The sequence below is a fragment of the Roseovarius gaetbuli genome, from assembly GCF_900172365.1.
GTDB lineage: Bacteria > Pseudomonadota > Alphaproteobacteria > Rhodobacterales > Rhodobacteraceae > Roseovarius > Roseovarius gaetbuli.
Genome location: NZ_FWFJ01000007.1, coordinates 1 through 56,016 on the forward strand (window position 1 = coordinate 1; position 56,016 = coordinate 56,016).

A 56,016-nucleotide genomic window follows, 5' to 3' on the forward strand; every position below is an offset into this window, starting at 1 on the left:
ACATGAATTTCCAGAACTGGGGCCGTGTCAGTTTTTTGCGGAATTGTTCCTTCCCCGACAGCAATGCCCCGTGAACCTGGAAAATACTCTTCGCCAGATCTACACCAATCATTGTATCCTTCATTTTGCCGTCCTCTCCGTTAGATGGTCTACAGACCACCATCTTGGCACATTGCGATGCCGTCAGGGGAGGGCGGCAACCACCCCATCTTCAGTACCTGGAACAGCACATCGCTGATCCTACCGGCGCCAGCCGGTAGTGGTTCAGTATTTAGAGAACGAGGAAAGCTGGCTTGCTTCTTCTTGCTCCAAATATCCCAGCCGGAGGCCCAAATCTCTTTTGGACCAGCCTTGCCTGAACACGCGCCCTTCCGGGTGAGGGAAGGGCGCGCAGGATTTAGCCGAGTTCCGCCAGACGGGCGAGGGCAGCGCGTAGTTTGCCCTCTTCTTCTTCGCGCAGAGCAAGGTTTTCGCGCGCCTCATCGACCACCTCATCGGGGGCGGAGGCGACGAATTTGGGGTTGTTGAGGCGACCGCGCAGACCGCCAAGCTCTTTTTCGAGCTTGCCAAGCGTCTTTTCAAGCCGCGTCTTTTCTTCGCCCACGTCGATGATATCGGCCAGCGGCAGGCCAAAACTGCCGCCCTCTACCGCGATGGTGACACAGCCTTTGGGGAAGGTCTCGGTATCGGTCAGGCTGTCGATGCGCGCCAGGCGCTTGATCATAGCCTCGTTGCGCTCCCATGCCCTGCGCCCGGCCTCTGACAGTTCGCTCACCAGAACCGGGATATAAAGCCCCGCCGGCACATGCATCTGCGCGCGCGCCGAACGGACCTGTTCGATAAGCCCGATCACCCAGTTCATTTCGCGGTCGGCCTCGGGGTTGATCAACTCGTTGCCATAGGTCGGCCAATCGGCATGCACCAGCATCGTGTCGCGCTTGTCCGCCAGCGTATCCCAAAGCTCTTCGGTCACGAAGGGCATGATCGGGTGCAACAGGATCAGGCATTGGTCGATCACCCAGGCCATCGTCGCCTGTGTTTCGGCCTTGGTGGCGGCGTCGCCATCCATCAAGAGCGGCTTGGAAAACTCCACATACCAGTCACAGACCGTGCCCCAGACAAAGGCATAGAGCGCGTTGGCCGCGTCGTTGAAGCGGAAGTTTTCAAGCGCCTCGTCAACCGCCAGCCTGGCCTTGGCGACCTCGCCCACGATCCAGCGGTTAACCGTGGCCTCGGGGGTCGGGACCTGTCCGTCGCTGCCGATGGCCTCGTTCATCTCGGCAAAGCGCGCCGCATTCCAGAGCTTGGTGCCAAAGTTGCGATAGCCCGCCACGCGCTGCGTCGAGAGCTTGAGATCGCGGCCCATGGCGGCCATCGCCGTCAGCGTAAAGCGCACTGCATCGGCGCCGTATTCGTCGATAAGGTCAAGCGGGTCGATCACGTTGCCAAGCGATTTCGACATCTTCTTGCCCTTCTCGTCGCGCACGAGAGCATGGACATAGACATGGGAAAACGGCTTTTGCCCGACCACGGCATATTGCATCATCATCATCCGGGCGACCCAGAAAAAGATGATGTCGAACCCGGTGATCAGCACCGAGGTCGGGAAGTATTTCTTGAGTTCGTCGGTTTCCTCAGGCCAGCCAAGCGTGCCGATCGGCCAGAGACCGGAGGAGAACCAGGTGTCGAGGACGTCGGGGTCTCTATCCAAAAAGACTTGGATGCCAGAACTTGAAACGGAATCATTTAATTCATTTGCGTATTGTGCAGTTCCGTCCGCTAAATCACTTAATGTTTCTCTTTCACTTTCTTGTAAAAGCTTTCTGGCGAGCTTCTTGGACTCCACGGGTTCGGTGCTTACTAAAAAAATTTCAGCCCCATTCGGATAATACGCTTCTGCTAACTTGATCGCCTCAGCCTCACTTGGCGCGCAAAACTGCTTGTCTTTGGTGTCTGAAAGCGTTCCGTCTTTTTCGAGCGTCGGCCCAAACCATACCGGGATCTGATGCCCCCACCAAAGCTGGCGCGAGATGCACCACGGCTCGATATTCTCGAGCCAGTGGAAATAGACCTTGCGGTCACTCTCGGGCATGATCGTGACTTCGCCCGAGCGCACGGCATCAAGGGCGGGGTCGACGATCTTGGCGGTGTCGACGAACCACTGATCGGTCAGCATCGGCTCGATCACCACCTTGGAGCGGTCGCCAAAGGGCTGCATGATCGGTTTCGGCTCGACCAGCGGCACAAGCGAGGCCTCGCGTGGATCGCCGCCCTCTTCGGGCGCGACCGGGGTATGGGCGGCCTTGCCAAGGCGCGGATCGTTCTCGGGCACCATGACGGCAAGGCCCTCGTGGGTGATCTCTTCCACGACCTTGGCGCGCGCTTCGAACCGATCCAATCCACGCAAGTGGTCGGGGATCAGGTTGAGCGTGTCGACCTCGGCGCCGGTGAACTCGGCCCCTTCGGCGATGGCCTGGGCGCGGGTCGCCGCCTCGGCGTAGGGCGCGCCGTCGTCGCGCATGTGGCCCTTGGTATCCATCAGGCGATACATCGGGATGTTGCCGCGCTTGGCGACCTCATAATCGTTGAAGTCATGCGCGCCGGTGATCTTGACCGCCCCCGAGCCAAAGGTCGGATCGGGATATTCATCGGTGATGATCGGGATCAAGCGGCGATGTTCCTTGGGTCCAACCGGAATTTCGCAAAGTTTCCCGACGATTGCGGCGTAACGCTCATCCGATGGATGAACGGCCACCGCGCCGTCGCCAAGCATGGTTTCGGGCCGTGTCGTGGCAATCGAGATGTAATCGCGTTCTTCGGTGAAGAGCACGTTTCCGTCCTCATCCTTCTCGACATACTCATATGTCTCACCACCCGCGAGCGGATATTTGAAGTGCCACATATGGCCCGGCACTTCGGTGTTTTCGACCTCGAGATCGGAAATTGCGGTTTCGAAATGCGGGTCCCAGTTGACCAGCCGCTTGCCGCGATAGATCAGGCCCTTGTTGTACATATCCACGAAGACCTTGATCACGGCGTCGTGAAAATTGCCCTCTTCGCCCGCAGGCGCGCTGTCGGCGCCGGACATGGTGAAGGCCTCGCGCGACCAATCGCAAGAGGCACCAAGGCGTTTAAGCTGTCCAATGATGGTGCCACGCGATTTGATCTTTTGCTGCCACACGCGTTTTTCAAACGCCTCGCGGCCCATTTCAACGCGGGTGGGTTCACCATTGGCGGCCATGTCGCGTTCGGTCACCATTTGCGTGGCGATGCCGGCATGATCGGTGCCCGGCTGCCAGAGCGTGTCGTGGCCGCGCATCCGGTGCCACCGTACAAGGATATCCTGAAGTGTGTTGTTGAACGCGTGGCCCATATGAAGGCTTCCCGTCACATTGGGTGGCGGGATCATGATGCTGAAGGTTTCGGCACCGGGTTTGGCATTGGCCCCGGCCTTGAACGCCCCGGCCGTTTCCCATGCTTCATAGAGGCGGTTTTCGGCCTCGGTCGCGTTGAATGTCTTTTCCATCGCCATGACGTTGTTTCCTGCGCATTTGCGGTTTGCCTGACGTCTAGCGAATGCAGCGCGCAAGTGAAAGACTTGAGCGGCACTTTGTTGGCCGTTGGGTGGGTGACACGGGCGGCAATCGCGCGCAATGTGAGGGCAGACCGGATAAAGGGCAGGGCATGGACGGGATACGGCAATGGCGGATCGCGCCGGAAGGTGCGGCAGAGAGCGTCGCGACCGAGAGCAGCGCGTTTGCGCAGGCACCGGAGGGCGGCTTTACTTGGGTGCACGTGAATTGTGCCCATCCGGGCGCGCGCGAATGGCTTGAGGGCGCGCCGCTCGAGCCGCTGATCCTGCGCGCGCTTCTGGCGCCCGAAACGCGGCCACGTTGCACCACCCATGGCGAGGGGGTGTTGCTCAACCTGCGCGGGGTTAACCTTAATCCCGGCGACGAGGTCGAGGATATGGTGTCGCTTCGGATGTGGGTCAGCGAAAGCCTTGTGGTGACGGTGCAGCTGCGCCGCCTGATGGCGGTGAGCGATGTGCACGAGAGCATCGAGCGCGGGCAGGGGCCCGATGGCGCGGGCGAATTGGTGGCACGGCTGGCGTTGCGGTTGGCGGATCGGGTCGAGCCGGTGGTGGCGGGGCTGAATGAAAAGGTCGATGTGCTGGAGGATCAGGTGATCGAGGGGCTGAGTACGCTGAGCCGTCGCGATCTTGGTGACATTCGCCGGGTGGCCATCGTGCTGCGTCGTCACATGGCGCCGCAGCGTGACGCGCTGAGCACCTTTGAGATCGAGGATATGCCATGGCTGCGCCCCCATGATCGCAGCCGCCTGCGCGAGGCGACAGAGCGGATGACCCGGCTGGCCGAAGAGCTTGATGCGATCCGTGATCGCGCGCAGGTGGTGCATGATCAGATCATCGATGCCCGCGCCGAGGCGATGAACAAGCAGATGCTGTTGCTGTCGGTTGTGGCGGCGATCTTCCTGCCACTCGGGCTTTTGACTGGGCTGTTGGGGATCAATGTCGGCGGCGTTCCAGGGGTGGATAATCCGAATGCGTTCTGGATCGTCTGCGCCGGTCTGGTCGCGATCGGGTTCGTCCTGATGCTGGTGTTTTGGCGGGCGGGCCTTTTAGGTCGGCGATAGACAAGATTTTTCCGCGAAAAATCTTAGCCCAAGAAAATTCGTCGAATTTTCTTGGGTGGTGGCGGATCAGGCGCCGCGATCCAGTTTCGTGGACAGGTGAATTAGGCTCTCGGAGCTGCGCACGCCCTTGGCCTCGCCGATGCGGTCGAGCGTTTCGTCAAGTTCTTGGGTGGTCTTGGCCTCAAGCGTGACAATCAGGTCAAACCGCCCCGATGTGGTATGCACGCGACGCACTTGCGGCAGGGATTTGAGGCGTGCCAGCACTGCCGGGCCCGAACGCGGTTCAATGCTGACAAGGGCGGTGGCGCGCAGGGCCGGGCGGGCGTCTTGCCCAAGGCGAACGCTATAACCCGCGATCACACCGCTTGCCTCAAGCCGGTCAAGCCGAGCCTGGACGGTGGTGCGCGCGAGCCCAAGTTTGCGGGCCAATGTGGCCACAGGCAGGCGGGCATTTTCCGCCAGATGGGCCAGAAGATCGCGATCCGCTTCGTCAGTTTGCATATCTAAGCCTGCATTTTGCCGTCAATCTACGTCACTTTATACGAAGTGCCGCGATGAATCGACGCAAATTCGGGGCACACTGAATGGAAAAGAGCAGCACGAGGTTCCCCCATGCGCAATTCTCCCACCTGGCCCGATCCCCGCGCGCATATCCTGCGCCACGCACCCGACGCGGCGGTGCTGTATTTCAGCCCCGATATGCTTCAGGCTAGGGCGCGGCGGTTTCAGGCCGGGTTCGACGGGCTGGTGACCTACGCGGTCAAGGCCAACCCGTTCGAGGAGGTGCTCGCCAATTTGGTGGCGGCGGGGATCGGGGCGTTTGACGTGGCAAGCCCCGAGGAAATGCGCGCGGTGCGGCGGGTCTGTCCGACGGCGGTTCTGCATTACAACAACCCGGTCCGCTCGCCCGCCGAGGTGGCTGTGGCCTCCGATCTGGGCGTGCGATCGTTTTCGGTTGATTGCCTTGGCGAGCTGGACAAGCTGACCGGTCATGTCGCGCCGGATTCCGAGATAAGCGTGCGCCTTGCCCTGCCGGTGCGCGGGGCGGCCTACGATTTTGGCGCCAAGTTCGGCGCAGGCCCCGAGCGCGCGACCACCCTGTTGCAGGAGGTGGTCAAGCGCGGCTTTACCCCGTCGATGACCTTTCACCCCGGCACCCAATGCGCCGATCCGGCGGCTTGGGGCGCCTATATCGGCGTTGTCGCCGAGGTGGCCGAGGCGGCGGGCGTGCGGCTTGCCCGGCTCAATGTGGGCGGCGGGTTTGCCGCGCACCGGGTCGGCCCTGCCCCTGACCTTGAAGCGATTTTCGCCCATATCCGCACCGAGGTGGACCGCGCTTTCGGGGCGGCCGCGCCGGAATTGGTCTGCGAGCCGGGCCGCGCGATGGTGGCCGAGGCCTTTACGCTGGCGGTGCGCATCAAGGCGCTGCGCGAGTGCGGCGCAGTGTTCCTGAATGACGGGGTTTATGGCGGGCTCACCGAAATGCGCGATATCGGCGCGCCTGACCGGATTGCGGTGATGGCGCCCGATGGCACGTCGCGCACCGCCGCGCCGCGCGACCGCGTTGTCTTTGGCCCGACCTGCGACAGCATCGACCGTCTGCCGGATCCGCTGGCCTTGCCCGGCGATCTGCAAGAGGGGGATTATCTGCTGATCTCGGGCATGGGGGCCTATAGCCAAAGCCTGAGCACCGGCTTTAACGGTTATGGGTTAAGCGATGTGGTGACCTCTGCATCGGTTTAGGCGCGCGGCCTCTGGACATGGGCGGTTGTCGGGTTAGTGTCCCTGTCAAAGCGGATAGGGGACAGGCGATGGAAAAGTTCGGGAAAAGTCAGCCGGTGACGCGGGTCGAGGATGCGCGGTTTCTGACCGGTCAGGGCCGCTATGTTGATGATATCGCGCCCGAGGGGGCCTTGCGCGGGCATGTCTTTCGCTCGAACGTGGCACATGGCGTGATCACCGGGCTTGATCTTGACGGCGCGCGCGCCGCGCCGGGCGTGCATCTGGTTCTGGGCGCCGATGATCTGGCAGCGGCCGGTATCACCGAGGGGCTTGCCTTTAACCTAGTCAGCAATCGCGACGGCACCAAGGGCGCCGCCCCGCGCCGCCCGCTTCTGGCGGAAGGGCGGGTGCGTTTTGTCGGCGAGCCGGTGGCCTTTGTCGTTGCCGAAACACTTGATCAGGCCCGCGATGCGGCGGAGTTGATCGAGTTTGATTATGACGACCTGCCTGCGCAAATGGCCCTCGCGACGGGTGGCGAGGCTCTGCACCCCGAGGCGCCGACAAACCGCGCCTTTGACTGGGAGATGGGCGACAGCACCGCCGTCGAAGCGGCCATCGCCGAGGCGGCGCATGTGGTGCGCCTTACTGTGGCCGACAATCGGGTCATTGCCAATTCGATGGAGCCGCGCGGCTGTTTCGCCGAAATGCAGGGCGGGCGGCTTCACGTTTCGGTCAACGCCCAAGGGGTCTGGGGCACCAAGCGCAATCTGGCGCGCATTCTGGGCATGAAGCCAGAGGCGATCCGCGTCACCAACCCCGATGTCGGCGGTGGTTTTGGCACGAAGGCGATGGATTACCCCGAGACCTTTCTTGCGGCCCATGCGGCGCGCACCTTAGGGCGCCCCGTGCGCTGGATGTCAGAGCGCGGCGAGGCGATGCTGAGCGACAATGGTGCGCGCGCGCTTGAACATGATCTGGTGATGAGCTTTGACAGCGATCTGCGCATCACCGGATACCGCGTTGATACGCGCTGTGATCTTGGCGCCTATAACAGCACCATGGCACAGGCGATTCAGACCGATCTTTTTTCCAAGGTTCTGATGGGCACCTATGACGTGCAGGCGACCTATCTGCATGTGGAAGGGTTTTACACCAACACCACGCAGGTTGATGCCTATCGCGGGGCCGGGCGCCCCGAGGCGATCTATGCGCTTGAGCGGATCATCGACCGGGCCGCGCGCGAGCTTGGGGTTGATACATGGGAGTTGCACCGCCGCAATTTCATCCGGCCAGAGCAGTTTCCCTATGTCTCTTCCACCGGCGAGACCTATGACGTGGGCGAGTTCGACCGGGTGCTCAGCCGCGCCGAGGAATTTGCCGATCGCGCAGGCTTTGCCGCGCGCTGCGCCGAGAGCCGCGCGCGCGGTCGGCTGCGCGGGATGGGCCTGTGTTACTATATCGAAAGCATTCTGGGTAATCCCAGTGAAACGGCGAAGGTTGAATTTCATGAGGATGGGCGCGTGTCGATCTATGTGGGCACTCAAAGCAACGGACAGGGGCATGAGACGGTCTATGCCCGTTTCCTGGCCGATCAGACCGGAATCCCGATGGAGATGATCCGCGTCATTCAGGGCGACAGCGACCTGATTGCCAATGGCGGCGGCACCGGCGGGTCGCGCTCCGTCACCACGCAGAGCAACGCGACGCTGGCGACGGTGTCACGCATGATTGAGGCCTTCACGCCTTACCTTGCCGAGAAAATGGGCGTGGCGGCGGGCGATGTCGGCTTTGACGACGAGCGGTTTCGCGCGCCCGGCTCGAACCTGACGCCGACGCTGATTGAAGCGGCGGCACTGGCGCGGGCCGATGGGCGAAGCGACCTTTTGGTGCATGAGGAAACCGCGACCCTGCCGGGGCGCTCTTATCCCAACGGCGCGCATGTGGCCGAGGTCGAGGTTGATCCCGAGACCGGCGAGATCAGCGTTGAGCGCTACACGGTGGTTGATGATTTCGGAAACCTTATCAATCCCTTGCTGGCCGAAGGTCAGGTGCATGGCGGTGTCGTTCAAGGCATCGGTCAGGCGCTTTGGGAGCATGTGGTGCACGATGGTGACGGCCAGTTGCTCACGGCAAGTTTCATGGACTATGCGATGCCAAGGGCCAATGATGTTCCCATGTTTGGCTTTGCAACAGAGGCGGTGCCCTCGACCGCCAATCCGATGGGCATGAAAGGCTGCGGCGAGGCGGGGACGGTCGGGGCGATGGCGGCCACCGCCAATGCGGTGGCGGACGCACTATGGCAGGCGGGGGTGCGGCAGGCAGATATGCCGTTCACGCCGCACAGGGTATGGAAGATGGTAAATGACGGCATGGCGTCAGTGGGTTAAAACCCTATACGGGCTTCTCCGGCCGGGGCAGCATAGCGGGCATCCGGCCTTTGCGCGTCGGCGCGGCCCGGTCACCCATGTCCTTATTCTGGATGGCACCATGTCATCGCTCTCCGAGGGCTGCGAAAGCAATGCGGGCCTGACCTACAAGCTTTTGAGCGAGACCGTCGGCAGCGGCGTGTCGCTCTATTACGAGGCGGGGTTGCAATGGTATGACTGGCGCACGACGCCCAACGTGATGATGGGGCGCGGGCTAAATCGGCAGATCAGGCGTGCCTATGGCTATCTTGCCAGCCGCTATCGCCCCGGTGACCGGATATTCCTGTTCGGGTATTCGCGCGGCGCCTTTGCGGTGCGCTCGCTGGCCGGGGTGATCGACAAGATCGGCCTTTTGCGCGCCGAAGAGGCGACCGAGCGCAATGTCAGAACCGCCTATCGCCATTATCAATGCCGCCCTGATAGCGAGGCCGGAAAGGCGTTTACGCATGCCTATTGCCATGCATCGGTCGAGATCGAGATGGTCGGCGTCTGGGATACGGTCAAGGCCCTGGGCATGCGGATACCGATCCTCTGGCGGTTCCGGGCGGATGCGCATGACTTTCACAACCATCACCTTGGCCCGACGATCCGGCACGGGTTTCACGCGCTTGCGCTTGATGAGACCCGCAATGCCTATGCGCCGGTTTTGTGGACCTGCCCGCCGGATTTCGAGGGCGATGTGGAACAGGTCTGGTTTCGCGGAAGTCATGGCGATGTCGGCGGTCAGCTTGACGGGTTTCACGCGGCGCGCCCGCTGTCGAATATCCCGCTGATCTGGATGCTGGAGCAGGCGGTCGGATGCGGGCTTCATCTTCCCGAGGGGTGGCGCGGGCGGTTCAAGGTCGATATCGCCGCGCCCTCGGTGGGGTCGTGGCACGGTTGGGGCAAGATTTTCCTGTTGCGCAGCGCCCGGGTTGTCGGTGCCGATCCGTCAGAGCGGCTTCACGAAAGTGTCGAGGGGCGCAAGGTGCCTTTGAAGGGCGGCGCGCGGGCGATGATGGCGATGAAGGACGGCAGTGTCTAGCGGCCCCCTTTTCGGGAGGCCCACCCACCCACCCCCTCCCGAAAAGGGGGCCTCTATTGCGGGGGCGGGCGCATGATGATGCAGGTGGTCGATCCGGTGGCATAGAGGCGGTCGTCTTTGAGCCCGCGCAATTCGCCCGAGGCCACTGCGGTCGAGCGCCCCGAATGCGCCACCGTTCCAATCGCGCGCACCAGAGTGTCAAGCGGCAGGGCGCGGGTGATATTCACCTTGTATTCCAGCGTCGTATAGACCTCGCCGCGCGCCAGTCGGGTCATCACCGCGCAGCCCATGCAGCTATCAAGGATCGCCCCGAACCAGCCACCATGCACCCCGCGCATCGGGTTGGTGACGTCAAAGCCCGCCGCGCCCTCGAACACGACCCGCCCGTCTTCGGCCAGCACTGGCCAAAAGCCAAGCGTCGCCCCGATGGGCGGCCCGGCAAGCGTGCCCGCGATCATGTCCTGCATGAATTCAAGGCCCGACCGCGACAAGAGGTCGGACCTGTTGGGCAGATCGTCAAGCGATGTTGCGCGTCTCACTGTCATTTTCGGCCCCTCCTGATCCCTTGTCGCAAGGTAGGCGGGGTCGATAGGCGCGCGCAAGCCGCTTATGCGACGTGGCGCAGCTCCACCCGGGGCGTGACGCCAAGCGCGTGGCACACATCGCGCGTCAATTCGGGGCGGTTGAGCGTGTAGAAGTGCAAATCTTCCACGCCCCCCTCGATCAGATCGCTGCAAAGCTCGGTCGCAAGCGCGGTTGCCAAAAGGTCGTGACGGTTGTCGCGAATGGCCTTGTCAAACGCATCATCAAGCCATGCGGGCACCTGCGTGCCACAGGCCGTTGCAAACTTGCGCGTCCCGGTCCAGTTTTCAATCGGCAGGACGCCGGGGATGATCGGCGCGTTGATCCCGGCCTTGGCACAGGCATCGCGGAAGCGGAAAAACGTGTCGGCCTCAAAGAAGAACTGGGTGATTGCCTCGCTGGCGCCGACGTCGATCTTGCGCTTGAGCCAGTCGATATCGGCCTGCTGGCTGGCGGCCTCGGGGTGTTTCTCGGGATAGGCGCCTACGCGGATGTTGAATTTGCCGGTGTCGGCCAGCGCCGAGATCAGCTCGCAGCTATCGCCAAAGCCCTGCGGATGCGGGGCAAAGCCATTGGCGCCCTTGGGCGGATCACCGCGCAGGGCGACAATCTCGGTTACGCCGGCGGCGGCGAATTGGTCGGCGATTTCAAGGGTTTCCTCGCGGCTTGCATCGACACAGGTCAGGTGCGCCGCCACGTTAAGGCCGGTGGCCTTGTGCAGGGTGCCAACCGCGTCGCGGGTCAGCTCGCGGGTGGTGCCGCCGGCGCCGTAGGTGACCGAGACAAAGCGGGGCTCAAGCGGGGCGAGGGTCTGGACCGTGTCCCACAGGCGAAAAGAACCCTCAAGCGACTTGGGGGGGAAGAATTCAAACGAAATACGGGGCGTTTTCATTGCGGTAATCCTACTCGGGGTTATCTTGTTGCCCTCTTGTTGCAGGATGCGGTTTGTGAGACAACTTCATAAAATTCATGGTTTGAATGAGGTTCACTAATATATGCACATCGAGTTTCGGCATCTCAAGACGATCCGCGCCATTCATCAGGCCGGTGGTCTGGCCAAGGCGGCGGATCTGCTGCACATCACCCAATCGGCGCTGAGCCATCAGATAAAGGGCCTTGAAGATCAGGCCGGTGTCGAGCTTTTTGTACGTCGTTCCAAGCCCTTACGCCTGTCGGCCGCGGGGCATCGCCTGTTGCGGGTGGCCGAAAAGATCCTTCCCGAGATCGAGGCGCTTGAGGCCGAGTTCGAGGGGCTGCGCGAAGGCAGCGCCGGGCGGCTGCACATTGCGATCGAATGTCATGCCTGTTTCGAGTGGCTCTTTCCGGTGCTTGAGGCGTTTCGCAAGACATGGGGCGAGGTCGATGTTGATATCCGCCCCGGCCTTGCGTTTGACGCGCTTCCTGCCCTGCAAAAGGAAGAGGTCGATCTTGTGGTTTCCTCCGATCCAGAGAAGTTGCCGGGAATCATCTTCAAGCCGCTGTTTGATTACGAGCCGGTCTTCGTCGCCTCAAGCCAGCACCCGCTGGCGCAAAAGCCCTTTGTCGAGGCCGCCGATTTCCGCGATGAGGTGCTGATCACCTATCCGGTGGATCGCTCGCGTCTTGATGTCTTCACAGAGCTTCTGACCCCCGCCAAGGTCGAGCCGCGCAGCATTCGCCAGGTCGAGCTGACGGCGGTGATCCTGTTGCTGGTCGCCTCCAACCGGGGGGTTGCGGTGCTGCCTGATTGGGTGGTGCGCGAGGTCAAGACAAGCACCGATTACGTCACCCGCCCCCTGACCAAGAATGGCGTGACCAAACGGCTTTACGCCGCGATCCGCGAGGATGATGCCGACAAGCCGTTCATGGCGCATCTGTTGCGGTTGGCGCGTGAAATTCCGGTGCGGTTGCAGCGCAGTTAACCAAGCGCAGCGCGCAGCTCTGCAAGCCGCTCGGGAAGGGCGCGCGCGGTGATATCGGCCTCACGCAGGAGGTGGTCGAAATGCAGCGTCAGCGCTTGCACCCGTTCGGTATCGCGAAACACCATGTAATTGCGCCCGATATAAATCACCGCCAGCAGCGGGCCCAGAATTGTGACCGGCGCCGAATAGACCCGCCGCGCATCAAACAGGTAAAGCCGCAGACTTGGGTAAAGCTGGGTCGTGACCGTGATCAGGTGATCAAGCTGCTCGCGCCGTAGATCAAGCGGCAGGTCACGGTAATAGCCCTCGGCGCGGGCAAAGCTTTCAAGCTCGTGGATCGGCAGGGCGATTTCGTAATCCGAGCGCGCGGCGCGCATCCAGGCCATGCGATCCTCTGACGCGCCAATCGCCTGATCGGTGCTGCGCCCCAAATGCGGGGCGTATTCCCATTCCAGCATGGCGCGGGTCTTGAGCATATCCGGCAGGCCCGCAGGCACATGGCGGATCTTGTATCCGGCGGCTTCCTTGTGCCACTGAAATATCTGCTCATCCACAAGCGCACGCGGCGCCTCGGTCAGCGAGAGCGTATTGGCCAGCATGTCGGCGGTGGTTTCGGGCCGGTCGGTCAACCCCAAAAGCCAATCCGCCGAGACCCCGAGCGCACTGGCGCATTCGCCAACCACCTGCGCATTGGGAAGCCGCGCCGAGGGCCCTTTTAGCAGCTGCGAAATGGTCGAGCGATCCACCCCGATGGCGCGGGCAAGTGCGCTTTGGTTGCTCTGGCGCAGGCGCATCGCCTCGCCAAGACGGGTCCGGAACAGATCGGCGCGCAGCCGTTTGTCGATTTTTTCATTCATGTGGTGACTTAAATCATAGATGTAGAGATTTGTTAACCATATCCGAAGTGGCCAGCTTTACCAAAAGCGAACAGTTTCATCATAGATTTTGAAAAGGAAAGGCATGTCATGGAAACGCGGATGCGCACGATTGTAAAGGCGGTGATCTGGAACCTGATCGGCCTGGCGGTGATGGCCCTTGTGGGGGCCTTCATCACCGGATCGGTCATGGCGGGGGGCACAATGGCCCTGATCAACGCGGCAATCGGGCTCAGCAGCTATGTCCTTTACGAGCGTATCTGGACCCGCATCCAATGGGGGCGCTGTCTTGGATAGGGCGCGGCGCGGCGCGGTGGAGTGGCCAACTCTGGCCTTGCTGGTGCTTTGCTATGCGGGCTGGGCGATTGGCACCACCTGGGCTGCGGCGCTCTGGTTGCCGCTTGGAGTGGGGCTATGCGGGCTTTGCATCGCGCTCCATTCCTCGCTCAGTCATGAGGTTCTTCATGGTCACCCGTTTCGCACGCGCCGTTTGAACGAAGCCCTTGTTTTCCCCGCTTTGACCCTACTGATTCCCTATCAGCGGTTTCGCGACACCCATCTGGCGCATCACCGCGATGCGGTGCTGACCGACCCCTACGATGATCCGGAAACGAATTACCTTGACCCGGCTCTGTGGCGTAATTTGCCACGATGGGTGCAGGCGGTGTTGCAGGCCAATAACACACTGGCGGGGCGGATGCTCATCGGTCCGCTGGTCGGGCAGGTGTCTTTCATGGCGTCGGACTGGCGCGCGGTCCGGTCCGGCGACGGCGCCGTTCTGCGAGGCTGGCTCTGGCATTTTCCGGCGGTGGCGCTTGTGCTTATATGGGTAAAAGCGGCGCCCATGCCGATCTGGGCCTATCTCTGTGCGGCCTATCTGGGGCTGTCGGTTTTGAAGATCCGCACCTTCCTGGAACACCGCGCCGCGGATCGGGCTAATGCACGAACGGTGATTGTGGAAGATCGCGGGCCGCTCGCCCTGATCTTTCTGAACAACAATCTGCACGTGGTCCATCACGCGCACCCCAAGTTGGCATGGTATGAATTGCCGATGCGATATGCACAGAACCGCGCGCATTATCAGGCGCGCAATGAGGGGTATGTCTATCGTTCTTATGCAGAGGTTTTTCAACGCCATTTCTGGCGGGCCAAAGACCCTGTTCCCCATCCGCTCTGGCCATGGCGCCGTGGGTGAGGCCGGGCAAAAATATTCCCCTAATATTTTTAGCCTAAGATTTTTCGGCGAAAAATCTTAGGCTCTGGTCATTGCGGAAAATCCGGGGCAAGACAAGCTGATGGAAGCCTGGATACTCCTTTCCGTAGCGGCGGCTGCGTTTCAGACGTTGCGCTTCATGCTGCAAAAGCGCCTGAGCATGGGCGCGCTTACGGCTGGCGGGGCGACGTTGGCGCGGTTTTTCTATTCGGCGCCTTTGGTGGTGGCCCTGACCCTTGGCTATATTGCGCTGACCGGGGCGCCGCTGCCGGGGTTTTCGCCGTTGTTCTGGCTTTATGCGATGACCGGCGGTCTGACGCAGATCCTGGCCACATGGTGCGTTGTGGCGCTTTTTGCCGAGCGCAATTTTGCCGTCGGGATCACCTTCAAGAAAACCGAAGTGGTGCAGACCGCAGTCGTCGGACTGATCGTACTTGGCGATCGCATCTCGGCGCTTGGCCTTGGCGCGATCGTCTTGGGTCTTGTCGGGGTCTTGATCCTATCGGACACGCCGGGTCTTGAGGGGCGTTGGGTGCGTCGGATCGCGAACCGGGCGGCGTTTCTGGGTCTGGCCTCGGGGGCATTCTTTGCCATTTCCGCCGTGGGCTATCGCGGCGCCACGCTTGAGATCGCCAGCCAGGACCCGCTGTTGCGTGCCGGTGTCACCCTGGCCGTGGTCACGCTGGCGCAGACCTTTGCCCTTGGTGCCTGGTTGATCTGGCGCGAGCCGGGGCAGGTCAGGCGCGTAGCGGCTGCCTGGCGCAGCGCGGTCTGGATCGGCGTCGCGGGCATGATGGGCAGCTTGCTGTGGTTCACCGCCTTCACCCTTGAAAACGCGGCCTATGTCTTTGCCGTGGGACAGGTCGAGGTGATCTTTTCGCTCTGCGCCTCGGTGCTGTTCTTTGGCGAGAAAGTCACCCGGCGCGAAGCGCTTGGTATCGCGCTGGTCACCCTGTCGGTTATCGCCGTGGTTGCTTTCCGTTAAGCCGCAAAAACAGGCTTTCTTCGTCGTCATTGCGAAAGAACGGCACCGATTCAGGCGGCGCGGGATCATGGGCGCGGGCGGCGACCTCGGCCAAAACCACCTCGGTGATGAACGGCAGGTCGAACTTGCGTGCATCGCGCAGCGGCACCCATTGCAGATGCGAAAGCTCGTCGCAGGCCTCGGAGAAATCATCAAGATCGCCCGCGATCTCTTCGGCATCAACAAGGAAGAACCGCGCATCAAACCGGCGCGGCCGCCCCGGCGGCGTAATGGCGCGAAACACAAATTGTAGCGGGTGCGCCACTGGCACATGACCGCGTGCGGCAAATCCCTCCCAATCGGCGGGCACCTCGTCCAGCCAGTCACCGGGTTGCCCGAGGATCAAGCCGGTTTCTTCCCAAAGCTCTCGGATCGCGGCGGCGGCAAGCGCGTGTGCGAGATCCTCTTTGCTGTCTTCCAACAGACGCGCGGCGCAGATCACGGGCAGGGCGCGTGCCAGCGGCACACTGGCATCAGCGGCATCGACCGCCCCGCCGGGAAAGACGAATTTGTTGGGCATGAACGCCGCCTGCGCGCCGCGCTGTCCCATAAGGACATGCGGGTCGCCCATGCGATCACGCAAGGCGATCACGGTTGCGGCATTGCGAATGGCGGATTTATCCGGCGTCGTGCTGGTCATACTGGCCCTTTCAGCAGCAAAGGGTCAGTTGCCTCCTCCGAACCCATGCATCAGCCGGGCCCATTGGAAAGCAACAATCGCCCCTTTCAGTCGCGGCAAAAGGTAGAGCGACAGGGTGATGGTGCCAATAGCGAATATCGTGAACAGCACAAGCGGCTCGGGACGAAACTGCACGAACGCGATGTGCAAAAGCGGCGCCATCAGGTGACCGACGATCAGAATCGTAAGGTAGGCCGGCCCGTCGTCGGCGCGGTTGTGGCTAAAGTCTTCGCGACAGACCGTACAGGTGTCGCGCACCTTGAGATAGCTTTTCAGCAGCGGACCATTGCCGCAATTCGGGCATTTCCGGCGAAAGCCCCTGCGAAGCGCGGGCCAGAGGGCGCGGTCTGTGCTGATAGCGGTCTGATAGGTCATGGTAATCCCCGAAATTGATCTGGGCAAACTGGTGCAGATTGCGCCGCGAATAAAGGGGTCAGGGCGTCCTTGCGTCGCCATGTCGCAAAGCCGGGATCTAAAGGTGAGACACGCGCAGAAGGCGGTCTGCGAAAAAATCCACACAAGGCACGACGGAAACCGCAGCGGGTTGCGTATCAGTTTCAGGATTGGCCGATACCGGCCCGGTTCCTAAGGCCCACACACGATCACTTTGATGGAGAGAAAAAATGAAAAGACCAATTTTGGCTTCAGGCATACTTGCCGCCGTGATTGCGGCGACATCGACCTCTGTGATGGCTCAGCAAATGGGACAGGGCGGCATGCGCCACGGTCCCGGCTTTGATTTTGAAGAGCTGGATGCAGACGGCGACGGCAAGGTCACGCAGGAAGAAATGCAGACCCGCGCACAAGAGCGGTTCATGGCCGCCGATACCGATGGCGACGGCGCGATTTCAGCCGAAGAAATGACCGCCCGCATGCAGGCCCGCATGGCCGAACGGATGGCCGCAAGGGCACAGGCGATGATGGAGAGCCGCGACACCGACAAGGATGGCAAGATCTCCATGGATGAGATGCAGGCAGGCCGGATGGGCCGCATGTTCGAGATGCACGACAGCGATGGCGATGGCGCGATTTCCGCCGAGGAATTCGCCGATATCGGCAAGATGCACAAGGGCGCGCGTCAAAAAGACCGGTCCGGTCGCTATGCCGGGATGCATGGCGAGCATGGCAGGGGCCATCATGGCGCCAAAGGGCGCGGGTATGAAGGGCACCGGTATGACGGCCATGGCAAAGGGCATCACCGCGACGGCGGACATCATGACCATGACGATCACCACCATGACCACCATGACCACCATGACCACCATCACCACGGTCATCATGATCACCACTGATCTTTGATCAAGGTGGCGTGCCGACAGCGTTAAACCGCTGTCGGCCTTGTGGAGGGGCCCGCCTCCTGTGCAGTATGATACCTATGGAACACGGACATGCCGCTGGACACCATGAGTGATGAGCCGGATGAGGTTTTGCTGGTCTTGTTTGCCAATGGCAACGCGTCGGCCGCGCGTGCGTTGACCGCGCGTCTGACGCCGCGCGTTATGGGGCACGCCTATCGTCTGCTTGGCAATCACGCCGAGGCCGAGGATGTCACCCAGGAAGCAATGCTGCGCCTTTGGAAGATCGCGCCTGACTGGCGTCAGGGCGAGGCCAAGGTCACGACCTGGCTGTACCGGGTGGTGGCGAACCTTTGCACTGATCTGCGCCGACGTGCGCGGGGCGTTGCATTGGACAGCATCCCCGAGCCCGAGGATGGCCGCGCAAGTGTCACCGATCACATGCAGGCCGAGGCCCGCGCCGAGGCGCTCCAGACTGCCCTTGACCAATTGCCGGACCGGCAGCGACAGGCGGTTGTGTTGCGCCACATCGAAGGGCTGGCGAACCCCGAGATCGCCGAGATTATGGACATCACCACCGAAGCGGTGGAAAGCCTGACGGCGCGGGGCAAACGCGCGCTGACAGCCGCCCTTGCAGGGCGACAAGAGGAGCTTGGATATGGCGATGAGTGACAAAGACGATATGCCGGGGCTTGAGGTGTTCTTTGACGCCGCGCGCAGGCATGCCGCAGAGCCCTCTGCGGCCCTCATGGCCCGGATCGACGAGGACGCGCAGGCGGTTCAGGCCCTTGCGCAAAGACCCGCGCCGCAATCGACCCGCCGCAGCACGCTCTCGAGCCAGCTCTACCGGCTGCTTGGCGGATGGCCCGCAATGACCGGGCTTGCAACGGCGGCGGTGGCCGGGGTCTGGCTTGGCATAAGCCTGCCTGAGGGAATATTGGATGGGACAAGCGACGCCGCCTATCTTGTTGATGTTGCACCGGAATTGGCGTTTGATCTTGCCGGGGGAGATTTCTGATGGCGACGGGAACCGATAAAACCAACGACGACAAGTGCCCCACCCGGCTCGGCCCTTGGGTGCGTGGCCTTTTGGTGGTGTCGCTGGCGTTCAACCTTTTGGTGGTCGGCGTGATCGGCAGTTGGGCCTTGCGCCACGGCGGCACGCATGGCGGGCATCATCCCTCGCGGCTTGACATGGCGGGCGGGCCTTTGACCCGCGCGCTTAATGACGAGGATCGCCGCGAGATCGGTGAAAAGATGCGCGGCGCCTATCGCGATGGCGGGCGCACCCGCGCGGCGCAACGTGCCGGATTTGACGCACTTGTGGCCGATCTGCGCGCGGTGCCGTTTGACCCGGCCACGGTCGCCGCGCGGATGAGCGAACAGCGCGAGGGGTTTCGCGAGCGTTTCGAGATGGGTCAGCGGCTTTTGCTCGATCACCTTGCCACGATGAGCGACGCTGAGCGGGCCGCCTATGCCGACCGCCTTGAGGCGCGGATTGACGAGTATCGCGCCAGGCGGGTCGAAAGGACCGGCGACCGGGACTGACCGGCGCCGGTCTCTGGCCTATTCGTCAAGCGCGCCGTGGATCGCGAATTGCTCGATGCCCGCGTCCTGAGGCTCGATCGCGCGAAAGCTTTCGCGCACCCCCGCGTCGGTCAGATCGCGCGCCACCGTCAACAGGGTGTTGGCGGCATGCTCTTCGCAAAGCTCGACCATCTGCATGATCTCCTCGACGGCCACGGGCAGGGCGGCCTCGGCGTCGGGCGCGCCGTAGACATCGACAAAATGCTGGGCAAGGGCGCGCGCCAGCGTGTCGATCTCGGCCTGTTCGACCTGGGTCACGGCGACAAAGGTCACGCGGCCAAAGGTTTCCACCCCAAGCCAGCCGTTGGCAAAGGCCTGTCGCGCCTTGCCGGTCAGATCGGCCTCGCTCCAGTTGGAAAACTCGAAGCCGCCGGGCACACACCATTCACCGGTGCGCGCCGGGCTGTGATAGACGCGTTGATCGCTTTCATCGAAATGGATGGCACGGGCAAGTTTCATTGCGGTGACTCCAACAAGGTGCTGAGGGGGATAAGGTGGGTGGTGTCATTGTCGCGCAACAGCATGCCAAAACGCTCGTCGACGCCAAGGAATTTGCCCGCGATACCGTTCTGGCGCACATCCTCGCCCATGTCATGGGCCAGCGGGCGCCATTCGGAATGCAGATCCTTGCCGCCGTCTTCTTCCCAGCGGTTGATCCAGACAAGCGTATGACGCGCCCAGCTTTCCAGCAGGGCAACAGGATCAACCTCGGCACAGCCTTCGTCATAAAGCGCGGTCTGGTCGGGCCGGTCGCCGGGCCGCTCATTGATCTGCATCAGCGGCAGGTCGATCCCCACCACAAGCCAGCCGGGCAGGCCAGCAGGATCAGAGCCGCCCGCCGCCACCCGGAAATGCCCGCAGGCGGCGCCATTGATGCGGATACCGCCCGGCCATTCAAGATGCACGGCAACCTCGGGCGGGGCGAGCGCGCCAAGCGCGTTCTGAAACCCCACGCCACAGGCCGGCAGCATCGCCATCGCCTCTTCAAGCGGCACCTCGGGGGCCATGACAAGCGCCGCCAAAAGCCGGTTGGCGGTGATGTTATGCACGATAAGCCCCGCGTCACAGCCAAGGCTGGCCATGGCGCAGGCCTTCTCGAACGGATCAATGGCCCCGCTCACCGCCAGCCCCGACATGAGCGGTGGAAAGGCGGGCGTGCTCATGCGACGCCTGCCTCGATCATTTGGCGGGCAATGGCGCGGAACGCCTGCGCCTGCGGGCTATCGGGTTTGGAGACCACGATCGGTGCGCCCCCGTCCGCCGCCAGCCGGATATCCATATGCAGCGGGATTTCCGCCATCAAGGGCACGCCCAGCTTTTCGGCCTCGGCCGCAACGCCGCCATGACCGAACACGTGCTCTTCATGGCCGCACTGCGAACAGATATGCGTCGACATGTTCTCGATCATGCCCAGAACTGGCACGTTAAGCTGGTTGAACATGTCGATGCCCTTGCGCGCATCCAAAAGGGCGATGTCCTGCGGCGTCGAGACGATGATCGCGCCGTCGACCTGCGCCTTTTGCGCAAGGGTCATTTGCACGTCACCGGTGCCGGGCGGCAGGTCGACCAGAAGCACATCCAAAGCGCCCCACTGGACCTGCATCAGCATCTGTTGCAGCGCGCCCATCAACATCGGACCGCGCCAGACAACCGCCTGACCTTCGTTGGTCATCAGGCCAATCGACATCATCGTGACGCCGTGATTGCGCATTGGCAGGATGGTCTTGCCATCCGGGCTTGAGGGGCGACCAGACACGCCAAGCATACGCGGCTGGCTTGGCCCGTAAACATCGGCATCCAAAAGCCCGACGCGGCGCCCCTCGGCGGCGAGTGCACAGGCGAGGTTGGCCGAAACGGTGGATTTGCCGACCCCGCCCTTGCCGCTGGCGATGGCGATCAGGTGATTGACGCCGGGCACCTTTTCGGGGCCCTTTGGCTCTGCCTTGCGGTTGGGTTTGAGATCGGGCGGCGCCTTGGCGGAATGCCCGGTCAGCACGACCGACACCTCGGTGACACCCTCAAGCGCGCGCACGGCGGCCTCGGCGGCGTCGCGCACCGGGCCATAGGCCTCGGCCTTGGCCGGGTCGATTTCCAGAACGAAGCGCACCGTGCCGCCCTCGACATTCAGCCCGCGGGTGACCCCGGCCGAGACGATATCAGAGCCGCTGACCGGATCGGTGATTTGTTTCAATGCGTCCAGAACGCTGTCGCGGGTAAGGGCCACCTTAGTTTTGCCCCTTGATCGTACCGGTGACCACATGCTCGATATCGAGCCCGTCAACGGTAAGAACCACTTTGGCGCTGAACTCTTGCCCGGCGGTGTCGCCCGCGTTGCGCATGCCTTCTTCGATGGCCTGCTGCGAGGTCACGCCGACCTGTTTGAGGAATTTGCGCATCGACATGTTGAAATCTTCGCTCATGTGTCTCTCCGTTTGGTGTTCAAGATGGTTGACGCAGACATGCGGCTGTTTCTAACGTGGGTCATGCAAGGATGGAACCCAAGCCCGAACCGTGTGCTGCGGATGATCATTTTCTGTCTGGCGGCGCTCTTGCCGACGCTCTTGCCCCTGAGCGCGAGCGCCGACGACCGCCTGTTTCGCCTGAGCGCGCCCGAGGCGCTGATCGCCAGCGGCTTGCTCGATTACCTGCGCCCGCGCTTTTCGCTCAAGACCGGCGTGCGGATAGAGATCTTGAGTGGCGATGGCGAGGCCGAAATGGCCTTTGGCAAGACCGAGGGGCGCGCGGTTTTCATCGGCGAGGGCACGACTTGGCGGATGCGCCTGCGCGGCACGCATGCGGGCGCGACGCGGTTTGCCGATTGGCTGACCTCCGAGATCGGACAGCGCACCCTGACGAGCTTTGAGGTCGACGGGCGCGCGCCCTTTTCCCTGCCAGAGGTCGAGGAGAGGGCCGAGGTTGCCCTTGTGTTCGAGGGCGACGCCGTGGCCGGCAAGGGCCTGTCGCTGCGCCATTGCGGGCGCTGTCACGTGGTATCCGAAGAAAACCGGATGAACGCCATCGGTTCGACCCCGTCGTTCGCGGTGCTGCGCGCGCTGCCCGATTGGGGCGCGCGGTTTCAGGGTTTTTTCGCGCTCAACCCGCACCCTGCCTTTACCCAAGTCGCAGAGATCACCGAACCCTTCGCCGATCACTTTCCGCCCCCAATCGTGCCGGTCGAGATCACGCTTGATGATCTCGAGGCCATCATGGCCTATGTCTCGCGGGTTGCCCCCGCCGACCTTGGCGCACCGATCAGGCATCAGTGATCCTTGCGCTTGCTGAGGTAATCCTCGGTGGTGCGCACGGCCGGGCGTTCGGCCCCGGCGAAGGGGTTGTTCTTTGAATGATACTGGGCGTTGATCCGGCAGCCATCGCACATCTGGATCATCTTGGCGGTGTCCGAGGTGGCGAACATCGAATGCTTGCCTGCCAGCTTTTCAACCACCTTTTCGACGGTTGATTTCACCCCGAACAAGGCGCCGCATTCGATGCAGGCAAACGGCTCTTCCTCGTTCAGCACCACCTGTGTCAGGGCGGAATCCCCAAGGTTCATGCGTGGTTCCAGCGTGATCGCCTGTTCCGGACAGATCGTGGCGCAGATTCCGCATTGCAGACAGGCATCCTCCTGAAAGCGCAGCTGCGGCATGTCGGGGTTGTCAAGCAAGGCCCCCGACGGGCAGAGCGACACACAGCTCAGGCAGAGCGTACAGCTATCGGTATTGACCAGCACCGCGCCATAGGGTGCGGCCTCGGGCAGGGGCAGAACCTCATCGCCGGGCGTGAGCGTCTTGGCCGCAAGGCGCGCCACCTGACGGCGGCTTCCCATCGGCAGGATCGGATCGGCGCAGGGCGCAGGTGTCTCGCCCGCATCATAAAGCGCATCGCAGAGAGCATCGGGATCGCTTAGGTCCAGAAGGGTCACGCGGCCCGCACCGGCCATCGCCTGCGCCAGCGGAATTTCAAGGTCGAGCGCGTCGCGCTCGGCGCGCGGCGACACGAGGATCGCCACCTCGGCAAAGCCCGAAGCAAGCGCCGCCAGGATTTCCGCATGGCCAAAGCCCGACAGGGCCTCGACCTCTAGCGGGATCACATCGGCGGGCAAGCCGCGCCCGTGACGGGCCGCAAGGCTGATCATCTGGCCGCCGTGATCGTGGTCACAGACCAACAGGCGCGGCGCGTCGCCGCCCGCCTTGCGATAGGCCGAGGCCAGCGTCTGAATGCGGCGAAAGGTGACATCGGGCGAGGGCGCATCATAAGTGATCGCGCCAGACGGACAGCGCGCGGCGCAAGCGCCACAGCCGGCACAGATCATCGGGTCGATGGTCACATGCTCGCCCATCGGCAGGATCGCCCCGGTGGGACAGATATCAAGGCATTTGCTGCACCCGGTCTGCTCGGCGCGGCTATGGGCGCAGATCAGCGGCTCAAGCGCGACGTAGAGCGGTTTTTCAAAGGTGCCGATCATCTGGGCGGCCTCGAATACCGCGTCCGAGACGGCAACAAGGCTGCCGGGATCGGCGCGCAGATAGCCTTCGCGCTTTTGCGGCGCCGGGAACATCGGCGTGGCGCCGGTCAGGTCAAGGATCACGTCACAGGCGGTCTGACCGCCATCGCGCGGCGCCCCCCAACCAAGCGCGCCACGGCCCGCCGGGTTGACCTGTTGCAGCGCGTCGATGGTAAGCTCGAACTGCCCGAGCGCGCCCTTGGCATGGGCCACGCGGCCCCGGATCGCATCGAAATTGCGGGTCTCCGGCGGGGCGCAGTCATCGGTCAAAAGCACCGTAACCCCAAGGAGCGGCGCCAGTTTTTCGGCCGCCGCAAGCACCACGTCAGAGGCCCCGATAATCAGGCAAAGCCCCTCTGAAATGACGTCCAGCGTCTTTTCGCGCGGCGCAGGCAGGCTTGCCTCGGCCAGAAGTGCGGCCATTTTGGGTAGTTTCGAGGCGCTGTCATCACTCCACCCGGCACGATCCCGCAGGTCGGCAAAGGCGGGCTCGGGGGCGCCGATATCGGCGGCCAGCTCTTCGAAAATCCGCTGTTCCTGACGGCAACAAATAATTGCCTCGCCGCCCTCGATGGCCTTGGCGGCCTGTCCGATTTCATCGGTGCAAAGCGCGGAATGCACCCGCGAACAGCCAAGGCCGGTGGCCTGTGCAAGGGCGTCGCTATCCAGCGTTTGAGTGCCGGAACAGTCGCACAAAATCAATTGCTTAGGCATTTTTACCCCAGTGTTTTCGCGATGTTGAGAAGAACGTTTGTTGCGTCAGTGCGGCGTCAGAGTAGGCATGATTCGACCCCGTCGTAAACAGCAATTCCAATCGCGCCAACCCGGCGCAACGGCCCAGGTCGGGGGCAGGTGATTCGTTTTCGATGGCCGCATTGTCGCAATTGCTGCAAGGCGGCGAAAGTGGCAGGTCGGTCAATCTGACCATGTTCATCCCTGAGGGGCAGAAATTCGGTCCAAAATGTCCTGTCTTCTCACTTGGTGGACCATTGCACACAGAAAGCGCTTTGAGTGGTCAGAAATCTGCACCAATCTGGGGTCAACCAGCCAGGGACGAAAAACCAAGCGTGATCTACAATCCGAAAACCTATGCCACGATCCCCGTCGGGGTCGTTATCCGCAGGGCACCCGGCGTGACCCGTTGGGCCGCTTGGTCGTGGCGCGCGGTTTCGGTCATGCCCGGCGCAGGGGCGGCGGATTGGCGCGTGTTGCGCCGCGATGGCGACACGGTGGATTATCACGCGGCCACCGCCCAGATGGAATTGCACGGCGCTGAAACCGAGGCCTATCTTCAGGGGATCTCCGCGCGGGTGCCTTCGGTCTACGTGGTGATGCGCCAGAATGTCGGCGCAGATGCGGCGAGCAAGCCTTTTCATGTGGTGCTGGTCACCGCCTCGCCCTTCGAGGCCCAGGATTACGCCGACACCGGCGAAGAGATCGTCGAGAAAGTCGCCATGCCCGAGGGGCTCGTGGCCTGGGTGCGCGAATTCGTCGATGCGCACCACCAGGAAGAAGAATTCAAGAAACGCCGCCGCGACAAGACCGATGTCAATCGTGTCGAGGATGGTGTCGGCGATCCGCGTATTCACCAGCTCAGCGATGTTTACCGCGCGCCTGCTTCCGTCCGTAAAGGACGGGTGCATTGAGCCGGGGCGATTTCTGGTCGCGCCGAAAGGCGCAGGTCGAGGCAGAAGCCGAGGCCGAGGCCCGCGCAAGCGAGGCGCAGGCCCTTGCCGCACGTGACGCCGAGCAGGCGGACAAGACCGACGCCGAGCTTCTGGAAGAGCTGGACCTGCCCGATCCCGACACGATGGGGCCGGGCGATGATTTCCGCGCTTTCATGACCAAGGCCGTGCCGGACCGGCTGCGCCGTCGGGCGCTGCGTCGGCTCTGGACGTCGAACCCGGCGCTGGCAAACCTTGACGGGCTGCTGGATTACGGCGAAGATTTTACCGACAAGGCCAAGGTGCTTAAGCACATGCAGACCGCCTATCAGGTGGGCAAGGGCATGACCGCCCATGTCGAGGAAATGGCCCGCCAGGCCGAGCTTGAGGCGAACCCGCCCGAGGAAGACGAGCTGCTGGAAGGCGAGTTGCCGCAGGAGGATGAGCCAGAGGCGGTTGTCGCCATGGCCGAGGGTGAGCCGGAAGAGAGTGCGGCCACAAGCGAGGCGCAAGAGGCAAGCGCGCCGCCCGTCGAGGTGGCCACGCAAGAGGCCGACGAGGCCCCGCCGCGCCGCCGAATGAGTTTCGTATTTCAAGATCAGACCGGAGCATCGGTATGACCAACCAAGAGGCCCTGATGGAAAACCAAAGTCCCGCGCATGAGATCACCGAAGAGGATCGCCTGCGCGCCGATCTTTACGACTACCTTGGCGTGATCCTGTCGCGCCCGCCCGAACAGGTCATGCTGGATCAGACCGCGACGCTCACCGGCGGCGACACCGAGCTTGGCACGGCGATCGGCGCCCTTGCGCGCATCGCGGGCCACAGCAAGGCGCGCGCGGTTGAAAGCGAGTTCAACGCGTTGTTCATCGGTCTTGGCCGGGGTGAATTGCTGCCCTACGCAAGCTACTACCTGACCGGCTTTCTCAACGAAAAGCCGTTGGCCGGGCTGCGCCGGGACATGGCCGCGCGCAGCATGACGCGCGCCCAGAACGTTTACGAGCCGGAAGACAACATCGCCTCCTTGATGGAGATGATGGCCGGGATGATCACCGGGCGCTATGGCAAACCCGCCAGCCTTGCGGATCAGAAACAGTTCTTCGGCAAACATATCGGCCCCTGGGCCGGTCACTTTTTCACAGATTTGGAAGCAGCGACCAATTCGGTTTTATATGCTTCGGTCGGCGCTGTCGGTCGGGTCTACATGGATATCGAGGCGCAGGGCTTCCGGATGAGCGCGGGCTAGCCCGCATAACCGGCGGGGCAACCCGTCATCACCCAAGGGAGGAACACCCTTATGAGCAAGAAGACCGAGGGCGACACCAGCCGCCGCGATTTTCTGAAACTGGCCGGCACTGCTGCGCCTGCTGCTGCGGCTCTGGCCGTTGCGGGCGGGACCGCTGCCGAGGCGGCCCAGCCTGACCTGTCATCCGACAGAATGCAGGACACTGCGCATACTCGCGCCTATCTCGACAGCGCCCGGTTCTAAACCGCCGGACGAGGTCAAACTCCGCTGACGACTGGTTGCGATAGGCCCGACTGTCAGAGGAAACATTAGTACCCGGCAGTGTCCAACAGGACTGCCAAGGGAGGAGAGAAACATGCTTAGGAAAAAGACCAACGGGGTTGCGAGACGCCCCCAGCGGACCAGTATCCTGTCTGAGGTCGCCGAAAAGTCGGTCGACCGCCGCGCGTTCCTGCGCGGATCCGGTCTGGCCATTGGTGGCCTGGCCGCAATCGGCGCCATGGGTGGTACAGTGACGCGTGCAAACGCGCAAAGTGCAGCCAATGAAGCCGTCGAGACGATCAAATCCGTCTGCACCCACTGCTCGGTCGGCTGTACAGTCGTCGCCGAAGTCCAGAACGGTGTATGGGTCGGGCAAGAGCCCGGCTGGGACAGCCCGTTCAACCTTGGCGCCCATTGCGCCAAAGGGGCCGCGGTGCGTGAACACGCCCATGGCGAACGCCGCCTCAAGTACCCAATGAAGAAAGAGGGCGGTGAATGGAAGCGCATCAGCTGGGAACAGGCGATCGACGAGATCGGCGACGGCATGATGAAGATTCGCGAAGAAAGCGGACCTGACAGCGTCTATTGGCTCGGCTCTGCCAAGCACAACAACGAACAGGCCTATCTGTTCCGCAAGTTTGCTGCCTATTGGGGCACCAACAACGTGGATCACCAGGCCCGGATTTGTCACTCGACCACAGTTGCCGGTGTTGCAAACACCTGGGGCTATGGCGCGATGACCAACTCCTACAACGACATGCACAATTCCAAGGCGATCTTCATCATCGGTGGCAACCCCGCCGAGGCGCATCCCGTCTCGCTGTTGCACATCCTGAAGGCCAAGGAACAGAACAACGCCCCCCTCATCGTCTGCGACCCGCGCTTTACCCGCACGGCGGCCCATGCCGATGAATATGTGCGTTTCCGTCCCGGTTCGGACGTGGCGCTTGTCTGGGGTATTCTCTGGCACATCTTTGAGAATAGCTGGGAAGACAAGGAATTCATCCGCACCCGCGTTTGGGGCATGGATGAAATCAAGGCCGAAGTTGCCAAATGGACCCCCGAAGAGGTCGAGCGTGTCACCGGCGCGCCCGGTCAGCAGTTGCGTCGCGTTGCGCGCACCCTGGCCAACAACCGCCCCGGCACCGTCGTGTGGTGCATGGGTGGCACACAGCACACCAACGGCAACAACAACACCCGCGCCTATTGCATCCTGCAGCTGGCCCTTGGCAACATGGGCACATCGGGCGGTGGCACCAACATCTTCCGTGGTCACGACAACGTGCAGGGCGCAACCGACCTTGGCGTTCTGAGCCACACCCTGCCGGGCTATTACGGTCTGTCGGGCGGTGCCTGGGCCCATTGGGGCCGCGTCTGGGGTGAAGATGCCGACTGGCTTGCCGGTCAATTCGACAGCATCAAGGACAAGGACGGCAAGGACACCTCCTTGCAGAACCTCAAGGGTATCCCTGTCAGCCGCTGGATCGACGGTGTTCTGGAAGACACGGAAAACATGGATCAGCCCAACAAGGTGCGTGCCATGGTTCTGTGGGGCCACGCGCCCAACTCTCAGACCCGCGGCAAGGAAATGAAAACGGCTATGGAAAAGCTGGACATGCTGGTCGTCGTTGACCCGTATCCCACCGTTTCCGCCGTCATGCATGACCGCACCGATGGCGTTTACCTCCTGCCGGCCTGTACGCAGTTCGAGACCCGCGGGTCCGTGACCGCGTCCAACCGCTCGCTTCAGTGGCGTGACCGCGTTGTCACACCGCTGTTTGAAAGCAAGCCGGACGAGGTCATCATGGCCAAGTTCGCCAACAAGTTTGGCTGGGCCGACCGCCTGTTCCGCAATATCGAGATGGACGACGCGGAAACGCCGAACGTCGAAAGCATCACCCGCGAATTCAACAGCGGCATGTGGACAGTCGGCTATACCGGTCAATCGCCTGAGCGCATCAAGAAGCACATGGCGAACCAGCACACCTTTGATCGCACCACCTTGCAGGCCCGTGGCGGCCCCGCAGATGGCGATTACTACGGTATGCCTTGGCCATGCTGGGGCACCCCCGAGATGAACCATCCCGGTACGCCCAACCTCTATGACATGTCCAAACCTGTCAGTGAGGGTGGCCTGACCTTCCGCGCGCGTTTCGGCGTTGAGCGGGATGGCGACAATCTTCTGGCCGAGGGCGTCTATTCTGCGGGGTCGGAAATTCAGGACGGTTACCCTGAATTCACTATGCAGATGCTGATGGATCTTGGTTGGGACGGTGACCTTACCGCCGAGGAGCGCGCGTCGATTGATGCGGTTGCCGGAGCAGGCACCAACTGGAAAACCGACCTTTCGGGCGGCATCCAGCGGGTGGCGATTGCCCATGAATGTGCGCCCTTCGGCAATGCCAAGGCGCGGGCCGTCGTCTGGACCTTCCCCGATCCGGTGCCCCTGCACCGCGAGCCGCTCTATACAAACCGGCGCGATCTGGTCGTGGATTATCCGACATACGAGGACCGGCACGATTACCGTCTGCCGACCATGTATGCCTCGATCCAGAAGAACGACTTCTCGAAAGAGTATCCGATCATCCTCACATCCGGCCGTCTGGTCGAATATGAAGGTGGCGGTGACGAGACCCGTTCGAACCCCTGGCTGGCCGAGCTTCAGCAGGACATGTTCGTCGAAATCAACCCGCGCGATGCCAATAACCTTGGTGTGCGGGACGGCGCGCAGGTCTGGGTCGAAGGTGCCGAAGGCGCCAAGGTCAAGGTCATGGCGATGGTCACCGAACGGGTGGGTGAAGGCGTTGTCTTCATGCCCTTCCACTTTGGCGGTCATTTTGAGGGCAAGGATCTTCGGGCGAATTATCCCAAAGGGGCAGACCCCTATGTCTTGGGTGAAGCGTCCAACACGGCCCAGACCTATGGCTATGACTCAGTCACACAAATGCAAGAGACCAAGGCGACTCTTTGCAAAATCAGTGCAGCATAAGGAGATACTGACATGGCAAGAGCAAAGTTTCTTTGCGACGCCGAACGCTGCATCGAGTGCAATGCATGCGTAACGGCCTGTAAGAACGAGCACGAGGTGCCGTGGGGGATCAACCGCCGCAAGGTGGTCACGATCAACGACGGTAGCCCGGGTGAGCGTTCGATTTCGGTGGCCTGTATGCATTGTTCAGATGCGCCGTGTATGGCGGTTTGTCCGGTGGATTGCTTCTACCAGAACGAAGAAGGCATCGTTCTGCACTCCAAGGACCTGTGCATCGGGTGTGGCTATTGCTTCTACGCGTGCCCGTTTGGCGCGCCGCAATATCCGCAGGCTGGCAACTTTGGCAGCCGCGGCAAGATGGACAAATGTACCTTCTGCGCCGGCGGCCCCGAGGAAAACCACTCGGCAGCCGAGTTCCAGAAGTACGGGCGCAACCGGATTGCAGAAGGCAAATTGCCGATCTGTGCCGAAATGTGCTCGACCAAGGCGCTGCTGGCGGGCGATGGCGACGTTGTGTCGGCCATCTACCGCGAGCGTGTCGTGGCGCGCGGCTTCGGCTCGGGTGCCTGGGGCTGGGGTACGGCCTACGAACAGAAAGGCGGCTGACCTCTGGTCAGGGGCGCACCCGAAACGGTGCGCCCAACCGCAGTTCGGATCGGGTGGGCGGCGGTTGCGTCGCCCCCCTTACCAATGTTTGAAATTCCCAGACAGGATGACCCGCGATGACCCGCATTCTCATGACACTTCTGGTGTCTCTTTTCCTGACGGTTCCGCTGGCCGCGCAAGAGGCGGCCGAGGCGCCGCAGCCGGACCGTTCGGCAACCGGTGGGGCGCAGACACTGGACGATATCCTTGCCCGGCAACGCGGCGAGAAGATTGACGATTCATTCCGCTCCGGCGCGACGGGCGACCCCAATAGCGCCGCCGGGGCCGCAAACCAGCTTGGCACTTTGGGCGGGGCCTCGGATTCCGAAGTCTGGCGCGCGCTGCGTTATGGCAAAGGCGACGTCACGGTTTCGACCGGCGGGCCGGTGGCGGGGGTCCTCATTCAGGACGGCGGCATGAAATGGCTGCAATTCCGCCAAGGGCCGCTGGCGACCTATGGCGCCTACCTTTTGGGTGGCACAATCGTGTTGCTGGCGCTGTTCTTTCTGCTGCGCGGACGCATTCGCATCGACGGCGAAAAGACCGGCCGCACCGTCACCCGCTTTCAGGCGGTCGAGCGCTTTGGTCACTGGCTTATGGCCGGCTCTTTCGTGGTGCTTGGCATTACCGGGCTGATCACGCTGTTTGGCCGCAAGGTGCTCATTCCCGCGTTCGGCCACGAGATGTTCTCGACCATGGCGATCGCGTCGAAATGGGTGCACAACAATATCTCATGGGCCTTCATGATCGGCCTTGTGATGGTGTTCTTCATGTGGGTGATGCACAATATCCCCAACAAGACCGACCTGAAATGGCTGGCCGTTGGTGGTGGTATCTTCAAGAAAGGCGTTCACCCGCCCGCCAAAAAGTTCAATGCCGGTCAAAAGATGATCTTCTGGTCGGTGATCCTGTTTGGTGCCTCGATCTCGGTGACTGGCCTGTCGCTGTTGTTCCCGTTCGAATTGCCGATGTTCGCCAAGACCTTCGCGATCCTCAATCAGACTGGCCTGCCGCAGGCGATTGGCTTTGGCGATCTGCCGGTCATCCTTGCGCCGCATGAGGAAATGCAGCTTGCGACGCTCTGGCATTCGATCATGGCCTTTGTTCTGATGGCGATCATCCTGGCGCATATCTACATCGGTTCGATCGGGATGGAAGGCGCCTATGACGCAATGGGGTCGGGCGAAGTCGAAGAGCAATGGGCGCGCGAGCACCACAGCCTTTGGCTTGAGGAAATTCGCAAGGCCGAGGGTCAGACCGAAGGCAAAGCGACCCCTGCAGAGTAGCCATGGGCCGACTTTTGACAGGCCTGTTGTCTCTTGGACTGGCGGCGATGACCTCGCCGCTGGCCGCGCAGGATTTTACCACGCTAAAGGGGCATGGCGGACCGATCATGGGCATTGCCGTGCAGCAACAGACCGGACAGGTGGCCTCGGCCAGTTTCGACAATTCGGTCGGGCTCTGGCAGGGGCGGATGCCGCGCTGGCTTGAGGGGCACCGCGCGGCGGTGATCAGCGTTGAATTCCTCGATCAGAGCCTGCTGGCATCGGGGGGCGATGATTTTGCGCTGATCCTCTGGGACGCGCAAAACGGCAGCCACACCCGCCTTGAGGGGCACAAGGGCAAGATCGCGGCGCTTGATGTCTCGCCGGATGGGCAATGGATCGCCTCGGCAAGCTGGGACGGCTCTATCGGGATTTGGCCGCTTGCGGGGGGCGCGCCACGGTTCCTGAGTGGCCATGACGCCGCCGTGACCGATGTTGCGTTTGGGCGTGATGGCGCGCTGCTTTATTCGTCGTCCTCCGATGGCACGGTGCGCGAATGGCACTGGCAAGAGCCGGACATGCGCCCTCGCGTCGTGATCAATCAGGGGTTTGGCGTGAACCGGATCATGCTTGGCCCCATTGATGCCTGGCTGGCCTATGGCGCGGTTGACGGCGCGACGCGGGTGATCCGGCCTGAGACCGGCGAGACGGTGGCGGATTTCACCCTTGATCGCCGCCCGATCCTGTCGCTGGCCTTTCATGCGGGCAGCGGGCAATTGGCGGCAGGCGACGGGCATGGCTATATCATGGTGATCGACACCCATGACTGGCGCATCGCGCGCGATTTTCGCGCCATGCAGCGCGGCCCGGTCTGGGCGCTTGAATTTTCGCCTGATGGCGAGACGATCTATGCCGGCGGGCTGAACGAGGTGGTCTATGGCTGGCCTGTGGCCTTGCTGAGCGAATATGACCCGGCGGGCGCGAGCGAGCACAGCTTTTTGCGCGCGCCCCGCGAGATGAGCAACGGCGAGCGGCAATTCATGCGCAAATGCTCGATCTGTCACGCGCTCACACCGCCGCCATCGCGCAAGGCGGGGCCGACATTATACGGGGTGTTCGGGCGCGCCGCCGGCAGCGTGCCGGGCTATGCCTATTCCGAAACCCTGACCGGATCTGATGTTATCTGGTCGGACGAAACGATCGACGCTTTGTTTGATCTTGGGCCGGACCACTATATTCCCGGCTCCAAGATGCCCATGCAACGGATCACGGCCGCGCAGGATCGAACCGATATGATAGACTATCTGCGTGATGCCACGGCCAAACAGGAGAACTAAGAGATGAAAGCTATGATCACGGCCTTTGTGGCCAGCGCCATTATTGCCGCCGCCGCGCCCTATGCTATTGAAATAGCAGGGTTTACGACCGAAGGTCAACGTTCGGGCGATGCGGTTCGCCTTGGTGACGCCGCGCAATGAACCCCACCGCGGCGCAGGGGCGGACCGCGCAGGACGAGCGTGACGACTACGGTGAAAACCTTGGTGCGGCCTCGGTCCTTGTGATCGACGACGAACCGGGCATGCGCAACTTTCTGGTCAAAATCCTCGGCCCGCGCTGCAAGCGGGTCGAGCAGGCACGCTCTTGCCAAGAGGCCGGCGACATCCTTGATCAGGCGCATTTCGATCTGGTGATCCTCGACAATATCATGCCCGGCATGACCGGGCTTGATTGGCTTGAGCAACAGCGCCACGTCGGCTTTTTCGCCGATACCATCCTGATCACCGCCTATGCCGACCTTGATACCGCGATCAAGGCGCTGCGGGCGGGGGTGAGTGATTTCGTGCTGAAACCGTTTCGCGCCAATCAGATTTTGAACGCGGTGGCGCGCGCACTCGACCGCAAATACCTGCGGCGGGAAAACTATCTGTTGCGTCATGAATTGTCAGAGGGCGGACAGGCCGCGCGCGGGCGGCTTTTGGGCAATTCCGAACCGGTGCAGGGGGTGCGCGAGATGCTCGGCAAACTGGCGCCACTGCCCACCTCGGTGCTGTTCACCGGCGCAAGCGGCACCGGCAAGGAAATCGCAGCGCGCACCCTGCATGGCATGTCGGATCGCGCGGAAAAGCCGTTTGTCGCGATCAACTGCGCCGCGATTTCCCCCGAGCGGATCGCCGAAGAACTCTTCGGTGTGGTCGAGGGCGAAAGCCACCGCAAGGACGGTCTTTTGCTGCATGCCGATGGCGGCACCTTGTTGCTTGATGAGGTGGCGCAGCTGGCCGAGAATGTGCAGACCGCGCTGCTGCGGGTGCTGGAGGACAAGCGGATCAGGCCGCTTGGCTCGGAACGCGAAATCCCGCTGAACCTGCGGTTTCTGTTTGCCACCAATGCCGATCTGAAGCAGGCGGTCGACGAGGGCCGGTTTCGCGCCGATCTTTATCATCGGATCAATGTGGTCAACATCGAGATGCCGCACCTCAAGGAGCGCAAGGAAGATATCGTCGAGCTGGCCGCGCTTTTCATGAGCGAATTTTCCAGAAGCCTTGGCATGCCCGCGCTAGAGCTCAATGAAGAAGTGCTGTTGAAGCTCAGCCGCTATGACTGGCCCGGAAATGTGCGCGAATTGCGCAACCTGATTGAACGCTCGGTGATCCTCGGGGCCTTTCCCGTTGAGTTTTCCGGCTCGGGGCGTGTCAGCGGCGCACAGGCCATCGAGACGCTGGAACTTGTCGAACAACGCCATATCATGGCGGTGCTTGACGCCTGTGGTGGCAACCGCGCCGAGGCGGCGCGCCGACTTGGCGTGGCGCGCAAGACGGTCGATCGCAAATGCATGGCCTGGGGACTCTAGAGCATGTTGCTCAAAAGTGGGAACCGGTTTTGAGCTTCTCGAACACGCGAAATCAATACGTTAGAGCATGTTGCTCAAAAGTGGAAACCGGTTTTGAGCTTCTCGAACATGCGAAATCAATAACAGTGCTCAGGCGTCCTCGGGAAGCCAAACGGTGAATTCTGCCCCGCCGCTGGCCCGGTTGCGCACGGAAATAAGCCCCTTTGCACCCTGGATCAGGGTTTGGCTGACCGAGAGGCCAAGCCCGGTGCCTTCGCCAAGCTTGGTGGTAAAGAACGGATCAAACACCGACGCCAGCTTGTCGGCGGGAATGCCGGGGCCGGTGTCGGCAATGACAAGCGCCACGCCGCTTTTCCCCGCCTGATCGCGCCGCATCAGGTGGATCGTCAAGGCGCCGCGATCCCCCATGGCCTGTACCGCGTTGACCACAAGATTGATGATTACCTGCTGCAACTCGCCGGGATTGATGCGCACAGGCGGGGCGTCCTCGGCCATCTTTATGGACAGCCGGGTTCGCGGATTGGTGATCACGTGATCGACCAGCACAAGGCAATCTTTCAGCACGGTCGCGATATCCACCTGCTCTTCGAAGGTTCCAAATTCGCTTGGCCGCGCAAATTGCAGCAATTTGCTCACGATCGCGCTGATCCGCCCGACTTGCCTGTCGATCAGCGAGAGCTCGGTTTCCACCGCTTCGGTGGCGCTGCCAAGGGTCTGGCGGATCACATCGACATTGCCCTGAATGACCGCCACCGGGTTGTTGATCTCATGCGCGACCCCGGCGGTAATCTCGCCGATAGAGGCGAGCTTTTCCGACATCACCAGTTGCTTATAGGTCGTTTCGAGCTTTTGATTGGCTTCGCGCAGTTCCGCCGTGCGCTCCTCCACCCGCGTGTTGAGCGAATCCGCCCAGGACCGCAGATCGCGGTCGCGTTCCTGTACCTGGTCAAGCAGGCTATCGAGATGCGCTGCCACCGTGCCGATTTCATCGCGCGAGCGCACCGGCCCGATGCGCGCGTCAAGCTGGCCGTCCTCGACCTTGCGCATGGTCTGGGTCATCCGCTCCAGTGGCGAGAAAATCCCGCCCGCCAGCCGCAGGAACAGCGGCACACTCAGCGCCAGAATGGCGAGAAAGGCAGAAAATATAAGGATATAGGCGCTGCGCTTGGCGGCCGTGAAGGGCGCCTCAAGGAAGCCCACGTAAAGCATGCCAACGCGATTGCCGAAACTGTCGATCAGCGGCTCATAGGCCGACATATACCAGTCATTGACCACGAAGGCGCTATCGAGCCAGGTCCGCCCTGCATCCAGAACCGCACCGCGCACCGCCGCCGAAACGCGCGTTCCAAGCGCGCGCTCGCCCTCGAACAGGCGCACATTCGTCGAGACGCGCACATCTTCGAGAAACAGGGTCGCGGTGCCTTTGCGATCATCGCTGTCGCCGGTGGTGCGATAGACAAGCGCGTTGATCGTGTCGATGAAATCAAGGTTCCGGTTGAGCAGAATTCCCCCCACCAGAACCCCGTTGCGCCCCGGCGTCGTGACCGGCGTGGCGGTGTGCACGACCATGCCACGATCCTCGGTGGTGCGCTCGGTGGGCACGGCGGCGAGGGTCTCGATCAGGGGCACCCGCGCGCGTGCCGCAAGCCCGGCGCCACTTGGCAGGGTGGCCAGATGAGCGGCCGGGAAAATATCAATTTCGGTGGCCGAACCGCCGCGCACCGCGGCCGCAATCACCGGCCAGCGATTGGCCTCTTCACGCGCCTCGGGGGCGGGCAGGAAATAGAGGAAATCAAGCCCGAGGTTCGCGCGGTTATCCTGAAGAAAGCGGTTGAAACGGTCAGCGTTGTGCTGGCTCGCGCGGTTGAAATCGAGCGAGCGCGCAAGGCTTCGCACGTCGTTGCCGGTGGTTGTGAGGATGCGTTGCAGATATTGATCGGCGATGCGCAGATCGCTTTGCACATTGGTGATCAAAAGGTTGTCGTAATTGGCCGACCAGCGGTTGACCGCCAGCAAAAGCAACAGCGGCATCAGCACCATCAAGGGCAGCAAGGCCAGGATCAGAAGTCGAAGCCGAACGGAGGTCATGAATGTGCCGGGCCCTATGGTCTGAGCCCGACATTAGGATATTTGCGCGCCGCCCGCAATCATGCGCGGGGCATGGAATTTGCGCCTTAGTTCCAACCGACCTGATTGAAGATCGCCTGTGCCTCGGCGGCATTGCGGCTAAAGGCCGAGGTGTTGGTGGTTGTGTCGGGCTTGAACGCGCCAAGCCGCGCCGTGCCCTCGTCCCCGGCCATGCCGTCAACGACGGGGTATTCGTGGTTGTCGCGGGCAAACTGGGTCTGGGCAAATTCGTCGGTCAGGAACTCCAGAAGCGCAGTGGCTTCCTCGGGGTGGGGGGCGGCGGCGGTCATCGCGGCCACGGCCAGATTGACATGCGCGCCGCGCCCGTCCTGATTGGGCCAGACCCAGCCGATGCCCTCGATACCCGAGGTCAGCCCGTCAACATCGCCATCAAAGCCGCGCAGGAAGTAATAGTTGTTGGCCACCGCCACATCGCATTCGCCCGAGACAAGCCCGCGAAGCTGATCTGTGTCACCGCCCTGGGGCGGGCGCGCCATGTTGGCGACAACGCCAGCCGCCCAATCCTTGGCCGCCTCGGCGCCATCGGCGTCGATGATCGAGGCCAGAAGCGACTGGTTATAGACGTTCGAGGAGGAGCGGATACAGACCTTGCCCTGCCATTTCGGATCGGCCAGCTCTTCGTAGGTCTGCGGCGGGGTCTCGACGCGATCCTTGGCGTAAAAGAGGATGCGGGTGCGCTGCGAGAGACCAAACCAGAGGTCATCTGGGTGGCGCAGATGCGCGGGCACGCGGGTTTTGATGACGTCCGAAGTGAAGGGCTGAAGCACGCCGGCCTCTTCGGCGCGGGCCATGCGGCCCACGTCAACGGTGATGAACACATCGGCAGGGCTATTGGCGCCTTCGGCGGTCAGGCGCGCGATAAGCTCGTCTGCGTCGGCCTCGATCCGGTTGACGGAAATGCCGGTCTTGTCGGTGAATTCCTCGTAAAGCGCGTTGTCGGAATCATAATGGCGGCTGGAATATACATTGACCTCCTGCGCGAACACGGGGGTGGTCAGCGCGAGTGTTGCGGCCATGCCTATGACAGCTTTGAGCGATTGCATCGGGTGTCCTCTCTTGGGTGTCCGAGTGAAGTGATGCGCCTGTTTTCTTATTTCCGACTAAAAGAGTCAATAAATAATTCCGACTAAAATGGTCGGAGTAAGTTTCTTGGGCGGATCAGCGCGCAGATGACCCCCTTTGGCGGGCCAGCATACTGTCGGCAAGGCTGGTCGCGGCAAAGATCAGGGCGGCCAAACAGACAATCGTCGGCCCGGTCGGCGTATCAAGCCGGAACGACGCGCCAAGCCCGCCAAGCGCCGAGATCGCGGCGATCACCGTGGCAATCGCGGCCATGCGCTCTGGTGTGCCCGCCAGCGGGCGCGCGGCGGCGGCGGGCACGATCAGCATGGCCGCGATCAGCAAGACCCCGACCACCTTGATCGCCACCGCCACCACGAGCGCAAGCGCCAGTGTCAGAACAAGCTGTTCGCGCCGCGGGTTGATCCCCGCCGCATAGGCAAGATCAGTGCTGAGCGTGGCGGTCAACAGCGCCTGCCATCGCCAGAGCACCAGGCCAACCACAAGAGCGGCCCCGCCCCAGATCACCGCAATATCGCCGACGCTCACGGCCAGAATATCGCCAAAGAGATAGGCCATAAGATCAATCCGCACGCCGCTCAGGAAGGACACCGCCACAAGGCCAAAGGCAAGCGCGGAATGGGCCAACACCCCAAGCAACGTATCCATCGCAAAGCCACGCCCCGACAGGGCGGAGACCGTCATCGCCATGGCAAGCGATACCGCAAGCGCGCCGATAAAGACCGAGGTCGAAAACGCCAGGGCAAGCGCCACCCCAAGGATCGCGGCATGCGCCGTCGCATCGCCGAAATAGGCCATCCGCCGCCAGACCACGAAGCAGCCCAAAGGGGCGGCGGCAAGCGCCACGCCAAGCCCGGCAAGGGCGGCGCGCATCATGAAATCGTCAAGCAGTGTCATTCGGCGGCCTCATGTGGATGATCGTGATCGTGATCGTGATCATGCGTGCAATCGGCACTATGGTCGTGATCGTGGTTGTGTTCATGCCGGTAAAGCGCCAAGGCGCCCTGGGTGCCGCGCCCGAAAATGGCGCGATATTCTTCGGCCTGCGCCACCACCTCGGGGCGCCCCTCGCAACAGATATGGCCATTGAGGCAAATCACCCGGTCGCTGGCGCTCATCACCACGTGCAATTCGTGGCTGACCATCAGAACGGCGCAGCCAAGGCTTTGGCGGACCTCTTCGATGCGGCGGTAAAACGCGGCAGAGCCGGGTTGATCAAGCCCCTGCGTGGCCTCGTCGAGGATCAGAAGATCGGGCTTTTCCATCAAGGCGCGCGCGAGCAGGACGCGCTGAAACTGTCCGCCGGAAAGATCCGCCATCTGGTGATCGCGCAAATCCGGCAGGCCCGCTTGTTCCAGAGCGGCACGCAAATCGCTCGCCGGATGACGGCGCGGCAGGCCCAGAAATCGGGTCACCGTCAGCGGCAGCGTCGGGTCGATATGAAGCTTTTGCGGCACATAGCCGATCCTGAGCCCCGGCGCGCGGGTGATCGCGCCGCTGGTCGGGGCGAGGGCGCCGATAATCGCCCGCAAAAGCGTTGATTTACCCGATCCGTTCGGCCCGACGATGGTCACGATCTCGCCGCGCGTGATCGAGAGGTTGACGCCCTCAAGCACGACGTTGCCGCCAAGGCGCATGTTCAGGTCCCTGGTCTCGATCAGGCGCATGCCGAGGCCCCCCTGCGGCAATTGGGGCAGAGGCCAAGCGCCTCGACCACGGCCTGTTCGATGGAAAACCCGGTGTCAGAGGCAGCGCGCCCAAGCATCCCGCGCGAGGGTTCTGCATGGGCCTCGGCCACCGCATCGCAATTGCGGCAAATCAGAAAGGCCGGGGTGTGATCCTCTCCGGGATGGGTACAGGCGATAAAGGCGTTGAGCTGCTCGATCTTATGGGCAAAGCCGTGGTTGACCAGAAAATCAAGCGCGCGATAGGCCACGGGTGGCTGTGATCCCAAGCCCTCGTCGCGCAGCGTGTCGAGGATTTCGTAGGCCCCCATTGCGCGATGCCGCGCCAGCAGGATTTCAAGCACCCGGCGACGCACCGGAGTGAACTGAAGCTTATGCGCGGCGCAATAGGCCTCGACCGCCGCAAGGGCGGCGCGCATGCAGGAGGCGTGGTCGTGCTTTTGAAATCCGATCGTATCCATGGCGGGCCTTTCGGGGCAACGTTTCGGGGTTGATATGTTATAGAGTTACATTTATCAAGCCGCATGAAATGTTATACTATCACGGGAGCATCGGAATGCTGAACCGTCTTGTCGTCGCGCTTGCAGGCGCCGTGAGTGGGGCCGTCGGGCTTGCCAGCGTGGCCTTGGCCGAAGCGCCGCGCGTCGCGGTTGATGTGGCACCGGTGCAGTCCTTGGTGGCGCGGGTGATGCAGGGCGTGGGCACGCCGACGTTGATCGTGCGCCCCGGTGCGTCGCCGCATGGCTATGCGATGCGTCCCTCCGAGGCGGCGGCGCTTGAAGAGGCCGATCTTGTGATCTGGGTCGGCGAGGCGCTGACGCCCTGGCTTGAAGGGGGCATTGAAACCCTCGCGTCGCGCGCGCGGGTGGTCGAGCTTTTGGGGGCCGAGGAGACGCGCGTTCTGGACCTGCGCGAAGGGGTAGTCTTTGGCGCGGCGCAGGATGGCGAGACCCCTGCGGCCCACGACCATGACCACGATCACCACGACCATGAGGGGTTTGACCCGCATGCTTGGCTTGACCCGGAAAACGCGCGCCGATGGCTTGGGCTTTTCGCCGACGAGCTGGCGGCGCTTGATCCCGAGCATGCGGCGCAATACGCCGAGAACGCGGCCACGGCGCAGGCTGAGCTGGATGCGCTGATGGGGGCGATCAAGGCCGAGCTTGCCCCGATCAAAGACGCGCGCTTTCTGGTCTATCACGACGCCTATCAGTATTTCGAGGCGTGGTCTGGCCTGCACGCATCCGGTGCGATTGCACTTGGTGATGCGGCCAATCCCGGCCCTGCGCGGGTGGCGGCGCTGCGCGATATGGCGCGCGCCCAAGACATTGCCTGCGTCTTTTCCGAACCGCAGTTCGACCCCAAGCTTGTGACGCGCGTGTTCGGCGATGTGGCCGGGCATGGCGTGCTTGATCCGATGGCAAGCGATCACGCGCCGGGGCCCACGCTATATCCCGATCTGATGCGGGCGATGGCGCGGGCCCTTGCGACCTGCCTTGGTTCACAGCGCTAGACCTGTCGAAACCTGCGCGAAAACGCAGCGTAAAACTTGCGCCTTCCCGCAATCCCGCACATTCTGGCGTGCAGGGAGAGAGCCGTGCGCAACAGCGCGGCCGATTGGGAGGACGCTACATGAGTTTTACGTGCCGACAGGACGTGATCGACATTGAGAACGAAGTGACATGGGAGGCGCGGGACAAGCCCGACACCCTGTATCAGATGCTCAGCCACACGGCGCGCAGCTTTCCCGACCGCCCCGCCGTCAGCTATCAGCTGTTTTCCGGGCCGACCGCCCCGTCGCATACCCTGACCTGGAAACAGTTCCACGATCAGTGCTGTCAGGCGGCCAACCTGTTCCGCAGCCTCAAGGTCGGCGAAAACGACGTTGTCGCGCTTGTCCTGCCGAATTGTCTTGAGACCGCGATTGCCACCATCGGCGGCGCCATCGCCGGGATTGTCAACCCGATCAACCCTTTGCTAGAGCCCGAACAGATCGGCGCTATCCTCCGCGAAACCGAGGCCAAGGTCGTCGTCACCCTCAAATCCTTCCCCAAGACCGACATCGCCCAGAAAACCGCCGAGGCGGTGCGCCATGCGCCGGGCGTGCATACGGTTCTCGAGATTGACCTCAACCGTTACCTGAGCCCGCCCAAAAGCTGGATCGTGCCACTGGTGCGCCCCAAGACCCCGACCGGGCACCATGCCGATATCCTGAATTTCAACAAGGCGATGGCGGGCCAGAACACCAGCCTTGATTTCCCCGATGCCACCGGCGACCGGGTGGCGGCCTATTTTCATACCGGCGGCACCACGGGCATGCCCAAAGTGGCGCAGCACCGCTATTCCGGGATGATCTACAACGGCTGGATCGGGCATACATTGCTCTTCACCGAGCATGACAACGTGATGTGCCCGCTGCCGCTTTTTCATGTGTTTGCCTGTCACGTGATCCTTATGGCGATGATCAAATCGGGCGCGCATGTGGTGTTCCCGACGCCTGCGGGATACCGCGGCGACGGCGTGTTCGACAATTTCTGGAAGCTCTGCGAGCGCTGGAAGATCAGCTTTGTGATCACCGTGCCGACGGCCGTTTCCGCGCTGATGCAGCGCAAGGTCGACGCCGACCTCAGCACCGTGCGCAACGCCTTTTCCGGCTCGGCGCCGATGCCGCTTGAGCTGTTCAAGCGGTTTGAATCGGCCACCGGCATGACCGTGATCGAAGGCTACGGGTTGACCGAGGCAACCTGTCTTGTGGCCTGTAACCCCCCGGAAGGCGAAAAGAAAGTCGGCTCTGTCGGGGTGCCGTTCCCCTACACGGATGTGCGCATCTACAAGACCGACGCTGACGGGCATCCGGTGGAATGCGCCGCCGATGAGGTCGGTGAAATCTGTATTTCAAACCCCGGGGTTTACGAGGGCAATACCTATACCGAGGCCGCCAAAAACGTCGATCTTTACCACCACGAGCATTACCTGCGCACTGGCGATCTGGGCCGGATTGACCCGGACGGCTATGTCTGGATCACCGGGCGGGCCAAGGATCTGATCATTCGGGGCGGGCATAATATCGACCCCGCCGAGATCGAAGAGGCGCTGATGGCGCATGCCGAAGTGGCGATGGCCGGCGCGATTGGCCAGCCCGATGCGCATTCCGGCGAAATGCCCTGCGCCTATGTCGAGCTGGTCGAGGGCGGGAGCGTCACCGGCGAAGAGCTGCTTGAACATTGCAAGATCCACGTCCACGAACGCGCCGCGATCCCGAAATATGTCGAGGTTCTTGACGAGCTTCCGAAAACCGCCGTGGGCAAGGTGTTCAAGCCCGACCTGCGCAAACGCGCCATCACGCGCATCTATAATGCCGCCCTCGCCAAGGCCGAAATCGCGGCCGAGGTGGTGCTTGTGGTTGACGACAAAAAGCGCGGGTTGGTGGCGCAGGTCCGCAAGACCGGCGATGTCGACGAGGAACAGCTTGGCCATACCCTTGGCCAATTCGTGCGGCCATGGGAATGGGCCGACTAGGCGGCGTGCATCGGAGGGAATGGGATGACAGATCGGACTTTCAGACTGGACCCTAACCCGGACGTTATGGAAGCATCCGATATCAACGGGCCCGAGGTTTTTACCACCGACGATCAAACCGAGCTGAACCACACCCATTTCGCCACGCCGGACGAGTCGGTTTTGTCAGGTGTCTGGGAATGCGCGCCGTGCCGGGACGAGATCGAGAGCTACCCGGTGCATGAAATGATGACCGTCATTTCGGGTGTTTTGGTCCTGACCCATGCCGATGGGCGGTCCGAGACATTTACGGCGGGCGACACGTTCTTCATCGCCAAGGGAACGAAACTGATCTGGGAAATCACTCAGACCCTGCGCAAGTTCTATATGATCGTGAACTGAATCAGCCTGCGGGTTTTACAAGGGTTTTATGCGCTATTTCAGAGATTTGAGCGATGTATTTTTCCTGGGACCAGCCGCACATCTGGGTCAGAGTCTCCCATGTGGGGATCGACAGCAGGGTCCAGAGCAGGTCTGTGGCGCTATCGCGGTCGAGACTTAGCGCGCCGTCACGGTCCAGCGCCGCAACCGCAGCGGCGCAGCCCTCGCGCATGTCCTGCATCCGCTCGCCCCAGACGCGGGCGGCATCCTCGTCGGTGGCCTGCATCACCATCAGGGTTTTCGCGACACCGAAAATCTTCGGGATATAATTGCCCCAGACCTCGATAAAGGCATCGAGGCGCTCGCGCCCGGTTGCGGCCGCGCGACTGGCGCCGAGCATCTCTTGCACGCCGAACATCTCGTCCTGGTGTTTGGTCGTGGCGATGAAAAGCTCTGTCCGGTTGGGGAAGTGCAGATAGAGCGCCTGACGGCTGACCCCGGCCTTTTTTGCAATGTCCGACATCCGCGCGGCAACGCCGGGGTTTGATTCCAAAAGCTCCCAGGCGGCTTTCAGGATGCGGATTCGGGTGGGTGAATTTTCACTTGACACAATATAAATCTCCGGTCTATTTACACCGTGTCAATTGACACAGTGTAAAGTCAACGGAGAAAAGGCCATGACCAAGAAAATATTTATCTGGGTGGCACACCCCAAGGCGGCCTCGCTCTGTGCGGGGTTGGCCGATGCCTACGAGGCCGGCGCAAGAGGCAAGGGCGCCGACATTCGCCGCATGGACCTCTGCGCGATGCAGTTTGATCCGACGTTCGAGGGCTATGGCCCCGATGCCCCGGCGCTTGAGCCGGATCTTCTGGAGTGGCAGGACAACCTTGCCTGGGCCGATCACGTGCTGATCGTGCATCCCTATTGGTGGGGGGCGATGCCGACGCGGGCCAAGGCGGTTCTGGATCGCGCGCTGACCTCGGGATTTGCCTATAAGTATCACCAGCGCGGCATGGGCTGGGATAAATTGCTGACCGGGCGCACGGCGGATGCCCTGATCACCTCGGACACGCCGCCGCTGATCGACACGTTAATCTATCTCAAACCGGCACGCCGGGTGATCCGCAATCAGGTGCTTGGCTTTTGCGGGATCAAGGCGCGCAAGGTGGTGCAATTCGGCTCGGTCAAGCTTGCCGATGCGGCCAAGATCGACCGCTGGATCGGCAAGGCCCGCGCCATGGGACAGGCCGCGGCCTGAGACATCAAGGAAAGGAACGGATCAATAACACATATGATTGAAGTGACAGTTTTCGCGAGCGCGGCCCTTGTGATGGCGCTTGTGGCGGGGGTGTTTCTGGCGTTTTCAGATTTCGTCATGCGCTCGCTTTGGGGGGCCACGCCGGAAACGGGGATCGAGGCGATGCAAAAGATCAACCGAGAGGTCTATGGCTCGGCGTTCCTGGTGGCGCTTTTGGGGCTGGCACCGGTGTCGCTCGGGCTGGCGGGCTATGCGCTTTGGGGGATGGATGGACCTGCGGCGGGATGGATCATCGCCGGAGGGCTGATCTATTTTGGCGGCACGATCCTTGTGACGATGCTGGGCAATGTGCCGATGAACAAAAGGCTTGACCTGATGATCCTGCACGCGCCGGAAACCATCAGCTATTGGCAGGTCTACGCGCGCCGCTGGACCCGCTGGAACCACCTGCGCACGGTGGCCTCGGCGATTGGTGCGGCCTGTTTGCTGATCGGGGCGGTGCTTTATGCCTGAAGCGGTCCCTCATCGCGCCCTTGCGTGCGCGCCTCGTGCGAGGCAGCCACGCAAGGGGCTGATGAGCCTGTCGTCTAGGTCAGGTCTTTATAGTTCACCTCGGGCGTGTCGCCGCCCGATTTCTCGCGTCGGATCAAGAGGTTGTTGAGCGCGTGCACATAGGCCTTGGCACTGGCCACAACCGTATCTGTATCGGCCGATTGCCCGGTCACGATCCGTCCGGCCTCTTCCATCCGCACGCTGACCGTGGCCTGTGCGTCTGTGCCCTCGGTCACCGCATGGACCTGATAAAGCTGCAAACGCGCGTCATGCGGAAACAGATTGCGGACCGCGTTGAAGGTCGCATCGACCGGCCCGTCGCCAGTGGCCTCGGTCGTCTGCTCAACCCCGTCAATCGCCATGGTCAGGGTTGCCTGTTGCGGCCCTTCGGTGCCACAGATCACGCGCAAATGCTTGATTTGCAAGCGATCGCCCTCACCATCAATGCCGACATTGACCAGCGCGATCAGGTCTTCGTCATAGACCTCTTTCTTGCGATCGGCCAATTCCTTGAAGCGCACGAACACATCGTTGAGCTGATTATCGGCCAGATCATAGCCCAAATCATGCAGTTTCGAGCGCAGGGCGGCACGGCCCGAATGCTTGCCCATCACGATATTCGTTTCCGCCAGACCAACATCCGACGGGCGCATGATCTCGAAGGTTTCGGCGTTCTTGAGCATGCCATCCTGATGGATGCCCGATTCATGGGCAAAGGCGTTCTTGCCGACAATCGCCTTGTTGAACTGCACCGGGAAGCCCGAAACCGTCGCAACCCGGCGCGAGATGTTCATGATCTTGGTGGTGTCGATGCCCGTCGCATAGGGCATGATATCGCCGCGCACCTTGAGCGCCATCACCACTTCTTCCAGCGCGGTGTTGCCGGCGCGTTCGCCAAGCCCGTTGATGGTACACTCAATCTGACGTGCGCCGCCCGCGACGGCGGCCAGGGCGTTGGCGGTCGCCATGCCAAGGTCATTATGGCAATGGGTGGCAAAGACCACCTCATCGGCGCCGGGCACGGTTTCGATCAACCGACGGATCAGATCAGCCGATTCAACCGGCGCCGTATAGCCGACCGTATCGGGAATGTTGATCGTGCTGGCCCCGGCCTTGATCGCGATCTCGACCGTGCGGCACAGATAGTCCCACTCGGTACGGGTGGCATCCATCGGCGACCATTGTACGTTGTCACAGAGGTTGCGCGCATGGGTCACGGTCTCGTGGATACGATCCGCCATCTGATCCATGTCGAGATTGGGGATCGCCCGGTGCAGCGGTGAGGTGCCGATAAAGGTGTGAATACGCGGTTGCGCCGCGCCTTTCACCGCCTCCCAGCAGCGGTCGATATCCTTGATGTTGGCGCGCGCCAGCCCGCAGATCACCGCGTTCTTCGAATTCGCGGCAATCTCGCTCACGGCTCGGAAATCACCTTCCGAGGCGATGGGAAAGCCGGCCTCGATGATATCGACGCCCATCTCATCCAGCAGCCCGGCAATCTCGAGCTTTTCGGCATGGGTCATGGTCGCGCCGGGGGATTGTTCGCCGTCACGCAAAGTGGTGTCAAAAATCACCACACGCTCTTTTGTCGCCTGCGAAGAGGCGCTGTTTTTGGTCTGATCAGTCATTTTGAGTCTCTTTTTGTTTGTCCTAAGCCTATGGCGCGAAAAGGCACATCCTCTGAGCGGTCGCGCCGGGCTGGCACGCTCAGAGGCGGCTTAGGTCTAGCAGGGCAGCCGGAAACGCGCGCGAAATCGCACGTGTCATGGGCATCATCTTATGATCCTGCTGTGTCATGGGCCAAACTATAGGATTGGCCGCGCCGGATGAAAACCCCGAAATTGCGCTTTGGCGCGATTGGTCTTGATCCCCGGCGCAATCCGTCTAGCTCTGCTGTCATGGAAAACGCATTGATCATCGGGGCGTCGGGCGGGATTGGCCGCGCGCTTGGCGCGGCGCTCACTGCGCGGGGCGTTCGGGTGACTGGCCTCTCGCGGAGCGCCGACGGGCTCGACATCACCGACGAGGCCTCAGTCGCGACAAGCCTTGGCCGACTGACCGGGCCGTTTGACCTTATTGTCGTGGCCACCGGCGCGCTTGAAATCAACGGCGCCGCGCCCGAGAAGAGCCTGAAGTCGCTCGACGCAACGACGATGATGGATCAGTTTGCACTCAATTGCATCGGCCCCTCTCTGGTACTCAAGCACAGCCTTGGCCTGATGCCGCGCAAGGGGCGGGCGGTTTTTGCCGCGCTCTCGGCGCGGGTTGGGTCGATCGGGGATAATGCCAAGGGCGGCTGGTATAGCTATCGCACCGCCAAGGCCGCGCTGAACCAGATGATCCATACCGGCGCGATTGAGATGGCGCGCACCCACCGGGAGGCGATCTGTGTCGCGCTGCATCCGGGCACGGTGCGCACGCCCTTTACCGAGAAATACCTTGATCGCCACCCCGCCGTGCCTGCCGCCGAGGCGGCCGAGAACCTGCTTGGCGTGATTGCGGGTTTGAGCCCGGCGCAGAGTGGACAGTTCTTTGACTGGCAAGGCAAACCCGTCGCATGGTAGCGCGTTTGGTTCTGGTGCTGGGCGATCAGCTTTCGCTTGGCCTGTCTGCGCTCGCCGAGGCCGATAAATCCAGCGATATCATTGTCATGGCCGAGGTCATGGACGAGGCGCGCTATGTGCCTCATCACCCCAAGAAAATTGCGCTTGTCCTGTCGGCGATGCGCCATTTTGCGCAAGATTTGCGCGAGGATGGCTGGCAGGTCGCCTATACCAAGCTCGATGATCCGGAGGCGTCCAAATCAATTGTCGGAGAATTGATGCGGCGCGGACAAGAGCACGGCACCAGCACGGTTCTGGCCACCCAACCGGGCGAATGGCGTCTTCTTGAGGCGCTGGAAAACGCGCCACTCTCGTTGAAAATCCTGCCCGATGATCGGTTTATATCCTCACCGGCCGAGTTCAGCGCCTGGGCCGAGGGGCGCAAAGAGCTTCGGATGGAGTATTTCTATCGCGAGATGCGCCGCAAGACCGGTTACCTGATGGAAGGCGACAAACCGGCGGGGGGCAAGTGGAATTACGACCATGACAACCGCAAGCGCGCGCGCGCCGACATGCTGCGCCCGGCGCCGATGCAGTTCACCCCCGACGAGATCACCGAAGAGGTGCTTGATCTGGTCGAGGCGCGGTTCGGCAATAATTTCGGCGCGCTGCGCCCGTTCTGGTTTGCCGTCACCACCGCGCAGGCCAAGCGCGCATTGGATCATTTTGCCAAGCATCTTTTGCCCGAGTTTGGCGATTATCAGGATGCGATGCTGTCGGATGACAAATTCCTGCATCATTCGGTCTTATCGCCGTATTTGAACATTGGATTGCTCAATCCTGTGGATATCTGCACCCGTATTGTCGAGGAATGGAAAGCCGGGAATGTGCCGATCAACGCCGCCGAGGGCTATATCCGCCAGGTGATCGGCTGGCGGGAATATGTGCGCGGGCTCTATTTTCACGAGGGGCCAGAGTATACGGCGCGCAATCTTTTGGGTCATAATCGCGACCTTCCGCCCGCCTATTGGGGCGGCGACACTGGCATGAATTGCCTCGCCCATGCGGTCGATCAGACCCGCGCAGAGGGCTATGCCCACCACATTCAGCGCCTGATGGTGACCGGCAATTTCGCGCTTTTGGCCGGGGTCGATCCGGGCCAGGTGCATGACTGGTATCTGGCTGTTTATGTGGATGCCTTTGAATGGGTCGAGGCCCCCAACACCATCGGCATGAGCCAGTTCGCCGATGGCGGTATCATCGCCAGCAAGCCCTATGTCTCGTCGGGCAACTACATCAACAAGATGTCGGATTATTGCGCGGGTTGCTCCTATTCGGTCAAGGAAAAGACCGGCGAAAAGGCCTGTCCGTTCAACCTGTTATACTGGGATTTCCTGCACCGCCACCGCGACCGGTTTGCGAAAAACCCGCGCATGGGCCCAATCTATCGCACCTGGGAGAAGATGAACGAGGACCGCAAAACCGCCGTTTTGGACGGCGCGGCGCGCATCCTTGGCGATCTTGACGCGGGCAGGTTGGTCTGATCACTCTGACGGGGCCGGGGCCTCTTCGCTCGGTTGCACGGCCTCTGCCGGGGTGGTGTTATCGGTGAGCGCGCCATCCTGCCAGTCGCCGCTGGCCTCTTGCCCGGTGGCATAGCGCATCGTGCCTTCGCCCTGGCGCTTGCCCTGACGGAACATGCCCTCATAGACATCGCCGTTGACATAAGTCGCGGTGCCCTGACCGGAAATTTCGCCATTCTGCCAGGTGCCTTCATAGATAAACCCATCCGGCATAACGATTTTTCCCTGACCGTGGCGCTGCCCGTCGGCAAAAACACCGCTATAGACCGTGCCATCGGGATAGGTTGCAACACCCTTGCCATCGCGTTGTCCGTCGCGCCATTCGCCCTCATAGCGATAGCCGTCGGCATAGGTCATCACGCCCTGACCGTGGTTGCGGGCATTCTCGAATTCGCCCTCATAGACAAGCCCGTTGGGATAGGTCGCGCGGCCCGTGCCCTCGATCACGCCGCCAACCCATGAGCCTTCATAGGTCGAGCCGTCAGGATAGACGATCTTGCCCTCGCCATTGGCAAGGTCGTCGCGAAACGCGCCCTCATAGATTGATCCGTCGGGATAGGTCACGCGGCCCTCGCCCGAGATTTTACCCGCCACCCAGGAGCCGGTGTATTCATAGCCGTCGGTGCCGGTAAACCTGCCTTGGCCGTGGCGGCGGTCGCCCTCAAATGCGCCCTCATAGACATCGCCGTTTTCATAGGTGACACGGCCCATGCCTTGGCGCTGACCGGCGACAAGATCGCCTTCATAGATATCGCCATTGGGCTGGATTAGCTTGCCCTTGCCGTCAATCTGGCCTGCGCGCCATGTGCCCTCGTAGATAAGGCCATCGGCCATGGTCAGCTTGCCCTGACCCTCGCGCGCGCCGCGTGCGACCGCGCCCTCATAAATCGCGCCATCGGGATAGGTGAGCTTGGCGGTGCCTTCCTTGACGCCATTTACCCAGTCGCCGTCATAGATATAGCCACCCGGTGATTCCATGCGCCCGCGCCCGTCGTGCATCGCATTGCGAAATCCGCCCTGATAGCGCACGCCGTTGGCATAGACCGCCACACCCTGGCCGGTGATCTTGCCATCGGCCCAGGCCCCTTCGTAGGTGCCGCCATCGGTGAACACGATCTTGCCGACGCCATTGGGTTTGCCGCGGGCAAATTCGCCCTCATAGACCGAACCATTGGGAAAGCGCGCCACGCCCTTGCCCTTGATCTCGCCGTCCACCCACTCGCCGGAATATTCATAGCCATTGGGCAGGGTATAGGTGCCGGTGCCATGCTGAAGGCCGTTCTTGAAGGTGCCCTCATAGGTGCCGCCATCGTCATATTGCTTCACACCCACTTCGCCATCCTGTGCAGAGGCCGCAGTGGCCCCGCCTAGCGCAATGGCGAAAATCACGGTTCGTGTCAGTGAAAAGTACATATTTGCCCCGATGCCCTATGCCGCCTGATTGAACGGCGGCTCTGGCAAATCTAGTGGAGGTGACAGGGGCTGACAACGGGTTTTGGGCAAATCGGCTTTCCCTCGCGCGGTGATCTGCTAAATCAGACGGGTACAGCAGCAAGGGGCATGCATATGTCTGACCGGTTTCGCCTCACACTGGCACAGTTGAACCCGACCGTCGGAGACCTTGACGGCAATGCCGCAATGGCGCGCGGCGCTTGGGACAGCGCACGCGAGGCAGGGGCCGATCTCGTGGCCTTTCCCGAGATGTTCATCACCGGCTACAACACCCAGGATCTAGTGCAAAAGCCTGCCTTTCATCAGGCCGCCATTGCCGCGATTGAGGCGCTTGCGCGGGAGTGCGCCGACGGCCCGGCCATCGCGATCGGCGGCCCGGCGCTGGAGGGCGTCGGGCTTTATAACGCCTATTATATCCTGCAAGGCGGTGAGATCACGGCGCGGGTGCTCAAGCATCACCTGCCCAATGAAACCGTGTTCGACGAAAAGCGTATTTACCAATCCGGCCCGGTCGGTGGGCCTTATTCGGTGGGCGGCGTGCGGATCGGGAGCCCGATTTGCGAAGACAGCTGGCACGAAGATGTCGCCGAAACCCTGGCCGAAACCGGGGCCGAGTTTCTGCTCGTGCCCAACGGATCGCCACATTACCGCGACAAGATGGACCTGCGCCAAAATTTGATGGTGGCGCGGGTGGTGGAAACCGGCCTTCCGCTGATTTACCTCAACCTTGTCGGCGCGCAGGACGATCAGGTTTTTGATGGCGGCAGTTTCGTGCTTAACCCCGGCGGCGGGCTGGTGATGCAGATGCCGATGTTCAAAGAGGCGATCGCCCATCTCGATCTGCGGCGCGGGCCCGAGGGGTGGATCGCCGAACCGGGCGCGCTTGCGACCCTGCCGGATGCGATGGAACAGGATTACCACGCCATGGTCCTCAGCCTGCGCGATTATCTGCGCAAGACCGGGTTTTCCAAGGTTCTTTTGGGGCTTTCTGGCGGGATTGACAGCGCCATCGTAGCCACCATCGCGGTGGATGCGCTTGGCAAGGACAACGTGCGTTGTGTCATGCTGCCCTCTGAATATACGTCGGAGGCCTCGCTTGAGGATGCGCGCGAGGTCGCCGAAAACCTTGGCTGCCGCTATGATTTCGTACCCATCAGCGAAGGGCGCACGGCGATCACCAACACGCTTGCGCCGCTTTTCGAGGGCGAAGAACTGGGTTTGGCCGAGGAGAACATCCAATCGCGCCTGCGCGGGCTGTTGTTGATGGCGCTGAGCAACAAGTTCGGCGAAATGCTCTTGACCACCGGCAATAAATCCGAGGTCGCCGTGGGCTATGCCACGATTTATGGCGATATGGCGGGGGGCTATAACCCGATCAAGGATATGTACAAAACCCGCGTCTTCGAGATTTGCCGCTGGCGCAATGCAAATCACCGCGACTGGATGATGGGGCCTGCTGGCGAGGTGATTGCCCCGCGTGTGATCGACAAGCCGCCCAGTGCCGAGTTGCGCGCAGATCAGAAGGACAGCGATTCTTTGCCGGATTACCCGGTGTTGGATGGCATCCTTGATATCCTGGTCGATCAGGATGGCAGCATCGCCGATTGCCTGGCTGCGGGATACGCTTTGGCGGACGCCAAGAAGGTCGAGCACCTGCTTTACATCAGCGAATACAAACGCTTTCAGTCCGCCCCCGGAACACGACTGAGCAAGCGGGCATTCTGGCTTGATCGCCGCTATCCGATTGTAAACCGCTGGCGCGACGACAGTGCCGAAGGCTAAGCTCTGCCTGCCCATTTTGGGCGGGGATCATTCCGCGGCGGTCTGGGGCGGGTCTTTCCTGTCTGCGGCCAGTGTTTCATCCATGGCCTCATCCTCGGCCCGGCTTTGGCGCAGGTCTGGAGCGAGCCTTTCGACATAGGCGATCAGATCGGCCTTGCGCAACGGTTTGCCCAGGAACCCATCCATTCCGGCCATATGCGCGGCCTGCTTGTGCTGTTCCAGCACATTGGCCGTTACCGCCACCACATGCGCGGGCTTCAGGCCTTGTGCTGCTTCGCGGGTGCGGATCAACCCGGTGGCCTGATACCCGTCCATCCCCGGCATCGACACATCCATCAGGATAAGGTCGGCAGCTGCCAGACTGGATTGCGCCACCGCGTCATGACCGTCGATCGCCAGCCGGAGTTCAGCCCCGGACCCGCTGAAATATCGCTCAAGCAAGAGCCGGTTGGTGGCGTTGTCATCTACCGCCAGTACCCTGATGCCAGCGGCCCAGCCAGTTTTCGCCCCGGATTTAACGGAATTGGAGGCCGGAAAGGCGGCAACATTTGCGGGGTCTTTCATTGTCCCGTTCAACGCGCCGCGCACCGCCTCGATCAAAAGCGTCTCACGCACCGGTTTGCGCAAGTGCCCACCTTTGGCGCCGGTCTCCGGCACTGCATTCTGCGACATCAGGATATGCGGGACGGTGGCGGGCAGCGCGCTATTGGAAAGGCTATTATCAAGCAGAATCAGGGCCGGGAGGGCATCGCGGTGCGCGCTCAGAAGGGCCGTAGGATCGCTATCGGTGTGAACCTCGCATCCCAGATGGGCCAGGCAGGCGGCAAGCCCCGCACGACGCGCGGGAATCGGATCAAGCACCCAGACAACCGGCTTTGGTCGGTCGGGGGACTCCAGAAGGGGCGCGCGAAGCCCCTGACCTTCGGCCGCATCCGGTATAAGGGGAAGGGTGATTTCAAAACAGGTGCCGTGCCCCTCTCGTGATGTCACCGCAAGGGTGCCGCCCATAAGCGTGGTCAATTGGCGGCTGACCGCAAGGCCAAGCCCGGTGCCACCAAAGCTTCGGGTGGCGGTGTTGTCGACCTGTTCAAAAGCGGCGAACACACTCTCAATCTGATCCTCTGGAATACCGACGCCTGTATCGGTGACCGAGATCGTGAACCGTCCCTTTGCCCCTTGCGAAACACGCAGCGCGACATGGCCATCAAGCGTGAACTTGAGGGCATTGCCGGCGATATTCACCAGGATTTGACGTAACCGCCCTGCGTCGCCAAGCATGACATCGGGCACGTCCGGGGCAACGTCAGAGAAAAATTCAAGCTCTTTGCGCGCAGCGAGCGGCGCCAGCAATTGCGTGACATCCTCGACAAGTTCGCGCAGGCGATAGGGCTCTTGCGCGAGGGTAAGCTTGCCCGCCTCGATCTTGGAGAAATCAAGGATATCGTTGATGATCGTCAAAAGCGCGTCGCCCGAGCGCACCATCGTGCTCACATAGCTGTCTTGCTCGCGGGTCAGCTCGGTCTCGCCAAGCATATCGGCCATGCCAATGATGCCGTTCATGGGGGTTCTGATTTCGTGGCTCATCTTCGCAAGAAAGGCGGATTTTGCCTGATTTGCGGCCTCTGCCACCTTGCGCGCCTCTTCGAGGCGACCGATCAGTGCGCGCAGGGGGCGCCCGACGATGACGCGAAAGGAAATCCAATTGGCCAGAGAGGCGATCAAGATGCCACCGGCCAGCAAAAGCAGCATGAAATCACGCTGATACCGTTTGACGGTGGCGATTTCACGCTCGTCAAACCGGGTCACCAATTGTGTGATCGGCCAGGAAAATACCTCGTAGGGCAGGGAGAGCGCCGTGTCGGCCCCCTGACAACCTAGCCCCTGCGGTACGACGGCGAGGACCGCGCCACTTGCCGGATCGGTCAGCTCGACGCAGCGGATTGCCGGATCACCAAGCATCGTCTGCATGAGATCGGTGACATAGGGGCTGGTCCAATCCACCGGCGCGGTGCTTTGATCGCTAAAGCGTTCAAGCGCGCCGCCAACTCGGGCGGTGGCGTTGCCGATCCGCATCGCCATTGCTTCTTCGCTGCGCAGCAGGTTCTTTTCGCTCATCCACAACAAACCACCGGCGGCAAAGAGCAGGAAGGTCGGCACCATCACCGCAGTCAGTTTCAGGTAGAGGCCAAGCGTCGGCGTGTGCAGTTTGGCACCATCTGTGGTGGTCATGGACTTACTCCAGCCGGACCGCCTTGCCCGCCTTGATTAGGGCCCTGATCGGCGCCCGGTTGTTGATTTCGGTGCGAATAACCCCATAGCTGCCGCGATTTTGCGCCATGTAGTAATCAACGGTCGCTTCCTTGCCGGCGTCCGTCACCAGCATTGCGCACATGACATAAAGGTCATTCATCTGAAGGATCACCTCGTGGTTCTCGGTCGGGTAAAACCGGCTCACTTCGCCAGTTTCAAGATCAAGATGCGGCAGCGCGCCGTCGATCATCGTGCGGCTCAGGTTGCGTTGCAGGGCGGCTTGAAGCTTGGTCCTGACCTCGGTCAGGGATTGCGCCTGGGCGCTATGGCCAAGCAACATGGCAAAGGCCATCAGCGCGGGCAGAATAAAGCGGGTCATAAAGGGGCCTCCTTGGATGGGCGGGTCACACATCGCAGGATGAAAGCCCGACAAGGTTACCAAACCATTGAACGCGCCGATTATTTTACCGACAATGCAACACAATCGCCGGTCGGGCACGCGCTTGTGACTTGCCTTTCAGCGCGCCCAAAGCACAGTAATGCGGTACTCAAAAGGAGGTTTCTCATGCGATTATCGGCAGTTTTCCTTGGCGCCTTGATGCTTGCCGCGCCCAGCCTGACCATGGCCTGTGGGGCGGATACGGATTGTCGACTTGGGGATCGTCATTACCGGATCGCCTTGCCCGAGGGGCGGTCGGGCGCTAGCGCAATCGGCGCGGTGGTCTTTGCCCATGGCTATCGTGGCTCAGCGGCAGCTGTGATGAAAAACAAGGGCTTACGGCGCGTTCTTTCCGACATGGGGCTGGCGTTGATCGCCCTCAAATCGGCCGATGATGATTGGGTCATTCCCTATGCCCCGCGCCATATGGATGCCGACGGCTCAGAGGAGTTCACCTATGTCGAGGCGGTGTTGCAGGACGTGACGGAGCGCTTTGCGATTGACGACAAACGCATCATGGCGGCCGGGTTTTCCGCAGGCGGGATGATGGTGTGGAACCTGGCCTGTACCATGCCCGAGCGCTTTGCCGGCTTTGCCGCGATTTCCGGCACGTTCTGGATGGAGCCGCCGGACAATTGCGCCACGCCTGCGGCAAGCCTGGTGCATATCCATGGCGATTCGGACCCGACCGTGCCCCTCGCCGGGCGCGCGATCCTTGAGACACATCAGGGCGACGTGGCCGAAGCCCTTCAAATGTACAAAACCCTCGGCGGGTTTCGTCCGGTCGGCACGATGAAGGCCAAGGGGTTAAGCTGTGAGTTGGAAAGCAATGCCAAGGGCGACATCCTGGATTTCTGTCTGCATCCGGGCGGGCATTCGTTTCGCAGCGACTATTTGAAGTTCGCCTGGGAACGGTTCGAGGCGGCGGGTAAAATCTGACGCTTGACCCAAAGTAAAA

At 61.8% G+C, this 56,016-nt stretch carries 54 protein-coding genes and 1 pseudogene; 32 read left to right on the forward strand and 23 right to left on the reverse strand.

All coding sequences use genetic code 11. The features are described 5' to 3' along the window. Window positions 1-124: pseudogene (locus tag ROG8370_RS21385) on the reverse strand (IS110 family RNA-guided transposase); the annotation flags it as partial. A gap of 273 nt (window positions 125-397) precedes the next feature. Continuing rightward, window positions 398-3,532, reverse strand: a complete 3,135-nt coding sequence (locus ROG8370_RS05120) for a valine--tRNA ligase (protein ID WP_085826009.1) — start codon at window positions 3,530-3,532, stop codon at window positions 398-400. A gap of 152 nt (window positions 3,533-3,684) precedes the next feature. On the opposite strand from ROG8370_RS05120, the gene ROG8370_RS05125 reads away from it, so the two are divergent. Next, entirely contained in the window at window positions 3,685-4,656 is a 972-nt protein-coding gene (locus ROG8370_RS05125; RefSeq protein ID WP_085826101.1) for a zinc transporter ZntB, read from the forward strand. Window positions 4,657-4,722: 66 nt separating this feature from the next. Here ROG8370_RS05125 and ROG8370_RS05130 read toward each other — a convergent pair whose 3' ends face one another. After that, on the reverse strand, window positions 4,723-5,157 hold the full coding sequence (locus ROG8370_RS05130; protein ID WP_085826010.1) for an Lrp/AsnC family transcriptional regulator: 435 nt from the start codon (window positions 5,155-5,157) through the stop codon (window positions 4,723-4,725). Between the two features lie 111 nt (window positions 5,158-5,268). Here ROG8370_RS05130 and ROG8370_RS05135 point away from each other — a divergent pair, with 111 nt between their 5' ends. The 3 genes from ROG8370_RS05135 to ROG8370_RS05145 all read left to right on the forward strand — a co-directional run bounded on the left by ROG8370_RS05135 (window position 5,269) and on the right by ROG8370_RS05145 (window position 9,828). Continuing rightward, window positions 5,269-6,399: a type III PLP-dependent enzyme gene (locus ROG8370_RS05135; RefSeq protein ID WP_085826011.1), complete on the forward strand. Its 1,131-nt coding sequence runs from the start codon at window positions 5,269-5,271 to the stop codon at window positions 6,397-6,399. A gap of 68 nt (window positions 6,400-6,467) precedes the next feature. Continuing rightward, the gene (locus ROG8370_RS05140; RefSeq protein ID WP_085826012.1) at window positions 6,468-8,765 is read left to right on the forward strand and encodes a xanthine dehydrogenase family protein molybdopterin-binding subunit; all 2,298 of its coding nucleotides are present in this window, start codon (window positions 6,468-6,470) and stop codon (window positions 8,763-8,765) included. Continuing rightward, window positions 8,740-9,828 carry a T6SS phospholipase effector Tle1-like catalytic domain-containing protein gene (locus ROG8370_RS05145; RefSeq protein ID WP_085826013.1) on the forward strand — a complete coding sequence of 363 codons (1,089 nt, stop codon included), beginning with the start codon at window positions 8,740-8,742 and terminating at the stop codon, window positions 9,826-9,828. The genes ROG8370_RS05140 and ROG8370_RS05145 overlap by 26 nt, the downstream gene beginning before the upstream one ends. A gap of 53 nt (window positions 9,829-9,881) precedes the next feature. Here ROG8370_RS05145 and ROG8370_RS05150 read toward each other — a convergent pair whose 3' ends face one another. Then, the gene (locus ROG8370_RS05150; RefSeq protein WP_085826014.1) at window positions 9,882-10,373 is read right to left on the reverse strand and encodes a PaaI family thioesterase; all 492 of its coding nucleotides are present in this window, start codon (window positions 10,371-10,373) and stop codon (window positions 9,882-9,884) included. Window positions 10,374-10,435: 62 nt separating this feature from the next. Further along, complete coding sequence (gene metF, locus ROG8370_RS05155; RefSeq protein WP_085826015.1) at window positions 10,436-11,302, reverse strand: methylenetetrahydrofolate reductase [NAD(P)H]; 867 nt, start codon at window positions 11,300-11,302, stop codon at window positions 10,436-10,438. A gap of 103 nt (window positions 11,303-11,405) precedes the next feature. Between metF and ROG8370_RS05160 the strand changes: the two genes are divergently transcribed. After that, window positions 11,406-12,311 (forward strand): LysR family transcriptional regulator, encoded by a 906-nt coding sequence (locus ROG8370_RS05160; protein ID WP_085826016.1) that lies wholly within the window; start codon window positions 11,406-11,408, stop codon window positions 12,309-12,311. Here the strand turns inward: ROG8370_RS05160 and ROG8370_RS05165 are convergent. Further along, window positions 12,308-13,168: a helix-turn-helix domain-containing protein gene (locus tag ROG8370_RS05165; protein WP_085826017.1), complete on the reverse strand. Its 861-nt coding sequence runs from the start codon at window positions 13,166-13,168 to the stop codon at window positions 12,308-12,310. The two genes, ROG8370_RS05160 and ROG8370_RS05165, sit on opposite strands and share 4 nt — an antisense overlap. Window positions 13,169-13,276: 108 nt before the next feature. Here ROG8370_RS05165 and ROG8370_RS05170 point away from each other — a divergent pair, with 108 nt between their 5' ends. From ROG8370_RS05170 to ROG8370_RS05180, 3 genes are all read left to right on the forward strand, one after another. Beyond that, window positions 13,277-13,483, forward strand: a complete 207-nt coding sequence (locus ROG8370_RS05170; RefSeq protein ID WP_085826018.1) for a DUF2061 domain-containing protein — start codon at window positions 13,277-13,279, stop codon at window positions 13,481-13,483. Further along, window positions 13,476-14,381 (forward strand): fatty acid desaturase, encoded by a 906-nt coding sequence (locus ROG8370_RS05175; protein WP_245827211.1) that lies wholly within the window; start codon window positions 13,476-13,478, stop codon window positions 14,379-14,381. Before ROG8370_RS05170 ends, ROG8370_RS05175 begins: the two co-directional genes overlap by 8 nt. A gap of 100 nt (window positions 14,382-14,481) precedes the next feature. Next, window positions 14,482-15,384, forward strand: coding sequence for an EamA family transporter (locus ROG8370_RS05180; RefSeq protein WP_085826020.1), 903 nt, complete (start codon window positions 14,482-14,484; stop codon window positions 15,382-15,384). Here ROG8370_RS05180 and ROG8370_RS05185 read toward each other — a convergent pair. Beyond that, a complete protein-coding gene (locus tag ROG8370_RS05185; RefSeq protein ID WP_085826021.1) occupies window positions 15,359-16,063 on the reverse strand; it encodes an NUDIX hydrolase in 705 nt (234 codons plus the stop codon). The two genes, ROG8370_RS05180 and ROG8370_RS05185, sit on opposite strands and share 26 nt — an antisense overlap. Before the next feature lie 24 nt (window positions 16,064-16,087). Next, window positions 16,088-16,477 (reverse strand): DUF983 domain-containing protein, encoded by a 390-nt coding sequence (locus ROG8370_RS05190; RefSeq protein ID WP_085826022.1) that lies wholly within the window; start codon window positions 16,475-16,477, stop codon window positions 16,088-16,090. Window positions 16,478-16,725: 248 nt separating this feature from the next. Between ROG8370_RS05190 and ROG8370_RS20735 the strand changes: the two genes are divergently transcribed. From ROG8370_RS20735 to ROG8370_RS05210, 4 genes are all read left to right on the forward strand, one after another. Beyond that, complete coding sequence (locus ROG8370_RS20735; RefSeq protein WP_085826023.1) at window positions 16,726-17,394, forward strand: EF-hand domain-containing protein; 669 nt, start codon at window positions 16,726-16,728, stop codon at window positions 17,392-17,394. 96 nt (window positions 17,395-17,490) lie between these two features. Then, complete coding sequence (locus tag ROG8370_RS05200; protein ID WP_085826024.1) at window positions 17,491-18,069, forward strand: RNA polymerase sigma factor; 579 nt, start codon at window positions 17,491-17,493, stop codon at window positions 18,067-18,069. Further along, entirely contained in the window at window positions 18,062-18,415 is a 354-nt protein-coding gene (locus ROG8370_RS05205; protein WP_085826102.1) for a hypothetical protein, read from the forward strand. Before ROG8370_RS05200 ends, ROG8370_RS05205 begins: the two co-directional genes overlap by 8 nt. Further along, window positions 18,415-18,945: a periplasmic heavy metal sensor gene (locus ROG8370_RS05210; protein ID WP_085826025.1), complete on the forward strand. Its 531-nt coding sequence runs from the start codon at window positions 18,415-18,417 to the stop codon at window positions 18,943-18,945. Before ROG8370_RS05205 ends, ROG8370_RS05210 begins: the two co-directional genes overlap by 1 nt. Window positions 18,946-18,963: 18 nt before the next feature. On the opposite strand, the gene ROG8370_RS05215 is transcribed toward ROG8370_RS05210, so the two are convergent. From ROG8370_RS05215 to ROG8370_RS05230, 4 genes are read right to left on the reverse strand one after another with little or no spacing between them, the layout of a single operon-like run. Further along, window positions 18,964-19,443 (reverse strand): DUF6505 family protein, encoded by a 480-nt coding sequence (locus ROG8370_RS05215; RefSeq protein ID WP_085826026.1) that lies wholly within the window; start codon window positions 19,441-19,443, stop codon window positions 18,964-18,966. Continuing rightward, window positions 19,440-20,147: a biotin/lipoate--protein ligase family protein gene (locus ROG8370_RS05220; protein ID WP_085826027.1), complete on the reverse strand. Its 708-nt coding sequence runs from the start codon at window positions 20,145-20,147 to the stop codon at window positions 19,440-19,442. The genes ROG8370_RS05215 and ROG8370_RS05220 overlap by 4 nt, the downstream gene beginning before the upstream one ends. Beyond that, window positions 20,144-21,208, reverse strand: coding sequence for an Mrp/NBP35 family ATP-binding protein (locus ROG8370_RS05225; RefSeq protein WP_085826028.1), 1,065 nt, complete (start codon window positions 21,206-21,208; stop codon window positions 20,144-20,146). The genes ROG8370_RS05220 and ROG8370_RS05225 overlap by 4 nt, the downstream gene beginning before the upstream one ends. A 1-nt stretch (window position 21,209) precedes the next feature. After that, a complete protein-coding gene (locus tag ROG8370_RS05230; RefSeq protein ID WP_085826029.1) occupies window positions 21,210-21,404 on the reverse strand; it encodes a DUF6494 family protein in 195 nt (64 codons plus the stop codon). Window positions 21,405-21,428: 24 nt separating this feature from the next. Between ROG8370_RS05230 and ROG8370_RS05235 the strand changes: the two genes are divergently transcribed. Continuing rightward, on the forward strand, window positions 21,429-22,250 hold the full coding sequence (locus ROG8370_RS05235) for a cytochrome c family protein (protein ID WP_085826103.1): 822 nt from the start codon (window positions 21,429-21,431) through the stop codon (window positions 22,248-22,250). Here the strand turns inward: ROG8370_RS05235 and ROG8370_RS05240 are convergent. After that, window positions 22,244-24,202: a 4Fe-4S binding protein gene (locus ROG8370_RS05240; protein ID WP_085826030.1), complete on the reverse strand. Its 1,959-nt coding sequence runs from the start codon at window positions 24,200-24,202 to the stop codon at window positions 22,244-22,246. The genes ROG8370_RS05235 and ROG8370_RS05240 overlap by 7 nt on opposite strands. Before the next feature lie 353 nt (window positions 24,203-24,555). Here ROG8370_RS05240 and ROG8370_RS05245 point away from each other — a divergent pair, with 353 nt between their 5' ends. From ROG8370_RS05245 to ROG8370_RS05285, 10 genes are all read left to right on the forward strand, one after another. Continuing rightward, window positions 24,556-25,134, forward strand: a complete 579-nt coding sequence (locus ROG8370_RS05245; protein WP_245827212.1) for a DUF3305 domain-containing protein — start codon at window positions 24,556-24,558, stop codon at window positions 25,132-25,134. Beyond that, window positions 25,131-25,772: a DUF3306 domain-containing protein gene (locus tag ROG8370_RS05250; RefSeq protein ID WP_085826031.1), complete on the forward strand. Its 642-nt coding sequence runs from the start codon at window positions 25,131-25,133 to the stop codon at window positions 25,770-25,772. Before ROG8370_RS05245 ends, ROG8370_RS05250 begins: the two co-directional genes overlap by 4 nt. Further along, window positions 25,769-26,398: a TorD/DmsD family molecular chaperone gene (locus ROG8370_RS05255; protein WP_085826032.1), complete on the forward strand. Its 630-nt coding sequence runs from the start codon at window positions 25,769-25,771 to the stop codon at window positions 26,396-26,398. Before ROG8370_RS05250 ends, ROG8370_RS05255 begins: the two co-directional genes overlap by 4 nt. A gap of 51 nt (window positions 26,399-26,449) precedes the next feature. Further along, window positions 26,450-26,641, forward strand: a complete 192-nt coding sequence (locus ROG8370_RS05260) for a twin-arginine translocation signal domain-containing protein (RefSeq protein WP_085826033.1) — start codon at window positions 26,450-26,452, stop codon at window positions 26,639-26,641. A 112-nt stretch (window positions 26,642-26,753) separates the two neighbouring features. Beyond that, the gene (locus ROG8370_RS05265) at window positions 26,754-29,648 is read left to right on the forward strand and encodes a formate dehydrogenase subunit alpha (RefSeq protein WP_085826034.1); all 2,895 of its coding nucleotides are present in this window, start codon (window positions 26,754-26,756) and stop codon (window positions 29,646-29,648) included. Window positions 29,649-29,660: 12 nt separating this feature from the next. After that, window positions 29,661-30,254 carry a formate dehydrogenase FDH3 subunit beta gene (fdh3B, locus tag ROG8370_RS05270; protein ID WP_085826035.1) on the forward strand — a complete coding sequence of 198 codons (594 nt, stop codon included), beginning with the start codon at window positions 29,661-29,663 and terminating at the stop codon, window positions 30,252-30,254. A gap of 116 nt (window positions 30,255-30,370) precedes the next feature. After that, a complete protein-coding gene (locus tag ROG8370_RS05275) occupies window positions 30,371-31,579 on the forward strand; it encodes a formate dehydrogenase subunit gamma (RefSeq protein WP_085826036.1) in 1,209 nt (402 codons plus the stop codon). Window positions 31,580-31,581: 2 nt separating this feature from the next. Continuing rightward, on the forward strand, window positions 31,582-32,895 hold the full coding sequence (locus tag ROG8370_RS05280) for a c-type cytochrome (RefSeq protein WP_085826037.1): 1,314 nt from the start codon (window positions 31,582-31,584) through the stop codon (window positions 32,893-32,895). A gap of 3 nt (window positions 32,896-32,898) precedes the next feature. Continuing rightward, window positions 32,899-33,036 (forward strand): hypothetical protein, encoded by a 138-nt coding sequence (locus ROG8370_RS20495; RefSeq protein WP_170925181.1) that lies wholly within the window; start codon window positions 32,899-32,901, stop codon window positions 33,034-33,036. Further along, complete coding sequence (locus ROG8370_RS05285) at window positions 33,033-34,406, forward strand: sigma-54-dependent transcriptional regulator (protein WP_085826038.1); 1,374 nt, start codon at window positions 33,033-33,035, stop codon at window positions 34,404-34,406. The genes ROG8370_RS20495 and ROG8370_RS05285 overlap by 4 nt, the downstream gene beginning before the upstream one ends. Before the next feature lie 129 nt (window positions 34,407-34,535). Here the strand turns inward: ROG8370_RS05285 and ROG8370_RS05290 are convergent, their stop codons facing one another. From ROG8370_RS05290 to ROG8370_RS05310, 5 genes are all read right to left on the reverse strand, one after another. After that, on the reverse strand, window positions 34,536-36,494 hold the full coding sequence (locus ROG8370_RS05290) for a sensor histidine kinase (RefSeq protein ID WP_085826039.1): 1,959 nt from the start codon (window positions 36,492-36,494) through the stop codon (window positions 34,536-34,538). An 86-nt stretch (window positions 36,495-36,580) separates the two neighbouring features. Continuing rightward, window positions 36,581-37,597, reverse strand: coding sequence for an extracellular solute-binding protein (locus tag ROG8370_RS05295; protein ID WP_085826040.1), 1,017 nt, complete (start codon window positions 37,595-37,597; stop codon window positions 36,581-36,583). A gap of 115 nt (window positions 37,598-37,712) precedes the next feature. Beyond that, window positions 37,713-38,531, reverse strand: a complete 819-nt coding sequence (locus ROG8370_RS05300) for a metal ABC transporter permease (protein WP_085826041.1) — start codon at window positions 38,529-38,531, stop codon at window positions 37,713-37,715. Further along, the gene (locus ROG8370_RS05305; RefSeq protein ID WP_085826042.1) at window positions 38,528-39,301 is read right to left on the reverse strand and encodes an ATP-binding cassette domain-containing protein; all 774 of its coding nucleotides are present in this window, start codon (window positions 39,299-39,301) and stop codon (window positions 38,528-38,530) included. The genes ROG8370_RS05300 and ROG8370_RS05305 overlap by 4 nt, the downstream gene beginning before the upstream one ends. Then, window positions 39,292-39,780 (reverse strand): Fur family transcriptional regulator, encoded by a 489-nt coding sequence (locus ROG8370_RS05310; protein WP_085826043.1) that lies wholly within the window; start codon window positions 39,778-39,780, stop codon window positions 39,292-39,294. Before ROG8370_RS05310 ends, ROG8370_RS05305 begins: the two co-directional genes overlap by 10 nt. Before the next feature lie 95 nt (window positions 39,781-39,875). Between ROG8370_RS05310 and ROG8370_RS05315 the strand changes: the two genes are divergently transcribed. The 3 genes from ROG8370_RS05315 to ROG8370_RS05325 all read left to right on the forward strand — a co-directional run bounded on the left by ROG8370_RS05315 (window position 39,876) and on the right by ROG8370_RS05325 (window position 43,219). After that, complete coding sequence (locus ROG8370_RS05315; RefSeq protein ID WP_085826044.1) at window positions 39,876-40,832, forward strand: zinc ABC transporter substrate-binding protein; 957 nt, start codon at window positions 39,876-39,878, stop codon at window positions 40,830-40,832. A 119-nt stretch (window positions 40,833-40,951) separates the two neighbouring features. Next, entirely contained in the window at window positions 40,952-42,838 is a 1,887-nt protein-coding gene (locus ROG8370_RS05320; protein WP_085826045.1) for an acyl-CoA synthetase, read from the forward strand. 24 nt (window positions 42,839-42,862) lie between these two features. Beyond that, on the forward strand, window positions 42,863-43,219 hold the full coding sequence (locus ROG8370_RS05325) for a cupin domain-containing protein (RefSeq protein ID WP_085826046.1): 357 nt from the start codon (window positions 42,863-42,865) through the stop codon (window positions 43,217-43,219). A 1-nt stretch (window position 43,220) separates the two neighbouring features. Here ROG8370_RS05325 and ROG8370_RS05330 read toward each other — a convergent pair whose 3' ends face one another. After that, window positions 43,221-43,808 (reverse strand): TetR/AcrR family transcriptional regulator, encoded by a 588-nt coding sequence (locus ROG8370_RS05330; protein WP_085826047.1) that lies wholly within the window; start codon window positions 43,806-43,808, stop codon window positions 43,221-43,223. A gap of 67 nt (window positions 43,809-43,875) precedes the next feature. On the opposite strand from ROG8370_RS05330, the gene ROG8370_RS05335 reads away from it, so the two are divergent. Continuing rightward, window positions 43,876-44,457 (forward strand): NAD(P)H-dependent oxidoreductase, encoded by a 582-nt coding sequence (locus ROG8370_RS05335; protein WP_085826048.1) that lies wholly within the window; start codon window positions 43,876-43,878, stop codon window positions 44,455-44,457. Between the two features lie 33 nt (window positions 44,458-44,490). Then, window positions 44,491-44,970: an anthrone oxygenase family protein gene (locus ROG8370_RS05340; protein ID WP_085826049.1), complete on the forward strand. Its 480-nt coding sequence runs from the start codon at window positions 44,491-44,493 to the stop codon at window positions 44,968-44,970. A gap of 74 nt (window positions 44,971-45,044) precedes the next feature. Here ROG8370_RS05340 and ROG8370_RS05345 read toward each other — a convergent pair whose 3' ends face one another. Beyond that, a complete protein-coding gene (locus ROG8370_RS05345; RefSeq protein ID WP_085826050.1) occupies window positions 45,045-46,637 on the reverse strand; it encodes a 2-isopropylmalate synthase in 1,593 nt (530 codons plus the stop codon). A 270-nt stretch (window positions 46,638-46,907) separates the two neighbouring features. On the opposite strand from ROG8370_RS05345, the gene ROG8370_RS05350 reads away from it, so the two are divergent. Then, window positions 46,908-47,573: an SDR family NAD(P)-dependent oxidoreductase gene (locus ROG8370_RS05350; protein WP_085826105.1), complete on the forward strand. Its 666-nt coding sequence runs from the start codon at window positions 46,908-46,910 to the stop codon at window positions 47,571-47,573. After that, on the forward strand, window positions 47,567-49,096 hold the full coding sequence (locus tag ROG8370_RS05355; protein WP_085826051.1) for a cryptochrome/photolyase family protein: 1,530 nt from the start codon (window positions 47,567-47,569) through the stop codon (window positions 49,094-49,096). Before ROG8370_RS05350 ends, ROG8370_RS05355 begins: the two co-directional genes overlap by 7 nt. Here ROG8370_RS05355 and ROG8370_RS05360 read toward each other — a convergent pair whose 3' ends face one another. After that, the gene (locus tag ROG8370_RS05360; protein WP_085826052.1) at window positions 49,097-50,548 is read right to left on the reverse strand and encodes an MORN repeat-containing protein; all 1,452 of its coding nucleotides are present in this window, start codon (window positions 50,546-50,548) and stop codon (window positions 49,097-49,099) included. Between the two features lie 153 nt (window positions 50,549-50,701). Here ROG8370_RS05360 and ROG8370_RS05365 point away from each other — a divergent pair, with 153 nt between their 5' ends. Beyond that, a complete protein-coding gene (locus ROG8370_RS05365) occupies window positions 50,702-52,369 on the forward strand; it encodes an NAD+ synthase (RefSeq protein ID WP_085826106.1) in 1,668 nt (555 codons plus the stop codon). 27 nt (window positions 52,370-52,396) lie between these two features. Here ROG8370_RS05365 and ROG8370_RS05370 read toward each other — a convergent pair whose 3' ends face one another. Then, a complete protein-coding gene (locus ROG8370_RS05370) occupies window positions 52,397-54,598 on the reverse strand; it encodes an ATP-binding protein (protein ID WP_085826053.1) in 2,202 nt (733 codons plus the stop codon). Between the two features lie 4 nt (window positions 54,599-54,602). Beyond that, on the reverse strand, window positions 54,603-54,998 hold the full coding sequence (locus ROG8370_RS05375) for a hypothetical protein (RefSeq protein WP_085826054.1): 396 nt from the start codon (window positions 54,996-54,998) through the stop codon (window positions 54,603-54,605). 186 nt (window positions 54,999-55,184) lie between these two features. On the opposite strand from ROG8370_RS05375, the gene ROG8370_RS05380 reads away from it, so the two are divergent. Beyond that, window positions 55,185-55,997: a CE1 family esterase gene (locus ROG8370_RS05380; protein ID WP_085826055.1), complete on the forward strand. Its 813-nt coding sequence runs from the start codon at window positions 55,185-55,187 to the stop codon at window positions 55,995-55,997. Window positions 55,998-56,016 lie beyond the last annotated feature (19 nt).

Coding starts and splice junctions, on each gene's coding strand:
- ROG8370_RS05120 (WP_085826009.1), bottom strand. CDS start 3,532: ATGGCGATGGAAAAGACATTCAACGCGACCGAGGCCGAAAACCGCCTC.
- ROG8370_RS05125 (WP_085826101.1), top strand. CDS start 3,685: ATGGACGGGATACGGCAATGGCGGATCGCGCCGGAAGGTGCGGCAGAG.
- ROG8370_RS05130 (WP_085826010.1), bottom strand. CDS start 5,157: ATGCAAACTGACGAAGCGGATCGCGATCTTCTGGCCCATCTGGCGGAA.
- ROG8370_RS05135 (WP_085826011.1), top strand. CDS start 5,269: ATGCGCAATTCTCCCACCTGGCCCGATCCCCGCGCGCATATCCTGCGC.
- ROG8370_RS05140 (WP_085826012.1), top strand. CDS start 6,468: ATGGAAAAGTTCGGGAAAAGTCAGCCGGTGACGCGGGTCGAGGATGCG.
- ROG8370_RS05145 (WP_085826013.1), top strand. CDS start 8,740: ATGACGGCATGGCGTCAGTGGGTTAAAACCCTATACGGGCTTCTCCGG.
- ROG8370_RS05150 (WP_085826014.1), bottom strand. CDS start 10,373: ATGACAGTGAGACGCGCAACATCGCTTGACGATCTGCCCAACAGGTCC.
- metF (WP_085826015.1), bottom strand. CDS start 11,302: ATGAAAACGCCCCGTATTTCGTTTGAATTCTTCCCCCCCAAGTCGCTT.
- ROG8370_RS05160 (WP_085826016.1), top strand. CDS start 11,406: ATGCACATCGAGTTTCGGCATCTCAAGACGATCCGCGCCATTCATCAG.
- ROG8370_RS05165 (WP_085826017.1), bottom strand. CDS start 13,168: ATGAATGAAAAAATCGACAAACGGCTGCGCGCCGATCTGTTCCGGACC.
- ROG8370_RS05170 (WP_085826018.1), top strand. CDS start 13,277: ATGGAAACGCGGATGCGCACGATTGTAAAGGCGGTGATCTGGAACCTG.
- ROG8370_RS05180 (WP_085826020.1), top strand. CDS start 14,482: ATGGAAGCCTGGATACTCCTTTCCGTAGCGGCGGCTGCGTTTCAGACG.
- ROG8370_RS05185 (WP_085826021.1), bottom strand. CDS start 16,063: ATGACCAGCACGACGCCGGATAAATCCGCCATTCGCAATGCCGCAACC.
- ROG8370_RS05190 (WP_085826022.1), bottom strand. CDS start 16,477: ATGACCTATCAGACCGCTATCAGCACAGACCGCGCCCTCTGGCCCGCG.
- ROG8370_RS20735 (WP_085826023.1), top strand. CDS start 16,726: ATGAAAAGACCAATTTTGGCTTCAGGCATACTTGCCGCCGTGATTGCG.
- ROG8370_RS05200 (WP_085826024.1), top strand. CDS start 17,491: ATGCCGCTGGACACCATGAGTGATGAGCCGGATGAGGTTTTGCTGGTC.
- ROG8370_RS05205 (WP_085826102.1), top strand. CDS start 18,062: ATGAGTGACAAAGACGATATGCCGGGGCTTGAGGTGTTCTTTGACGCC.
- ROG8370_RS05210 (WP_085826025.1), top strand. CDS start 18,415: ATGGCGACGGGAACCGATAAAACCAACGACGACAAGTGCCCCACCCGG.
- ROG8370_RS05215 (WP_085826026.1), bottom strand. CDS start 19,443: ATGAAACTTGCCCGTGCCATCCATTTCGATGAAAGCGATCAACGCGTC.
- ROG8370_RS05220 (WP_085826027.1), bottom strand. CDS start 20,147: ATGAGCACGCCCGCCTTTCCACCGCTCATGTCGGGGCTGGCGGTGAGC.
- ROG8370_RS05230 (WP_085826029.1), bottom strand. CDS start 21,404: ATGAGCGAAGATTTCAACATGTCGATGCGCAAATTCCTCAAACAGGTC.
- ROG8370_RS05235 (WP_085826103.1), top strand. CDS start 21,429: ATGGTTGACGCAGACATGCGGCTGTTTCTAACGTGGGTCATGCAAGGA.
- ROG8370_RS05240 (WP_085826030.1), bottom strand. CDS start 24,202: ATGCCTAAGCAATTGATTTTGTGCGACTGTTCCGGCACTCAAACGCTG.
- ROG8370_RS05255 (WP_085826032.1), top strand. CDS start 25,769: ATGACCAACCAAGAGGCCCTGATGGAAAACCAAAGTCCCGCGCATGAG.
- ROG8370_RS05260 (WP_085826033.1), top strand. CDS start 26,450: ATGAGCAAGAAGACCGAGGGCGACACCAGCCGCCGCGATTTTCTGAAA.
- ROG8370_RS05265 (WP_085826034.1), top strand. CDS start 26,754: ATGCTTAGGAAAAAGACCAACGGGGTTGCGAGACGCCCCCAGCGGACC.
- fdh3B (WP_085826035.1), top strand. CDS start 29,661: ATGGCAAGAGCAAAGTTTCTTTGCGACGCCGAACGCTGCATCGAGTGC.
- ROG8370_RS05275 (WP_085826036.1), top strand. CDS start 30,371: ATGACCCGCATTCTCATGACACTTCTGGTGTCTCTTTTCCTGACGGTT.
- ROG8370_RS05280 (WP_085826037.1), top strand. CDS start 31,582: ATGGGCCGACTTTTGACAGGCCTGTTGTCTCTTGGACTGGCGGCGATG.
- ROG8370_RS20495 (WP_170925181.1), top strand. CDS start 32,899: ATGAAAGCTATGATCACGGCCTTTGTGGCCAGCGCCATTATTGCCGCC.
- ROG8370_RS05285 (WP_085826038.1), top strand. CDS start 33,033: ATGAACCCCACCGCGGCGCAGGGGCGGACCGCGCAGGACGAGCGTGAC.
- ROG8370_RS05290 (WP_085826039.1), bottom strand. CDS start 36,494: ATGACCTCCGTTCGGCTTCGACTTCTGATCCTGGCCTTGCTGCCCTTG.
- ROG8370_RS05295 (WP_085826040.1), bottom strand. CDS start 37,597: ATGCAATCGCTCAAAGCTGTCATAGGCATGGCCGCAACACTCGCGCTG.
- ROG8370_RS05300 (WP_085826041.1), bottom strand. CDS start 38,531: ATGACACTGCTTGACGATTTCATGATGCGCGCCGCCCTTGCCGGGCTT.
- ROG8370_RS05305 (WP_085826042.1), bottom strand. CDS start 39,301: ATGCGCCTGATCGAGACCAGGGACCTGAACATGCGCCTTGGCGGCAAC.
- ROG8370_RS05310 (WP_085826043.1), bottom strand. CDS start 39,780: ATGGATACGATCGGATTTCAAAAGCACGACCACGCCTCCTGCATGCGC.
- ROG8370_RS05315 (WP_085826044.1), top strand. CDS start 39,876: ATGCTGAACCGTCTTGTCGTCGCGCTTGCAGGCGCCGTGAGTGGGGCC.
- ROG8370_RS05320 (WP_085826045.1), top strand. CDS start 40,952: ATGAGTTTTACGTGCCGACAGGACGTGATCGACATTGAGAACGAAGTG.
- ROG8370_RS05325 (WP_085826046.1), top strand. CDS start 42,863: ATGACAGATCGGACTTTCAGACTGGACCCTAACCCGGACGTTATGGAA.
- ROG8370_RS05335 (WP_085826048.1), top strand. CDS start 43,876: ATGACCAAGAAAATATTTATCTGGGTGGCACACCCCAAGGCGGCCTCG.
- ROG8370_RS05340 (WP_085826049.1), top strand. CDS start 44,491: ATGATTGAAGTGACAGTTTTCGCGAGCGCGGCCCTTGTGATGGCGCTT.
- ROG8370_RS05345 (WP_085826050.1), bottom strand. CDS start 46,637: ATGACTGATCAGACCAAAAACAGCGCCTCTTCGCAGGCGACAAAAGAG.
- ROG8370_RS05350 (WP_085826105.1), top strand. CDS start 46,908: ATGGAAAACGCATTGATCATCGGGGCGTCGGGCGGGATTGGCCGCGCG.
- ROG8370_RS05355 (WP_085826051.1), top strand. CDS start 47,567: ATGGTAGCGCGTTTGGTTCTGGTGCTGGGCGATCAGCTTTCGCTTGGC.
- ROG8370_RS05360 (WP_085826052.1), bottom strand. CDS start 50,548: ATGTACTTTTCACTGACACGAACCGTGATTTTCGCCATTGCGCTAGGC.
- ROG8370_RS05365 (WP_085826106.1), top strand. CDS start 50,702: ATGTCTGACCGGTTTCGCCTCACACTGGCACAGTTGAACCCGACCGTC.
- ROG8370_RS05370 (WP_085826053.1), bottom strand. CDS start 54,598: ATGACCACCACAGATGGTGCCAAACTGCACACGCCGACGCTTGGCCTC.
- ROG8370_RS05375 (WP_085826054.1), bottom strand. CDS start 54,998: ATGACCCGCTTTATTCTGCCCGCGCTGATGGCCTTTGCCATGTTGCTT.
- ROG8370_RS05380 (WP_085826055.1), top strand. CDS start 55,185: ATGCGATTATCGGCAGTTTTCCTTGGCGCCTTGATGCTTGCCGCGCCC.